General features: G+C 47.3%; 69 protein-coding genes and 1 pseudogene (1 of these 70 only partly in view). 24 read left to right on the forward strand and 46 right to left on the reverse strand.

Annotated elements, in window-relative coordinates:
* The first annotated feature begins 205 nt into the window (after positions 1–205).
* From CIK93_RS07540 to CIK93_RS07550, 3 genes are all read left to right on the forward strand, one after another.
* Positions 206–1858 carry a hypothetical protein gene (locus tag CIK93_RS07540; RefSeq protein ID WP_144007589.1) on the forward strand — a complete coding sequence of 551 codons (1653 nt, stop codon included), beginning with the start codon at positions 206–208 and terminating at the stop codon, positions 1856–1858.
* Complete coding sequence (locus tag CIK93_RS07545) at positions 1855–2868, forward strand: hypothetical protein (protein ID WP_094447045.1); 1014 nt, start codon at positions 1855–1857, stop codon at positions 2866–2868. The genes CIK93_RS07540 and CIK93_RS07545 overlap by 4 nt, the downstream gene beginning before the upstream one ends.
* A 327-nt stretch (positions 2869–3195) precedes the next feature.
* Positions 3196–3519: a Fic family protein gene (locus CIK93_RS07550; protein WP_144007590.1), complete on the forward strand. Its 324-nt coding sequence runs from the start codon at positions 3196–3198 to the stop codon at positions 3517–3519.
* Positions 3520–4344: 825 nt separating this feature from the next.
* On the opposite strand, the gene CIK93_RS07555 is transcribed toward CIK93_RS07550, so the two are convergent.
* On the reverse strand, positions 4345–4557 hold the full coding sequence (locus CIK93_RS07555) for a hypothetical protein (protein WP_007837487.1): 213 nt from the start codon (positions 4555–4557) through the stop codon (positions 4345–4347).
* Between the two features lie 65 nt (positions 4558–4622).
* On the opposite strand from CIK93_RS07555, the gene CIK93_RS07560 reads away from it, so the two are divergent.
* On the forward strand, positions 4623–5207 hold the full coding sequence (locus tag CIK93_RS07560; protein ID WP_005816332.1) for a hypothetical protein: 585 nt from the start codon (positions 4623–4625) through the stop codon (positions 5205–5207).
* A gap of 15 nt (positions 5208–5222) precedes the next feature.
* Positions 5223–5405 carry a hypothetical protein gene (locus CIK93_RS07565; protein WP_004319908.1) on the forward strand — a complete coding sequence of 61 codons (183 nt, stop codon included), beginning with the start codon at positions 5223–5225 and terminating at the stop codon, positions 5403–5405.
* A gap of 263 nt (positions 5406–5668) precedes the next feature.
* Here CIK93_RS07565 and CIK93_RS13775 read toward each other — a convergent pair whose 3' ends face one another.
* Positions 5669–5815: a hypothetical protein gene (locus tag CIK93_RS13775; protein WP_007837486.1), complete on the reverse strand. Its 147-nt coding sequence runs from the start codon at positions 5813–5815 to the stop codon at positions 5669–5671.
* A 418-nt stretch (positions 5816–6233) separates the two neighbouring features.
* Here CIK93_RS13775 and CIK93_RS07580 point away from each other — a divergent pair, with 418 nt between their 5' ends.
* A complete protein-coding gene (locus CIK93_RS07580) occupies positions 6234–6620 on the forward strand; it encodes a single-stranded DNA-binding protein (protein WP_004319910.1) in 387 nt (128 codons plus the stop codon).
* Positions 6621–6975: 355 nt separating this feature from the next.
* Here the strand turns inward: CIK93_RS07580 and CIK93_RS07585 are convergent, their stop codons facing one another.
* Entirely contained in the window at positions 6976–7290 is a 315-nt protein-coding gene (locus CIK93_RS07585; protein ID WP_224204806.1) for a hypothetical protein, read from the reverse strand.
* 882 nt (positions 7291–8172) lie between these two features.
* On the opposite strand from CIK93_RS07585, the gene CIK93_RS07590 reads away from it, so the two are divergent.
* The 6 genes from CIK93_RS07590 to CIK93_RS07615 all read left to right on the forward strand — a co-directional run bounded on the left by CIK93_RS07590 (position 8173) and on the right by CIK93_RS07615 (position 11010).
* A complete protein-coding gene (locus tag CIK93_RS07590; protein ID WP_005816324.1) occupies positions 8173–8727 on the forward strand; it encodes a hypothetical protein in 555 nt (184 codons plus the stop codon).
* A complete protein-coding gene (locus tag CIK93_RS07595; protein ID WP_007837480.1) occupies positions 8715–8966 on the forward strand; it encodes a hypothetical protein in 252 nt (83 codons plus the stop codon). The genes CIK93_RS07590 and CIK93_RS07595 overlap by 13 nt, the downstream gene beginning before the upstream one ends.
* A gap of 47 nt (positions 8967–9013) precedes the next feature.
* Positions 9014–9370 carry a helix-turn-helix domain-containing protein gene (locus CIK93_RS07600; RefSeq protein ID WP_007837478.1) on the forward strand — a complete coding sequence of 119 codons (357 nt, stop codon included), beginning with the start codon at positions 9014–9016 and terminating at the stop codon, positions 9368–9370.
* Between the two features lie 53 nt (positions 9371–9423).
* Complete coding sequence (locus tag CIK93_RS07605; protein WP_005816321.1) at positions 9424–9849, forward strand: single-stranded DNA-binding protein; 426 nt, start codon at positions 9424–9426, stop codon at positions 9847–9849.
* A gap of 119 nt (positions 9850–9968) precedes the next feature.
* Positions 9969–10724, forward strand: coding sequence for a ParA family protein (locus CIK93_RS07610; RefSeq protein WP_005816319.1), 756 nt, complete (start codon positions 9969–9971; stop codon positions 10722–10724).
* Positions 10725–10731: 7 nt separating this feature from the next.
* Positions 10732–11010 carry a plasmid partition protein ParG gene (locus CIK93_RS07615; protein ID WP_005816317.1) on the forward strand — a complete coding sequence of 93 codons (279 nt, stop codon included), beginning with the start codon at positions 10732–10734 and terminating at the stop codon, positions 11008–11010.
* Between the two features lie 306 nt (positions 11011–11316).
* Here the strand turns inward: CIK93_RS07615 and CIK93_RS07620 are convergent, their stop codons facing one another.
* Positions 11317–11568, reverse strand: a complete 252-nt coding sequence (locus tag CIK93_RS07620; RefSeq protein WP_225494525.1) for a hypothetical protein — start codon at positions 11566–11568, stop codon at positions 11317–11319.
* On the opposite strand from CIK93_RS07620, the gene CIK93_RS07625 reads away from it, so the two are divergent.
* Together CIK93_RS07625 and CIK93_RS07630 are read left to right on the forward strand one after the other, a co-directional pair.
* Positions 11562–12128 carry a hypothetical protein gene (locus tag CIK93_RS07625; protein ID WP_005816315.1) on the forward strand — a complete coding sequence of 189 codons (567 nt, stop codon included), beginning with the start codon at positions 11562–11564 and terminating at the stop codon, positions 12126–12128. The two genes, CIK93_RS07620 and CIK93_RS07625, sit on opposite strands and share 7 nt — an antisense overlap.
* A 3-nt stretch (positions 12129–12131) precedes the next feature.
* The gene (locus CIK93_RS07630; protein WP_005816313.1) at positions 12132–12623 is read left to right on the forward strand and encodes an SLOG family protein; all 492 of its coding nucleotides are present in this window, start codon (positions 12132–12134) and stop codon (positions 12621–12623) included.
* Positions 12624–12923: 300 nt separating this feature from the next.
* On the opposite strand, the gene CIK93_RS07635 is transcribed toward CIK93_RS07630, so the two are convergent.
* From CIK93_RS07635 to CIK93_RS07680, 10 genes are all read right to left on the reverse strand, one after another.
* Positions 12924–13103 (reverse strand): transcriptional regulator, encoded by a 180-nt coding sequence (locus CIK93_RS07635; RefSeq protein ID WP_005816310.1) that lies wholly within the window; start codon positions 13101–13103, stop codon positions 12924–12926.
* Between the two features lie 24 nt (positions 13104–13127).
* On the reverse strand, positions 13128–13364 hold the full coding sequence (locus tag CIK93_RS07640) for a hypothetical protein (RefSeq protein ID WP_005816304.1): 237 nt from the start codon (positions 13362–13364) through the stop codon (positions 13128–13130).
* 9 nt (positions 13365–13373) lie between these two features.
* Positions 13374–13580 carry a hypothetical protein gene (locus CIK93_RS07645; protein ID WP_005816302.1) on the reverse strand — a complete coding sequence of 69 codons (207 nt, stop codon included), beginning with the start codon at positions 13578–13580 and terminating at the stop codon, positions 13374–13376.
* Positions 13577–14014: a DUF4186 domain-containing protein gene (locus CIK93_RS07650; protein WP_005816300.1), complete on the reverse strand. Its 438-nt coding sequence runs from the start codon at positions 14012–14014 to the stop codon at positions 13577–13579. The genes CIK93_RS07645 and CIK93_RS07650 overlap by 4 nt, the downstream gene beginning before the upstream one ends.
* 183 nt (positions 14015–14197) lie before the next feature.
* Entirely contained in the window at positions 14198–14443 is a 246-nt protein-coding gene (locus CIK93_RS07655) for a hypothetical protein (protein WP_005816298.1), read from the reverse strand.
* Between the two features lie 14 nt (positions 14444–14457).
* A complete protein-coding gene (locus CIK93_RS07660; RefSeq protein WP_007837469.1) occupies positions 14458–15033 on the reverse strand; it encodes a DUF6155 family protein in 576 nt (191 codons plus the stop codon).
* 10 nt (positions 15034–15043) lie between these two features.
* Positions 15044–15343 carry a thioredoxin gene (gene trxA, locus CIK93_RS07665; RefSeq protein WP_005816294.1) on the reverse strand — a complete coding sequence of 100 codons (300 nt, stop codon included), beginning with the start codon at positions 15341–15343 and terminating at the stop codon, positions 15044–15046.
* A 194-nt stretch (positions 15344–15537) separates the two neighbouring features.
* Entirely contained in the window at positions 15538–16074 is a 537-nt protein-coding gene (locus tag CIK93_RS07670; RefSeq protein WP_005816292.1) for a hypothetical protein, read from the reverse strand.
* 3 nt (positions 16075–16077) lie between these two features.
* The gene (locus tag CIK93_RS07675; RefSeq protein ID WP_005816290.1) at positions 16078–16761 is read right to left on the reverse strand and encodes a DUF3800 domain-containing protein; all 684 of its coding nucleotides are present in this window, start codon (positions 16759–16761) and stop codon (positions 16078–16080) included.
* Between the two features lie 16 nt (positions 16762–16777).
* Positions 16778–17401, reverse strand: coding sequence for a recombinase family protein (locus CIK93_RS07680; protein WP_005816288.1), 624 nt, complete (start codon positions 17399–17401; stop codon positions 16778–16780).
* A 254-nt stretch (positions 17402–17655) separates the two neighbouring features.
* On the opposite strand from CIK93_RS07680, the gene CIK93_RS07685 reads away from it, so the two are divergent.
* The 7 genes from CIK93_RS07685 to CIK93_RS07715 all read left to right on the forward strand — a co-directional run bounded on the left by CIK93_RS07685 (position 17656) and on the right by CIK93_RS07715 (position 24300).
* Positions 17656–18768, forward strand: coding sequence for a hypothetical protein (locus tag CIK93_RS07685; RefSeq protein ID WP_005816286.1), 1113 nt, complete (start codon positions 17656–17658; stop codon positions 18766–18768).
* A gap of 24 nt (positions 18769–18792) precedes the next feature.
* Positions 18793–19239 (forward strand): hypothetical protein, encoded by a 447-nt coding sequence (locus CIK93_RS07690; RefSeq protein ID WP_004319947.1) that lies wholly within the window; start codon positions 18793–18795, stop codon positions 19237–19239.
* A gap of 78 nt (positions 19240–19317) precedes the next feature.
* Positions 19318–19731 carry a hypothetical protein gene (locus CIK93_RS07695; protein WP_005816283.1) on the forward strand — a complete coding sequence of 138 codons (414 nt, stop codon included), beginning with the start codon at positions 19318–19320 and terminating at the stop codon, positions 19729–19731.
* On the forward strand, positions 19721–20215 hold the full coding sequence (locus CIK93_RS07700) for a hypothetical protein (RefSeq protein ID WP_005816282.1): 495 nt from the start codon (positions 19721–19723) through the stop codon (positions 20213–20215). The genes CIK93_RS07695 and CIK93_RS07700 overlap by 11 nt, the downstream gene beginning before the upstream one ends.
* Positions 20216–20294: 79 nt before the next feature.
* Positions 20295–21179: a hypothetical protein gene (locus tag CIK93_RS07705; RefSeq protein ID WP_005816280.1), complete on the forward strand. Its 885-nt coding sequence runs from the start codon at positions 20295–20297 to the stop codon at positions 21177–21179.
* A gap of 208 nt (positions 21180–21387) precedes the next feature.
* Complete coding sequence (gene mobV / locus CIK93_RS07710; RefSeq protein WP_005816278.1) at positions 21388–22839, forward strand: MobV family relaxase; 1452 nt, start codon at positions 21388–21390, stop codon at positions 22837–22839.
* 54 nt (positions 22840–22893) lie between these two features.
* Positions 22894–24300 (forward strand): OmpA family protein, encoded by a 1407-nt coding sequence (locus CIK93_RS07715; RefSeq protein ID WP_005816276.1) that lies wholly within the window; start codon positions 22894–22896, stop codon positions 24298–24300.
* A 140-nt stretch (positions 24301–24440) separates the two neighbouring features.
* Here the strand turns inward: CIK93_RS07715 and CIK93_RS07720 are convergent, their stop codons facing one another.
* Positions 24441–25703 (reverse strand): ATP-binding protein, encoded by a 1263-nt coding sequence (locus CIK93_RS07720; protein WP_005816273.1) that lies wholly within the window; start codon positions 25701–25703, stop codon positions 24441–24443.
* Between the two features lie 394 nt (positions 25704–26097).
* On the opposite strand from CIK93_RS07720, the gene CIK93_RS07730 reads away from it, so the two are divergent.
* Together CIK93_RS07730 and CIK93_RS07735 are read left to right on the forward strand one after the other, a co-directional pair.
* Positions 26098–26391, forward strand: a complete 294-nt coding sequence (locus CIK93_RS07730) for a hypothetical protein (RefSeq protein WP_005816271.1) — start codon at positions 26098–26100, stop codon at positions 26389–26391.
* A 2-nt stretch (positions 26392–26393) separates the two neighbouring features.
* Complete coding sequence (locus CIK93_RS07735) at positions 26394–26759, forward strand: DUF2958 domain-containing protein (RefSeq protein WP_005816269.1); 366 nt, start codon at positions 26394–26396, stop codon at positions 26757–26759.
* A gap of 106 nt (positions 26760–26865) precedes the next feature.
* On the opposite strand, the gene CIK93_RS07740 is transcribed toward CIK93_RS07735, so the two are convergent.
* The 16 genes from CIK93_RS07740 to CIK93_RS07815 form a co-directional block, all read right to left on the reverse strand.
* The gene (locus CIK93_RS07740; protein WP_005816267.1) at positions 26866–28788 is read right to left on the reverse strand and encodes a zincin-like metallopeptidase domain-containing protein; all 1923 of its coding nucleotides are present in this window, start codon (positions 28786–28788) and stop codon (positions 26866–26868) included.
* Positions 28789–28794: 6 nt separating this feature from the next.
* Entirely contained in the window at positions 28795–29400 is a 606-nt protein-coding gene (locus tag CIK93_RS07745; RefSeq protein WP_005816265.1) for a hypothetical protein, read from the reverse strand.
* A 72-nt stretch (positions 29401–29472) separates the two neighbouring features.
* On the reverse strand, positions 29473–29655 hold the full coding sequence (locus tag CIK93_RS07750) for a hypothetical protein (RefSeq protein ID WP_005816263.1): 183 nt from the start codon (positions 29653–29655) through the stop codon (positions 29473–29475).
* On the reverse strand, positions 29652–31208 hold the full coding sequence (locus CIK93_RS07755; protein ID WP_005816260.1) for a glucosaminidase domain-containing protein: 1557 nt from the start codon (positions 31206–31208) through the stop codon (positions 29652–29654). Before CIK93_RS07755 ends, CIK93_RS07750 begins: the two co-directional genes overlap by 4 nt.
* A gap of 4 nt (positions 31209–31212) precedes the next feature.
* The gene (locus CIK93_RS07760) at positions 31213–33669 is read right to left on the reverse strand and encodes a zincin-like metallopeptidase domain-containing protein (RefSeq protein WP_005816257.1); all 2457 of its coding nucleotides are present in this window, start codon (positions 33667–33669) and stop codon (positions 31213–31215) included.
* An 82-nt stretch (positions 33670–33751) separates the two neighbouring features.
* The gene (locus CIK93_RS07765; RefSeq protein WP_005816255.1) at positions 33752–35551 is read right to left on the reverse strand and encodes a hypothetical protein; all 1800 of its coding nucleotides are present in this window, start codon (positions 35549–35551) and stop codon (positions 33752–33754) included.
* Between the two features lie 9 nt (positions 35552–35560).
* Entirely contained in the window at positions 35561–35833 is a 273-nt protein-coding gene (locus CIK93_RS07770; RefSeq protein WP_007897422.1) for a hypothetical protein, read from the reverse strand.
* Positions 35834–35865: 32 nt separating this feature from the next.
* Entirely contained in the window at positions 35866–36687 is an 822-nt protein-coding gene (locus tag CIK93_RS07775; protein WP_005816253.1) for a M23 family metallopeptidase, read from the reverse strand.
* Between the two features lie 15 nt (positions 36688–36702).
* Entirely contained in the window at positions 36703–37365 is a 663-nt protein-coding gene (locus tag CIK93_RS07780) for a hypothetical protein (protein ID WP_005816251.1), read from the reverse strand.
* Between the two features lie 93 nt (positions 37366–37458).
* Complete coding sequence (locus CIK93_RS07785) at positions 37459–38142, reverse strand: hypothetical protein (protein ID WP_005816248.1); 684 nt, start codon at positions 38140–38142, stop codon at positions 37459–37461.
* A 17-nt stretch (positions 38143–38159) separates the two neighbouring features.
* The gene (locus tag CIK93_RS07790) at positions 38160–38861 is read right to left on the reverse strand and encodes a hypothetical protein (protein ID WP_005816246.1); all 702 of its coding nucleotides are present in this window, start codon (positions 38859–38861) and stop codon (positions 38160–38162) included.
* Complete coding sequence (locus CIK93_RS07795; RefSeq protein ID WP_005816244.1) at positions 38842–39327, reverse strand: PH domain-containing protein; 486 nt, start codon at positions 39325–39327, stop codon at positions 38842–38844. The genes CIK93_RS07790 and CIK93_RS07795 overlap by 20 nt, the downstream gene beginning before the upstream one ends.
* Positions 39324–40481: a toprim domain-containing protein gene (locus CIK93_RS07800; protein WP_094399406.1), complete on the reverse strand. Its 1158-nt coding sequence runs from the start codon at positions 40479–40481 to the stop codon at positions 39324–39326. Before CIK93_RS07800 ends, CIK93_RS07795 begins: the two co-directional genes overlap by 4 nt.
* Before the next feature lie 153 nt (positions 40482–40634).
* Positions 40635–42227 carry a hypothetical protein gene (locus CIK93_RS07805; RefSeq protein ID WP_094399408.1) on the reverse strand — a complete coding sequence of 531 codons (1593 nt, stop codon included), beginning with the start codon at positions 42225–42227 and terminating at the stop codon, positions 40635–40637.
* A 23-nt stretch (positions 42228–42250) separates the two neighbouring features.
* Positions 42251–42475 carry a hypothetical protein gene (locus tag CIK93_RS07810; RefSeq protein WP_094447048.1) on the reverse strand — a complete coding sequence of 75 codons (225 nt, stop codon included), beginning with the start codon at positions 42473–42475 and terminating at the stop codon, positions 42251–42253.
* A gap of 23 nt (positions 42476–42498) precedes the next feature.
* The gene (locus tag CIK93_RS07815; RefSeq protein ID WP_094399412.1) at positions 42499–43260 is read right to left on the reverse strand and encodes a DUF4099 domain-containing protein; all 762 of its coding nucleotides are present in this window, start codon (positions 43258–43260) and stop codon (positions 42499–42501) included.
* Positions 43261–43480: 220 nt separating this feature from the next.
* Between CIK93_RS07815 and CIK93_RS07820 the strand changes: the two genes are divergently transcribed.
* Positions 43481–44146, forward strand: a complete 666-nt coding sequence (locus CIK93_RS07820) for a M23 family metallopeptidase (RefSeq protein WP_094399414.1) — start codon at positions 43481–43483, stop codon at positions 44144–44146.
* Here the strand turns inward: CIK93_RS07820 and CIK93_RS07825 are convergent.
* The 15 genes and pseudogenes from CIK93_RS07825 to CIK93_RS07895 form a co-directional block, all read right to left on the reverse strand.
* Positions 44143–45348, reverse strand: coding sequence for a WG repeat-containing protein (locus CIK93_RS07825; RefSeq protein WP_240513520.1), 1206 nt, complete (start codon positions 45346–45348; stop codon positions 44143–44145). The two genes, CIK93_RS07820 and CIK93_RS07825, sit on opposite strands and share 4 nt — an antisense overlap.
* Complete coding sequence (locus CIK93_RS07830) at positions 45345–46070, reverse strand: hypothetical protein (protein ID WP_094399416.1); 726 nt, start codon at positions 46068–46070, stop codon at positions 45345–45347. The genes CIK93_RS07825 and CIK93_RS07830 overlap by 4 nt, the downstream gene beginning before the upstream one ends.
* A gap of 39 nt (positions 46071–46109) precedes the next feature.
* Positions 46110–47282 (reverse strand): DUF4153 domain-containing protein, encoded by a 1173-nt coding sequence (locus CIK93_RS07835; protein ID WP_158215492.1) that lies wholly within the window; start codon positions 47280–47282, stop codon positions 46110–46112.
* 140 nt (positions 47283–47422) lie between these two features.
* Positions 47423–47815, reverse strand: coding sequence for a hypothetical protein (locus tag CIK93_RS07840; protein WP_141210126.1), 393 nt, complete (start codon positions 47813–47815; stop codon positions 47423–47425).
* Positions 47816–47831: 16 nt separating this feature from the next.
* Positions 47832–48305 carry a hypothetical protein gene (locus CIK93_RS07845; protein ID WP_094399422.1) on the reverse strand — a complete coding sequence of 158 codons (474 nt, stop codon included), beginning with the start codon at positions 48303–48305 and terminating at the stop codon, positions 47832–47834.
* A 101-nt stretch (positions 48306–48406) separates the two neighbouring features.
* A complete protein-coding gene (locus CIK93_RS07850; RefSeq protein ID WP_094399424.1) occupies positions 48407–49384 on the reverse strand; it encodes a 26S protease regulatory subunit in 978 nt (325 codons plus the stop codon).
* Positions 49385–49551: 167 nt separating this feature from the next.
* Positions 49552–50028 carry a hypothetical protein gene (locus CIK93_RS07855; protein ID WP_094399627.1) on the reverse strand — a complete coding sequence of 159 codons (477 nt, stop codon included), beginning with the start codon at positions 50026–50028 and terminating at the stop codon, positions 49552–49554.
* Between the two features lie 2 nt (positions 50029–50030).
* The gene (locus CIK93_RS07860) at positions 50031–50945 is read right to left on the reverse strand and encodes a hypothetical protein (protein ID WP_094447049.1); all 915 of its coding nucleotides are present in this window, start codon (positions 50943–50945) and stop codon (positions 50031–50033) included.
* Between the two features lie 11 nt (positions 50946–50956).
* Positions 50957–51505, reverse strand: coding sequence for a hypothetical protein (locus CIK93_RS07865; RefSeq protein ID WP_094399428.1), 549 nt, complete (start codon positions 51503–51505; stop codon positions 50957–50959).
* A gap of 34 nt (positions 51506–51539) precedes the next feature.
* The gene (locus tag CIK93_RS07870) at positions 51540–52169 is read right to left on the reverse strand and encodes a matrixin family metalloprotease (protein WP_158215493.1); all 630 of its coding nucleotides are present in this window, start codon (positions 52167–52169) and stop codon (positions 51540–51542) included.
* A complete protein-coding gene (locus CIK93_RS07875; RefSeq protein ID WP_094399432.1) occupies positions 52166–53302 on the reverse strand; it encodes a YqiA/YcfP family alpha/beta fold hydrolase in 1137 nt (378 codons plus the stop codon). Before CIK93_RS07875 ends, CIK93_RS07870 begins: the two co-directional genes overlap by 4 nt.
* A 57-nt stretch (positions 53303–53359) precedes the next feature.
* Positions 53360–53806: a DUF1810 domain-containing protein gene (locus CIK93_RS07880; protein WP_094399629.1), complete on the reverse strand. Its 447-nt coding sequence runs from the start codon at positions 53804–53806 to the stop codon at positions 53360–53362.
* Positions 53798–54169, reverse strand: a pseudogene (locus CIK93_RS07885) (hypothetical protein); the annotation flags it as partial. The gene CIK93_RS07880 and the pseudogene CIK93_RS07885, both read right to left, overlap by 9 nt.
* A 16-nt stretch (positions 54170–54185) precedes the next feature.
* Complete coding sequence (locus tag CIK93_RS07890; protein ID WP_170935014.1) at positions 54186–54899, reverse strand: NUDIX domain-containing protein; 714 nt, start codon at positions 54897–54899, stop codon at positions 54186–54188.
* A 144-nt stretch (positions 54900–55043) separates the two neighbouring features.
* A protein-coding gene (locus CIK93_RS07895; RefSeq protein WP_094399434.1) for a hypothetical protein crosses the window boundary here: on the reverse strand, positions 55044–55143 show its 3' end. 293 nt of this gene lie beyond the right edge of the window; only the last 100 of its 393 coding nucleotides appear in the window; its start codon lies off the right edge, out of view; it ends in the stop codon at positions 55044–55046.

The raw sequence follows: 55143 nt of genomic DNA on the forward strand, positions 1-55143 counted from the left end.
CTTACCTTGATTCATGAGTCTAAACTAACTTACAGATTGTAATTTTCTGCAAAGATAGTCATTTCTAACCCATAGAGTCATTTTTTGCTCGTATTTTGTCGCATATCAACCACTTACAACGATTGTTTATCGTTTTTAGTGGACACTAGTGATGTGTAATATAGTTGAATATGCAGTTGAAAATGCCCAGTTGACAGGCGTTAACATGAAAAATGTATTGCCTCCATACAATGAGCAAATATCCGAATTCCCGTCTAAGGAAGAGATAGATGCATATAAGATTCCTTATGATTCAGATATAAAGTATAGACATGCACAGAACGACATTCTAAATTCTGTTGTCGATGGTCTTGCTGATTTTGGAACAAAAATAGTAGATTCTAGAGTAGGAGAATTCTTTGGATGGTCTTTCAAAATGGAAGAAGAATATGTTGCCCTAAAGAAGATTACCCGAGGAAAAAAGCGTGACCTGCTAGATTGCTATGAGATTATTTCAATTAGATATAATTCAATTAAAGAAAAACAAGAGGAATACCATTTATGGAAACCAAGATGGACAGATACAGAAAAACAGATAATGGAAACCTGCTTCGGAATGTTACCTTCGTTGTCAGATCAGTTGAATAATGCTTTTGGTGAAAGAGTTGCAAATAAAATCCGAGAAGAATACATTCCGAATCATTCCAAACTTAAAACAAGTAAATATTTATATGGTATAAATCAATCTGGCGTTAGACGATGGATTGTCAAACGTGTTTTCAATCTTGGTTACAATAAAGATCTTCATGGAGAATACGATGAGTATGTAAAACGAATAGAGGGTTATGGTCGGCAAAGTTCAGATACTGGTAGAATAGAACGGATTGGTAAGAAATATGAATGGATTGCATTGTGGGAGATTTTAGGATGTATCGCAGATAACCACTGCATTGAAAATCCATGGGACACATCTGTCCCGATGAAATATGATGGCGCATGGCAAAACTATTGGAGAGATATAGACCCTGCCTGTATAACAAGACGACAGGACGAAATACAGGAATCTTCATGGCACGATTATATTACTTATCCTTATTGGAATCAGGAGGTAAACGCATGGATGGAAACAACTATTGATACAGTTGATATAAAGAATTTCTTACAGCGAGAAGATCCTGATGGTAATAAATGGCTAACATTACATGATTATAAGACAGAATATGAGCCAAAGGAAATTGGTGCTGATAGATGGGGCACGGCGAGTAGATTTTACATCATAAGTATATACTCATACATTATCAATAAAAAAGATATAAATCGTCTAGTCAAGGATGCGGAGGGTCAGAATTTCTACGACTTGAAAAGGCTTGAACCATATGACAGCAGTTTGTATCATATCACTAGAGAAAAATTCTGGTCTCGTGGAACAACTCTTGAGAAAAAGAATCATAATGAGAGTAAGGCCCCTTTGTATGGGGGGTGCAATGTAAAGGGTATAGTCCCTATAGAACCAATGAATGGTAATATTGAGGGTGATTACTCTGGAACTCGCGCTACATATTATATGCCACGCAAAAATATATTAGATATGCTTAACGCAAGTTATGCAGATGAAGATGGTTTGTTCATAAATAACAGAGGTGAAATTGTTGTATGCTGCAATCCTAATAGAACAATTCATACGCTCTTTCGGAAAGACAGACTTATGGAAGTTCTTCATTCAAAAGGATTGGATTTGGTCTGGATAGTTGTTTTGGAGAAATTCTATAATCCTCATGATGGTAGTTACAATAGTAAAATGACTATGCCAAGCGGCCTCTTTTACATGGACGAGAATGACAATATTAAAGGAACTATGACTTTACATAAACGTCAATGAAGCTAGGATTTACACCAATAGAATATGGTGATTGTATTACTGTTGAATGGATGGATAGCCATGGATGTCATCATCTTGGTATCTTGGATGGTGGTTCTGTATCTTCTTACAAGAACTACCTAAGAAAATTTCTACAATCATTATCTATCCCAATAGATTTTTGGGTTATTTCTCATGCACATCGAGATCATATCGGAGGTGTTCTGAGATACTTAGAGAATGTACATGACGGTTATCCATTACCGATGTGTAAATGTTGGATTACAAATTTTGAGCTAAAAACCACAATGGTTAATTGCTTTTCAGATGATGGTTCTAAGGCAGAAAGTGTAATTCAAGGCAACAAAGTCGCATCTTATTTGAGTCAAATTAAAAATTGCAATGTTATTAATAATTTATATACAGGAATGCAAATTCCATTTGAAGGGTTAACGATGTCTATTGTTACATCCCCTAAAGTTAATGATGAGTATGAAATAGAAAAAGATACAGTAGCAGCAACATCAAACGGTACTGATTACAATGTTGCTCTTTCAGAGTTTAATTTAACCAATTTTGAAGAAGACACGAACATAACGAATGCATCATCTCTTTCTGTGATAATTGAAAGTGAAGGAAAACGATTCTTGTGGTTATCTGACAGCATACCATCTCAATATGTCCCAGCATTAAAATATATAAAGGAACAGACTAATGACTCTCTTTCATTTGAGATAGCATCTCTAGCACACCATGGAAGTAATGGTAATACGAATATGGATTATTTAAGTATCATTAATTGCGAAAAATATTTAATAACAGCAAATGCGGAAAATATACACAATCTCCCAAATAAAGAAACTTTAAGTCGAATTATCATGAATCCAATACGTAATGTAAGCAAACATTTGGAGTTTATTTTTCCAATGGATAATTCGACATTAAGGCATTTGTTTGAGGTGGATGGTAAAAATATAGAGGAAAGACATAATTTTAGTTGTAACTATGGTTGTAGAACTTTGACGATTTAATGGATTGCCAGTTCGGTAAAAAAAGAATGCCAAGTAGCAATAGTGAGTGGCATAATCCAGATGAGATGTTGCCACCCATTATTCTATATACATATGAAAAGCTATAACTACTGTTCTGCGTCCGCTTGTGCCGATTGACAGGATAGTACTGGGCATGAGCGTAGAGCATGACGCGATGGGCGAAATGAAGAAAGTTCTCGTCTCTGTCTCGCCACGGCATATCGTTTGACGTGCCACCACCAGAACTTGGTGTCACGCAGGTTGTACCTCGTAAAGTTTTTCCTTAATTTGCTGCTCGGTGAAAACAATGAACTGAAGAATCGATATATGCTGATTGGGTATAAGGATGACGAGAACAACACCCATACAAGTACCCGTACAAGTTCAATCGACATACAACCGTCTTCTGAGAATGTAACACGTTTGGTATTGGCAATCGGTAAAGAAGAAATGAGTGTGAAGAGTATGATGGAAGCCATAGGTTTGAAGAACCGTCCGAACTTTATGGATTACTCTCTCACACCAGCAATAAGAGAAGGATTTATGTGTATGAAGTATCCTGCCAATCTTGCAACAATAAAGGCTATCGAGCGTCTTGATGATAAACATCTTTCCGCAGATTCCGCACTTTCTTTTGATTTCAAGTCCTAATTTTGGCATCTTTTTGTTTTTTATGAGTTAATATGTGACATGTAACAAATTGAAACAGCCCTCAAACGCCCATTTTCGTATCCTGTACGTCACCGACTATTAAGTACGGATTAATAGGAATAAGTAGGTTTTAGTCGGGCTTTTCCTACGTTTTTGTCGTGCTACACACATATAACAAAAAAGCCGTAAAAAAGGAATAATAAGCACATAACAAACATGAGCCTATACAATGCAAATAGCGTGTAACTCATTGAGCTACACGCTATTTGATAGTGTTTCGTTATGTCTTTACTTATGCGTCTCATTTGACCTCCTCAAATATAAAGTATATTGATAATCAGTTAGTTACTGTTATAAAGATACAAATGATATGCAAATGTAAGTATAAAACCATATAGAAAAAGTACAAATGGACATTACTTTGTATGATAACATCCTTTTCTACAGATTAAGGGTTAACACAATGTTATACTACTGATATTCAGCATATTGAAGCTGTTCTTCCTTGCATTCAACAAAGAGTGTTAAATTATATTAAATCCTACAGGGCAATTATGATTCGTGCAAAGATAATATTTTGCAGTCAAAGGAAGAAAGACTTCTTGAACCACTTCTATGGTTCTATACTTCTGTTTCTGACGTAAGCTGACCCGTACGGTTTTCGGGTTTTAGACGGACATATATACAGTTTACTTTAGGTTAGCATATATATAAGAGCTAACCAAGGTAAACTAAAGTGTTTTTGTCCTGTAGATACTGCACTTTGTGGACTCTTTTCTCCTTTGACTGCAAAAACCTCTTATAGCCTTATCTCCACCTATAACGTCACTTCACACTGCTGTACCATGCAGTCTGCCATGTACCACCCCATCGGGCTTTGATAAGAATTGTGTTGCAAAGGTACCTGTCATGGCGTTCATCCTGCAAGGTCGGTGCCTGTGGTTTGTCCGTGAAATCTCCACGCTCTGATTGTGGCAGAGGTAGTATTTGACGGCAAAACCTTGCATTGATGAGCCATAACACCTTTTGGGGCAACATAATTCTTTAATCAATCCCGATGGTAGTTGGTTCTACATAAGGGAAGAAAATAAAAATTTTATCTTATGGCTAACATTTGCGACACTCAGTACAAGGTGACAGGCTCACGCAAAGCCGTGGCAGACCTTTGGAACACACTCCAAGAGTTGGAGGTGAACAGTAATAATGTGTATCTGTATCTCTTGGCAGAACACTATGGCATTGACTACGAGAAGAAAGGCATCTCGGTGAGAGGACACATCTATTGGGCAGAGTATGAGGAGAACGTGGAAGACGATTATGCCCTCTTGTCCTTTGACACCGAAAGTGCTTGGTCTTCATGCGACTTGTTCTTTGAGGAGGTGAACAAGGCACTTGGCGATGAACTTTCAATCAGTTGGCGAGAGGTTGAGCCAGGTTGCGACATCTTCTATACGCACGATGAGAACGACTTCTTCCCCGAAGAGTGCTACGTCACTGCATACGGAGAACTCTTTGAGGATTGTGAGGGTGCTTACTCCACCTTTGGTGATGCTATCAAGTTGTGGTGTGAGAAGACTGGTGTCTCACAGGACGGAAGAAGCGAACAGAAGATGATTGACTTCATCAATGAATACGAGTATGAGGCAGAGGACACGAATTTCTGCATCAATCCAATCACATTCGGCTAACAAGGAGGAACGGATATGGCAACGATAGACATGGAGCAGTTGGACGGCGTTGTAGGGTGTTTCTGCACCTTGCTTTATCCCCGAAGAGGTCAGACAGAGGGAACGATTGTCGAGGACTTGGGTTGTGAGGTCATTGTCCAGCTCATCAACGGCAAGGAAGTGACGGAGTACAAGGATGATGTTGTCATCTGTGAATAATCAGGAGAGAGTCTGTTGGCTATGTGGCTTGCAGACTCTTTCTTCCTTTGACTGCAAAAACTCTTTTAGGACAATCCTCCAATGAGGTTATGGCTGTTGTAACTGAAATACCTTGGGAGCAAGTTGTGCGGTTTGCTCACTTGCTCCAGTCCTGTTATAGAAGCTATGCATCGACACCTAAGCGCGACACGTCGCCAAAGTCCCTTCGCCATTTTAAGCAACCCGTCACCTTGTTATAGGAATGGTCATTTCGCCTTTTGGTTTTACTCGTCTGTCTTTTGCGACTCTTCCTTGTCGGACACAGAACTTGGTCTTAGCATGATGACAGTGCTATCGCCAATCCTCTGATGTCTGTCCTCTTTTGGCTTGATGCCTCTATTGCTAAGCTGACCCTTAGGCTTGTCGTTCATCGTGCATCAGTGTTCATGCTCCTCACTCTTCTGATGATACAGCTGTAAGGTCGGATTTCCCGCTTCGTTTCTCCAGGCATACAGCCATAGCAGTGCCCCTGTCTGTTGCATACGGATTGCCTCCTTGCTTACAACCTTTGTTCCATTGTTTGGCCCCGTCTTTTTCTGAATTGAGCTATTTGAAAGCCACTTATTTTTACCATGCAAAGGTAGCGTGATGCTGCGAAGTACTTCCTCCTTCTTGTGTGGCCGCTATCGCTGTGACCAATAAAATAGTGCGTAATCTTCCTTTTTCTCCCTTACCGCCAACGACAAAAAGAGTATTGCGAACGATTTTCATGGTGCTTCCCACATGGTGCCACATCCCTGCTTTTGAATGCATGTAAAAATTAAGTTTCACTTTTAAATTCAATTCAAAATGAAAAAGATCGAGAACAACTTCACAGTTTCAGGTTTCGTAGGTAAGGATGCAGAAATCCGTCAGTTCGCAAACGCCAGCGTAGCACGCTTCTCATTGGCAGTAGGCCGTCAGGAGAAGAACGGCGAGGAAACCAACCGCGTATCGGCTTTCATGAATATGGAGGCATGGCGCAAGAACGAGCACACCGAATCATTCGACAAGCTCACCAAGGGCACGTTGCTCACCGTCGAGGGTTTCTTCAAGCCAGAGGAGTGGACAGACAAGGATGGCGTGAAGCACTCCAGAATCATCATGGTTGCAACCAAGTTCTACGAGTGTCCCGACAAGGAGGAGACTCCTGCGGAAGAGCCGGCCAAGCCAGCAACCAAGAAAGGCAAGAAATAGCCTTTCCTCTCCATAACAAGGCGACCTTCGGGTCGCTTTTGTTTTGCTCAGGGACATCAATCTGCTGTTATAGCGTGTGATAATCTTCTCTAATAACAACCATGTGCATTTATTAACCATAACGGCAACGCCGTCTTCCTTTATTCTAACCACTTCGTCCCTCACCATTTGCGAAACGTCACCAAGATGGTTGGCATACAGATATTCCCGGCTGATGGCGACAAAGTCGCTATTAGCCAAGAAAGACAGTATGCCAAGGTCTGAACGCGAGAGGACTGCCATCTATGCCACAAGATGCCGAAGCCGAGGCTTCTGATAATTGTGTCCTTTACTGGCTATCCACTCGCCTTGATATTCAGACCGTCAATCTTGCGACAGCTTCACTACCCACCCACACCTGCTTTACTATTCTTCTTCTCTTTGACTGCAAAATATTTTCTGTTATAAGCGGTGGTTTCGTCCAAGTGCGTTGTATCGCTTCGCCCCACACCTTCAGAACGGCATTACTGTACGGACACCGCACGAATCCCATGTGACAGGCAGCCAACAATGTCACTATCAGAAACTGACACTTCTGATAACTGCCTTTATTGCTGTCTGGCTGTCCCATTATCGGGCTTCGGCAATGTCCGTGTAATGCCATTCTGCCCACCCATACCACCTTTACCACTAATCAACTGTTTTACAATTTCTCTTCTGCTATACAAGAGGCAGTTCTTGTCCACTCAGGCATATTGAATGTGGCAGACATGTCTGCTACGTCCAATCTGCCTCAGTGTCCTGCGGCAAGGACAAGGCACATTTGTCATGCTGACAGGAGTGCCCGATTTGTCCGTTGCGCAACTGTCTCTTCTTGCCTGATATACGTTACTATCTACTTCTAAATTATACTGCTTTGCCCCACGCCTTTGCGAAGCGTTACATGGTCTGTCGTCATACAGACATCCTTGGCTGATGGCAACACGTTGCTATTAGCCAAAGCTGACAGTATGCCGAAGTACCGACGCGAGAGAATTGTCTGTCCGTGCTACAAGCTATCAAGGCTGAAGCTTTGATGACTTGCATCCCGGTCAGCCAACACACTCGCTTTATGTCGGTACAGCAGACCTGCAAACACTTCACTGCCCACCCTTACTGTTTCAATCTTTCTTCTTACCTCTTTATATATAACACATCATTCCTCTTGCAGCCAATATCAATAATCTTCTTCCAATCAGCGCAGTGGTAGGCATATTTCCTGCAAAGTTAGCCGCGTCTGAGACAATCGTCAAATTCTGCTTGAGGTCTTGTGACTGTGAACAATCTTCCTTTTCCTCGGAAAAGAGTATTCTTCACACATAATTTGTCTTTATGTCTTTTCTTGCGGCTTGTGGGAGCAGAAAATATCCCTCCACAGGCTGAAAGGTCTCGAAAGGAGGGAAGAGAAAGAAACGGTTAAGCGAACGCAGAGGGAATTTATTCACTATGCTGAGCGTAAGTTTCTTCAACGTAGTTAAACAAGTCCAGCGACATGGGCGACAAACTTATTTGTATCACTAAAAATAGAAAGGCAATGAAGATTATCATCCTGCATGATGCTGACGCACGCATCGAGTATCTTGACGTAGCCGACCACCTTCTCGGCTCAGACATCGAGGAGTTCCTCACCAGACAGGGCTTCTCAGTGAACAACATCACATGGCTTGTCACATCGGCAGACCATATCCCAGTGGTTTACCACAAGTATGACATCGACTGCAAGACCGGCGAGGCAACCCACACCAAACGAGAGGCAGAACTGCAAGACCTCACTATCCACGGACAACTCCAGGCATTGCAGCACCGGGAGCAGGACGAGCTGAAAGCGGCTCTTCGCAAGTACGGCACGGAGGTGGACGGAGGCTTTGAGGTGCATTTCGAGGGAGAGCAGCCCATCGTGGCAGGTTATCTCTTTGACGAGCCTCGTGACATCGTCATAGACGCAGCACGTTTGGATGCCGACGGAAACTTGTCGCTTCTTGGAGAGGACAAGGAAGTGAGGGATGGACAATACGACATAGAGCCAAGCGACATATTTGGCGGTCAGTTGGACTATGTCACGTCGAGTATAGGTGCATGGATGAAGTAGGAGCATGTATGACCCAGTGCATCGTATATGACGAGACGACCAAGGAGAGCGAGACCTTTTGCTCATTGACCGCAGCCAAGAAGTGGATGCGAGAGCGCATCAAACAGAAGCATGAGGTAAGCGGACAGAAGTACAGAGTCTATTCCGACGGAGAGTTTGTTAATTGCGGCTCTATCAGTCTCACAGGCAGCAACAAGTCTTTTGTCGCCAATACAAGGCAGACGAAGAAAGGATATTAATAACAAGGTAACGGCAAGCCTAACCAACTTGCCACACATATATTGATATGGAAAAGCAAATATTGAGTTTTAATGACTTGCCATCAGCATTGTCATTAGTAATAAACAAGCTGGAGATTTTAGAAGAAAAGTTTTCCACACTAATGACTCAAATTCAGCCCGATAAGGGATTGGAATGGCTTAGTGTTTCCGAATTGAGTGAGTATCTCCCTACCCATCCAGTTGAACACACAATCTATTGTTGGACAAGCAATAAACAAATACCATTCCATAAGAAGGGGAAACGTATCATGTTCCTCAAATCTGAAATTGATGAGTGGATGCAAGATAACAAGAGTAGGTCACGAGCAGAAATTATGAATGAAGCAATAGCTTATGTTCAATCAACAAGAAAAGTCATTTAAATAACAAGGTAACGGCAAGTCTAACCAACTTGCCACTATAACATTTTCACATTATGATTTACACTCACACTATCGGACGCATCGGAGCAAAGGATTGCCGCGTCATCACAGGTACACACGGAACATTCATGGCTGTTGACATCGCAGTGGACGACTACAGTAAGGGCAAGCAAATCACCACTTGGGTAAGGGTGAAGAGCAGCAAGGAGAACCATATCCGTTTGGCTGAATACCTCACCAAGGGTCGTATGGTGCTTGTGGAAGGCACACTGACTTCTTCCATTTGGACAGACCGCAACGGAGAGAACCACATACAGCATAGCATCATAGCTGACTCCATCGCCTTTGTCAATGCAGGGAAGAAGGATGCAACCGACACACCTGCAACAAAGGCACGCAAGGCAGCCAAGGCAGAGGGCGAGGCTCCCGTACCGCCAGCCGATGCACCGCAGGACAAGAGCGAAGACCTTCCCTTCTGAGGGTAGTATCAACTGAGAGTAGTACGTACTAATCGTAGTAAATCCGCTTTTACTATGGTTAGTATGTACTATCAGTAGTAGAATAGTAAAGTAGTATTCACTAATAGTAGTATCATGTTATGACACAGATAATTGCAGTATTAAATCACAAGGGTGGTGTAGGGAAAAGTACGACCGCAGTAAGCCTTGCGGCAGCTCTGCAACTGAGTAAGAAGAACGTCTTGGCTATTGACATGGATGGACAAGCCAACCTCACGGAAGCCTTGGGATTGTCCATCGAGGAAGAACAGACAGTCTATGGCGCAATGTGTGGACAGTACACCTTGCCGTTGGTCAAGTTGCACAACGGCATCACCGTCTCACCCTCATGCCTTGACCTGTCTGCGGCTGAGTTAGAGCTTATCAGCGAGCCGGGACGGGAGCTTATCTTGAAGGGACTTATCACCAAAGCCATCGCCAAAGAGCATTTCGACTACATCATCATCGACTGTCCACCGTCATTGGGCTTGCTGACCTTGAATGCCCTCACCGCAGCCGACTACATCATCATCCCTGTTCAAGCGCAATACCTTGCCATGAGAGGTATGGCAAAGTTGATGGACATCATCCGCATCGTTCAGGAGCGGCTCAACTCCAACCTTAAAGTGGGCGGCATCGTCATCACCCAGTTCGATCGCCGCAAGACGTTGAACCGAAGCGTGAGGGAAATCGTCAATGACAGTTTTCACGAGAAGGTTTTCAAGACCGTCATCCGTGATAATGTGGCTTTGGCAGAAGCACCCATCAACGGCAAGACTATCTTTGAGTATAATCCCAAATCCAATGGTGCCAGTGATTATATGTCTTTGGCAAAAGAAGTGTTAAACTTAAAATAGCATAGCCATGAGCAAGAGCAGTATGTTGAAAGAGGGAATGAAAGGCGGTCTCAACGGACTCCTTTCTTCCACAAAGAAGCCGAGTAAGGAGCAGATAGTCACAGAAACTACACCAGCACCACCTGTGTCTGTTTCTGAGACTACCGAAGTGCCGGTGCATTGCAATTTCCTTATCAACAAGAGCATCCACACGAGGATGAAGTACCTCGCCATCAAGAAAGGGATGTCCTTGCGTGATATTGTCAATGAGGCAATGACAGAATACCTAAAGCGGCATGACACATGAGTGCCGCGCGGTATCATCGCCGAACAGACGATGATACCGCTATCTCTTCTATAAACAGACTTTACTATCCGTAGTATGGTAGTAAAAACTATTCGACTATTATACTATTCGTAGTCGATACTACTTTTAGAAAATACTATCCAACTCATTTTTAGGGCAATAGTTTTCTCTGCTTGTAGGACTGTCTCCATGCTGATAAAAGGCAATGTCGTTCCCTATTACAAGATTTTCTCTTTTTCCCTCATATCAACTATCGTCCTTCCCCATATACAGCTTCGCCCCACGCCATCCCGCCCGTTTCCTCTTTTACATAACAGATTTCTTTTCGCCTGCCTTGCCGCTGCGGATATTGTTTTGCAAAGGTAATGCTGGCGATTGTTCAAACACCAAATCGTCCATTGCATTTGACCGAAAAATCTTCCTCTGCGTGCAGAGCGTATTTTTCGCTCCCGATTTGGCTTTTTGATCGCCATCACTCTTGGAAAGCAAAAAATATCCCTTGGGCAGGCAGGAAAAGCCTCCGAAATAAGGGAAGAAAAAACATAAGAGCAATGGCACACAAGAATGACTATCAAATCCAAAAGCAGTTAGACAAGCCTCAGACTTGGTTCTGCAAATACTATCCCGCACGCATCCGCAATGTGGGTGAGAAGGAGATTGCCGACAGACAATTAGTGTTTGACTTCAAGGACGGAAGAGCCTACGAGGAAGTGGCGCAGCGCACCGCAGAGAATATGCTGACACTCTACGGCAAGGGTTGCGTGAACATCGTCTTCGCCCCCGTTCCAGCATCCACAAGCGAGAGCAACGAACTCCGCTACAAGGCTTTCTGCCACAGGGTGTGTGAATTGACAGGAGCGGAAAACGGCTACGAGCACGTGAGGGTATGCGGAGAGCGTAAGACCATCCACGATAACCGCAAGAACGAGGATGAAGTCCGCAAGGCGAATGTCGTTGAGTTTGATGAGCCGTTCTTCGACAACAAAATGGTGTTGGTCTTTGACGATGTGATAACCAAGGGTCTCAGCTATGCCAAGTATGCCAACCAACTCGAAAGGCTCGGGGCATGTGTTATTGGCGGTATGTTCCTCGCACGCACACATTATAAAGTAAGGTAAAGTATGACAAAGTACGACAAGGCAGTGTCCGTATGCTTCAGCGGACACCGCAGCGTACCTTTCGCCAAGCGGAGGGAGTTGAAGCAATGTCTCAAATCGGAGATAGCCAAGGCGTATGCCGACGGCTACCGGTATTTCTATTGTGGCATGGCAATGGGATTTGACCTGCTGGCGGCAGAAGCCGCCCTTTCGTTGCAATGCGAGTTGAAGGACTTGCAGGTGATAGCCGTTGTGCCGTTCCGTGGTCAGTCTGACCGGTGGAGCAAGGAAGAGCAAGCCAAGTATGATGCCATCCTGCGCATCGTGGATGACGTGGTCGTATTGAGCGAGCAATACTACAATGGCTGCCTTCTGAGGCGCAACGACTATATGGTCAACCGCAGTTCACGTCTCATAGCCTACTTCGATGGCAATCCCAAGGGCGGCACGTTCTACACCGTCAGAGAAGCCAAGAGGCAGGGATTGGACATAGTGAATCTTCATAATAGTGTATAACCCATAAAACAGAAAATGCTTATGGACGATATTGTTGCAATCATCGTTTGCTACTTCGTGTTCGGAGCTTTGGGCAATGTGCTCAGAGCTTTGTTCGGCGGAGAGAGACGAAACGACTTCCGCCGTGACCGCTAAGCGTCTTTAAACCAAGATACGCTGACAGCCATACGTCTGCACCTTACCCCAAAAAGATGCAGCGGATAATTGTGTCCGTAGGCAAGGATATTCAGATTCCTCACCTTAACATTTTGATAAAAATAAAGATACTGCTGCCTATATTTCAAGACAGCAGTATAAACCTTACTCTGCAGGTGCCCATTTGCAACGCACAGGAGAGACGATTGCACCCTCTGCTTTCAGCTGCTTCATGGCTGCATCTACCTCTTTGCGGTCGAGACCGCTGAGTTCTGCGATTTTACCTGCGTTGAGAGGCTGACCAGCCTCTTTCATTGTTGCCAATACTTTTTCTTTTGCGTCCATTGTTTTGATGATTTGATGTTTTGTTTATAATCTTGTTATTAACTCTTGTATTTTGTCTTCCCTTATAATCTTCGGTTGTGCCTTACCTGCCAGAACGAGAATTTTCTTCCCGTTTCTGTAGATGTGCAGCTGTCTGCTTCGTACCACTGCTGTCAAGGTCTCATCATCCTGCATGGCTTGCCATATAGGATAATACACACCTTCTGGTTCAAACAACTTCTTCTGAAGGTGTGAGCACATGTTGGTTGTATCTATTGTCATATCGTTACGTCATATCATTAACATGATTCTGCCAGCTTCTTTTGTGAACATTTCAGGGAAACGGCAGATTGTTGCATACACCTGCTTGCTTGTCACAGGCTGACCGTCCTTTCTCAGGTGCAGCCTATGACGATTGATGGCATCGGCAATCTGGTCGGTTGTCATGCCGCCATTTCGCTTTACCATCACATATACTATGGCTTCTTCTATCTTCATCCTTTATTCATCTGTTTTTCAATCCATGCCATCAATACGGCAACAGCATATTCCTGTTCTTCCTTGGTCAGTGCCCTGCCTGCTGAGATGTGATGCCACTTGAAGAAGCATCCCCGGCAACAACAGCCAGTGGCATGTTGAGCCAGGAAAACAGGATGCCCACGCATGGGAGTCTGCTTGCCGTCGTTCGGTATGACAGCCGGAGCAAGTCTTTTTGCCACAAAGTCCTCTGCGTGTTTTCGTATCGTCGGCAATCCCTTTTCCATTACATACTCCCTGTCTTGCTTGGACAGATGGAACCGGCTGCGAAAATCAGACTTTGCCAATCTCTCAAAGAGATTCGTCAGGTCATACTCTTTCTTATCACCAGGAACGCTTTCTTGCGGCTCTTCCTCTTGGAACAACGATGGATATATGTATTTCTGTGACATCATTATCTGTTGCTTCTGATTTCTAATGTTATATCCATATATGACCGCTTGCCGTCTATATAGTCTGCATAGAGTATTTCTTCGCTTCTGCCTTTCAGAATATGGCACTTACCGCACAGCTCACAGTTGTGCAGACATCTCCATTCATTCAGAACGTAATCCAAACGTTCCTCTCGTGTAGATGATTCAATAGAGGGTGTGCTCATAATCAGTGTCTCCCACAGCGTGGTCAATCAGTGCCTGAAACTCTTCTTCCGTATAGTCTTCTTCCCAACCATACGTTACGTCCTTTATGCCCAAAGTAAACCCTAATGCCTCAGAATAGGATATGCCAATTTCAGCTGCAAGGTCTCTTGCCGCTTGAAAAATCTGCTCTTCTTTGCTTAAGGGCAGTTGTTTCGCTTTCTTATGTTTTTTCTTTGGTTTCCCCATTTGAGTATATTCGTTTAATAATCAGCGTTGATGGGCATCTTGAAATTCCTGTATTTCTTTCGGAGTTCCTCATTTTGCGCCTTCATTTCCTCATACATATCATTCAGTGCGTCAGGAAATCCCCATCCACAAGGGCTTGCCCAACGAAGGCATTGCTTGATTCGGGAATCATACTTGTCCCAAAGGTCATAAAGCACGATGTGGCGCAATGTCTTGTCGAAATTACTCTCAACAGAATCATAGAATTGCTCCCACATGTCTCCATAGTCATAAGTGAACTGACAGGCATTCTCCATATAGAACACCATCAATTCTGCGACTGAATCTTCCGAAGGCTTCAGTTTCTTGAAGTCGGACAATGCCTTGCGGCACACTGAGAAGCGTGTCTTTGGCTCTCTGTTTCTGCTCGGATAGAACTCTTCCCGTATGATGTGCTTATACTCTTCCAGCTTCTGGCCCTCATTCGGCTCTGCATAGAAGTCAAGATATTCCTTTGCCTCTTTCCGTGCAGAATAAAGTTCCAATACCATTTTTATTATTTCACTCTTGTCCATGGACATGAGGACAGACTTTAATTTAGATTTTGACATTTCTGCTCTTTTATCTTAAAAACGGGTCAATCGTTGCCAGCAACTCTGATTTCTGCATCACACCGCTCGTCCTCCACAACACTTCGCCGCGTCTGAACAGCATCAATGTGGGCACAGACTGTATGCCATACTGACTTGCAGTCACCCCATACTTGTCCACATCTACCTTGATGATGCGGATTCTGTCACCCAACACTTCCTTCACCTGCTCAAGGATGGGGTGCATCATCTTGCATGGCTGGCACCAGGTGGCGAAGAAATCGACCAAGACAAGTTGGTCACTTGATATAACGTCTTTGAATGTTTCCATTACGATTTTCTGTAAAATTATGCTATTTTCTTTCCTGTTATCTTACAATACTGCCCTGCAAATGTTAAAATCGAGAAGAATTCAATGAAAAACCTTCGTTATTTCAAAGAATATTCGTACCTTTGCAGCGCTCATCTATAGATAGAAGGAGTTTCGAGACCCGGTTGCCTTTGATGCAATTCGGGTCTTGCGTTTTATAGTGGTGTCTGCAATCTCTTTTTCATCTTCTTTTCCAAAGCCTTTAGTCCATACTCTTTGTTAAGATGGTATGCTGTCAACAGATAGAATCCGTTGCTACGTTGTTGTTCCAAGACAATAACATACTTTTCCACTTTATCATAGATGTATGTTTTCTTGACCTTACGCTTTTTGCCGTCCCTCTCTTCTATGGTAAATACATCCAGATTGTCTGGTGTCAATTCTCTCACATGGTGATTTATCCAATGAAGCCTTTGTGAACGAGCCATCTCGAATACTCGCTTTGGATAAGTCGTACCGTCTTCGTTCTCAACCATGATTTCTTCACAGGTAAGATGCTTGAACAATCTTGCCATGTCAATCTCGCCATCTGTCTTTATAGGATAGATGCGCCACCCTCTGAATGAGAATTGACAGTTATCTTCTATATCACGCTTGAATATTGCATGAAGATCATGCTCTCTTTCTCGTTCACTGAGATATGCCAGTTCCAGCAGCTCAGGGTATTTCTTGATAATATTCAAACTGCTCATTGGCTATTTCAGTGCGATAAAAAACAAATTAAACTTCTTTCTAAATTTGGGAGTTGTGGTGTTGAGACTGATATTACTGTGTTTTTTTATCTTTTCAATCAGCTTCATTTTGGCTCTCACCCTTCCTTCAACTTCTCCCTTTTCATATCTAAGGTTGTAGTTGATGGCTCCCATTAGAACATCTGCCAATTGGATGAAGACACTTTCGTGTGAACGTATAAACTGAAACCTGCCAATGGAAGAGTTGTATTCCATTATTTTTCTGAGCCTCTCCAGCTTATCGCTACTGCATGTGTCCTTGATATCCATATATATGTTATATGTATAATCCATGTCCATCTTGTGATGCAGCAATTGGTAGTACATGCGAAAGTAGAAATCATTAAACGTATAGTCTTCTCGTTTCTCGTCAATCTGACTCTTGTCAACAACCACAGCCCTAAATTCCATGTCATTCATAAAGAACCAGTCTATAAGCTCTGCATAGACTTTATACGTGGCCTCGTGGACATTTGTCCATTTCAGCTCATCACTATAGCCGTGCTTCTTCTTAATATCTTTTATGGCATCTTTTGCCATGCGGATTTGTGTGTATGCTATACTTGTACATCCCAAAAGCATGTAGGGATGACCGTCATGCACCATGTGGGTGCTTTCATCACAGTAGATGTTGAATGTCTTATTCATTGTATCTGTTTTTTGTTTATTCTTTATTCCTTTTCTTCAGCGGTCCACTATGAGGTCCACGGTTCAGCGTCACACCATGCTTGTTGAGTATGCGGAACACGGAACTTCGGCTTGTGAAGCCGCTGATGGCAAAGATGTCATCTATGCTGTGCCCCTCGTTGTACATGTTCACGATATTCTTCTCACGCTCCAGTTTCGACAGTGCCCTTTCAGACTTCTTGGGCGGCCGGATATTCTGTTGCAGATGGATGATGTGTGCCGATGCCTTGCGCAGCACGGCACACTCCTCAGAGAGTGACCCGAACATACGGATGACCTGTGAGGGCTTGGTGTCGGGGAAAAGTTCGTCAAACGTATCGATGCGGTCTTGGATGGAGATGATGCGAACCACCTTCACACGGCAGTATTCTATGAATGTAGCCAGTTCACGGGTGCCACGCAGTGCGTTACTGAACCTCGACACCACCAGCTCGTCGCCGCGCTCCAGACTCGATATGAGCTGCTTCCACATCGGGCGCAGCCTCTCGTGTTCGGACAGTTCCTCTATCACCTGAACACAGCCGTATTGCTGCATCCAAGCCTTGTCTTCTGCATACTCTTCGCCATTGGTGGCGATAAAGATGTAACCTACTTTTGCCATACTGTTGTACGCTATTAAATGAAATCAAGTGCAAAGGTACACTATTTTTCCGAGAAACAATCATACTTGAACGAAAAATCATACTTAAACACGATAATTTGCCATTTTCTTTTCACTTGATTTCATTGAAAATCATACTCGCAAGTATGATACACAAATAAGATTAAACTTACTGTCATTCTTGCAAATATATCGCTGAAACGCATTAACTTTGCACCGTCAATTTCAAAATCAGACTCAAAATAATGACAACAATGAAATATGAAACCCAACTTTTCGGAGGACAAACCAACCTCCATTGCATGAAGCAAATATTGCATAATGCAAAATCAAACTCGCATGGCTGTATCAGACTTGCCATTTGTATTGCCACTGCGTTTGCCGTAGTCATGCTGACAGCATGTTCAGACGGAAACGGCACGAAGTCGTTCCATTCGAGCGATGAAGCCATCAGAGAGTATCATGGCTTTCTGACCACTCTTCGACAGAACGGCAAGGTCTCAATTCAGACATTAGTTAAGATTGTCAACGAATGGCGCGTGTTGGACGATTCCGTGACATCGTGCATCTCACGTGACACTGTCAGGAAAGCCCACTCATACCCGTTCACGGTATATCATGAGTTGAACGACTCCATCCACATCGAGCTGTGCCGTATGGCGATGTCTAAGCAACGCACCTTTCACGACCTGCTCTATCTCAGAGAACAGACCTCTTCCCATGTTGGTGATGAGGAACTACAGCAAGCCGTGAAGGAAGCACAGCCATTCTTCGCTTCCTTGGATAGCCTGCCTATATATAATAAAGGTGGTAAACAGGCGGTACTGAAGCGTTACCTGCTGTTCCTGCAAAAATCCGCCAAGCAAGGCATTCACGGCAAGGAAGACCTGCTCGCTTTCATCAAGGAAGAGCATTTGTATTTCAAATCCTTCCTGCAATACCTGCCGGATTTTGCTGACGATGACATCGGTGACATCAGACGAAACACCGAACACTGCTGTCGGGAGATACTCCGTGCCGCCGACCGCAAGGATTTGTCCCACAAGGATGCAATGATATACCTCTCCATGCGCACCAACCACCGTCTGCTGCGCAACGCACAAGCGGCTATCGAGGATCTGAATAGTGGCAGGGTAAAGGACGAGCACACCATGCACGCCTACCTCCTGATGATGATGCAGCCGTTCATGACGATGGATGACCTTTCCGTGAGCGTGCTCTCCGACAAGGACAAGGCAGACCTCTACAAAATAGCCGATGCGCTCCCCAAGGAGATGGACGGTCTGGCCAAGAAACTGCACCTCGACAAGCAACGCCTGTCGGATATGCCCATGCTCATGATGAAGATTTATGTCACAAGATTATAAACACCCCAAACAGAGAATACGATTATGTTAGAACAGTTTTGCGATGATTTCCTTGCCGTCGTGCCTTTGCAGTTGCCAGAACTGCTGGACAAGCGCAAGATGGAGAAGCCTGTCAAGTATGACGATTACGTGCTTCTTACTTTCCAGTTGAACACCCCTTTCACGATAGAGGAGGTGATGGATATGCTCGAAGACGAGATGGAAATGATAATCCTCTATCACCACATTCCAAGCCGTCATACGGAGTTCGGACACAGCTGCTGTGCCTATTCCAACCCTTCTTTCGGACGGATGTTCAAGGTCAACGGCTCCACAGATGAGCGTGGCATGGTCAGCCAGATAAAAGTGACCATCTATGACTCGCTGGAGCACATGTCGGCAGATGTATGCCTCGACCTCAGTCTGCATTGCAAGAACGGGTTCTTCAAATACATGAAGCCCAAGGAGGAAGTCCTGCTCGACTTCATTTGAAAGTTACATTTGCCAGATGACAGTCCTGTTCTACCGCAACAACGCTCCATTCTGTTGTCCACAACAAAGGCCAAAGTCATGCCACAAGCTCCCGACCATCTGATGAAGGAAACGCTTTACATGAAGATTATCCATCTTCTCGACCGTCACCGCACATGGCTGGAGATTGAGAGCATCGCCACTGTCCGCAACCACACGATAGTCAGGAACGGCAGAATGACCGACATCCTCAGCCGTGTGCTTGTGGTCAAGGCCATCCACCATCATTTCCCCTACACGAGAGGGCAAGTGTGGCAGATAGCCGAGTACGACTTGGAACAGGCTATCAAGAGCCTTCGGACAACCGACGGAGCTTTCCGTCAGAGAATAATCAAGGGAGAACTGACACTGGAGGATGTGGAGCGTATCATATCCACTGCCACACACGGTGTCGTCCAGCCCGACCTGAGTCCACTTCCATTATTCACATGCTATACATATTATGACAAGTAAGATACTGTTTCTCATCCTGATGTCAGCGTTCTTCTTTGTGACGATGATTCTGCACAGAAGCCGCAGACAGTTTATGACACGGTTCTATCTGCGCATGACCGCGCTTGTGACAGCAAGGAAGCTCTACCGGTTGATGCTGCTCATCCTGCTGTACGTGTTCCACTTCCTCTACCTCTGTGTACACTATAACGACATAGGCGTAGTGGCTTCCACCATAGCGTTTGCCATATTCTTTGTCTTTATGGATGTGGAGAGGTGGCTACAGCGTCTGCACGAGGAGCGGACACCCTTCTGCATCGCCGCGTTGGCGGCAGTGGTGTTTGTCTTCACTCCTCATCTGTTCACGCTTGCTGTCACCATCTCCTTTGTCCTTCTGGCATCACTGTTCTATCCCTCGCGCATAGTCATATCGCTGTGGAAGAACAAGGCTGACCGCAAGATGCTCCTCGAAGACACAGAAATGCTCATCATATACTACTATTAAGTATCACCTGTATCATGCCGTTCCTTTTGTATAATGGAGCTGGCGACAAACAACAGTATTCACCAAACAGATTATTGAAATGAAGAAACAGAAACATAGAACGAGTTCCGGCAAGATGTCTGAACGGATGTCCCTGTTGGAGTTCTTGAAAGAGAGGTCCGGGATAAGGCTGTCGAAGCTCGAAGCCTACCTTGACCTTGTAGACAAGGCTTCTGTACAGTACATCCCCAAGGATCTGTGCAAGCAGGAGTTCAGCCTGTCCAACGGGCAGTTTGTAATCACCATTACCGAACTGGCAGGATGCTGGCATTGGCACCGCGCCACTGTCCGCACCTTCATCGAGCAGTTGGAGAAGATGAACCAGATTTCCGTCACCCGTCTCACGAAGAGCCAAATCATCACCATCCCGATGTTGGCTGAGACACCTGCCGTTTCTCCGATTGACGCAGCCTTGGATGTGTTCCGCCAGAAGATGTGTACCGCATTGGACGAATGGCGAAGCGGCAAGATGTCCGCATCGGCTTGCGCCTCGGAATGTGAACAACTCTACGAAGATGCAACAGAGGAAGTAGCCATTATCTTGCAGAAAGCCGACAATGGCAATTCAATTGGCAAGGTGCCATGCGGAAGAAACATTCCCGAATCTGTAGGACACGCCTTTTGTATGACTGCACTCACAGCTGTCTGCGAAGCCACCTTCCATCAGGTGCTTTCGCAGGAAACAGATAACGCCCTCGTTACCTCCCTTCTTCCCTTCTTTTACAAAGACCTGGGAGGAGACTGGCTCTCATTCATCGAGGCGGCAAAGGCAATATCAGAATTGGCATTGGATGGCAGCTCACCAGCCTTGCATCAGGAAAGCGCAGCCATCAAGTCACAGTTTCAGTCACTCTGCCGACCGTTCCTTGCCATTGTAGCCAACCAAGAGGGCTCCTGTCCATCAAAAGGCTGTATTAACCTCTAATAATCACCGTACAACGCTTCTTCTTTTCTACTGGCACAGTGTTTACACGTCTGCCATTGCTGTAAAATAATCGGGCTTGCCCGTTGGTCGGAAATGAGGGAATTTGGGTAGCCTAATACCCCTCTTGGTCTCCGACCATCGGGAGGCTGTCCTTACAAGCAGCAAGCTGGAGACAGGAGAGTTGTACACACATAAAAGGAAATAGGTTATGGCAACACCAAAACAGGTTATGGATTTCCGACCATCTAAGGGAATCACCACAGCACAGAGCAACGAGCACCAACGCCGTTGGACGGAAAAGGGTTGGGGATCCGCTGAATCAACAGGCAACTACGACCGCAGCCGTGAGCGGCTCAACTTCGAGGTTCGGGGCGGCAAGGTTTGTCCTATAGACAAGAGCCGAAGCATCCCGGAGCGCATGGCAGACATCCTGCGGAGCCGTGGAATCAAAGACCCCAACGAGGGACTGGCAGAGCCACGCTTCCGCACAGTGGTCAATTTCATCTTCGGAGGCTCACGAGAACGTATGACAGAATTGGCATTCGGTGACCAGAAGGTGAATCTCACTCACGGAGCGGACAATTCGCATCTAACCCGATGCAAGGACATTGAGGAATGGGCAAAGGATGTTTACCGCTTTGTTGCGGACAAATACGGTGAGGAGAACATCGTCGCTTTCATCTTACACTTGGACGAAACCAATCCGCACGTTCACTGCACCCTCTTGCCAATCAAGGACGGCAAGTTTGCATACAAACAGATATTCGCCGGAAAGGACAAGTACGAGTTTTCTGCCAGGATGAAAGCCCTGCACAGCGAATTTGCCGATGTCAACAAGCGTTGGGGCATGGAGCGCGGAACTTCCGTCTCAGAGACGGGAGCACGCCACCGCACCACCGAAGAATACCGCCGCCAGCTGTCAGAACAGTGCACCACCATTGAGCAGTCCGTCGCCACCCATCAGCGGACACTCGCCTCGCTCCAATCGGACATCCGTCTGGCAGAGCGGAGAGTAAAAGGACTCACCTCAATGGTCAACAACCTCTTGCAGGAGAAGGCTGAGAAGGAGGCGGCACTTGCTGAATTGCATCGGCAGATTCTTGCAGGTCACGACAATCCTGATGCTCTCCGTCAGCAAGTCCAAGAGCTGGAGCAGGAACTGTCCGCTATCCAGTCGAAACTGGACGACAAGCAGGAGAAGCTCTCAGAGGCTGACCGCAAGCTCGATGCCCTGCGTGAGGAGATGACCGCCATGAAGGAGCGCACGGAGGAGTTGCGGCAGGAGGCACACAGATATTCCGATACTATCCGACAAGGTGCGGACACCGTTCTCAGAAATGCCCTTCTCGAAAACATGGTCAGCGAGTTCTCCGAACGTGTGGCACGGCTTTCCAATGAGGGCAAGGACGTGTTTGACGGTTCCCTGCTTCAGGCCTTTGCGGAGAATGGAACGGAGGTGATGTACTGTGCCACGCTTCTATTCCTCGGCTACGTCGATGATGCCACCACCTTTGCCGAAGGTCATGGCGGTGGCGGCAGTTCGTCCGACCTCAAATGGGGACGTGACGATGACGAGGATGAACGCGCTTGGGCACGCCGTTGCATGATGAAAGCTGCACGCATGATGCGCCCCTCTTCCGGCAAAAGGAAGAAACGATAAGCGGCACTGTCACGTATCACCTGTTATAGTATTCACCAGATTAAATTGAACAACATGAGAAAAATACTTATTCTATCCCTTGGCTTCGCCCTTTCATTGGGTGCGCAAGCCAAAGACTATCACCGCACGGCGGACACCACCACCGTTGTATGCAGACTTTCGGCAGACGGTATGCTTCGTCCGCTTAAACCTTCCTACATGAAAGGGGCATTGGTAGCTTCGCCATGGACGGACAACTGGTTTGTCCAAGCGGCAGGAGGAACTACGGTCTTCCTCGGCAAACCGCTCGGATGCAACGACCTATTCGGTCGCATGAAACCGGCATTCTCCGTGTCGATCGGCAAATGGTTCACACCTTCCGTCGGCGGTCGTCTGAACTATGGCGGTATGCAGTTCAACGACTGCAACAACTCCTCGCAGGACTACCAGTACCTGCGTGCTGATTTCATGTGGAATGTCCTCGGCAACCTCTACAAGGACGATGTACACACTCTTGCCAGATGGAGTGTCATTCCATACGTGGGCGTGGGTATGCTGCACAACAAGGTGAATGCCCACAAGCCCTTTGCCATTTCCTACGGCATACAGGGGCAGTATCATCTCTCCCCACGCATTGCTGTTACGGCAGAGATAGGCAACATGACCACCATGCAGGATTTTGACGGCTATGGCAAGGCACACCGCCTTGGCGACCATCTGCTGTCCGCATCCCTCGGCCTCTCTGTCCGCATCGGCAAGACTGGCTGGAAGCGAGTGATAGACGCTCGCCCGTACATCGCACAGAACGAATGGCTTTCGGCATACGCCTCATCCCTTTCTGACAGCAACAGCCGCTATCACGCCCAGCACGATCGAGATTGTCAGACTCTGGAGCAGCTGCGCAAGATTCTTGCCATCGAGGGACTTCTGGACAAGTACGGCCACCTCTTTTCTGACGATGCCGCTTCTTCCGTCACAAATGGCTATCCTCGAAACGACTACAGCGGTCTCAACTCGCTGCGTGCAAGAATGAGAGACAAGTATGGTAATGGTCAAAAGACAAAGGTCATGGAGTCCGCCTCTTGTACAGAAGAATATGGCAATGCTGAAGGTGAGCCGGAAGACGATTACCTATCGCTCATCCACTCAGGAAAGGCTTGCATAGGTGCGCCCATCTATTTCTTCTTTGAACTTGGCACTGACAGGTTGCTCAACAGGTCACAGCTCGTCAATCTCGACGAAGTAGCACGCATCGCCAAGAAATATGGCTTGAAAGTTAAGGTCATCGGCGCTGCCGACAGTGCCACAGGCAGTGAAGCCATCAATGATAACCTCAGCCGTTCCCGTGCCAGATTCATTGCAGAGGAACTGATGAAACGTGGTATGGAAAATGGCACCATCTCTCAGATTTTCGATGGCGGCATTGACGATTACTCGCCCAATGAGGCGAACCGCCATACCAGAATCCTGCTGTATCTATAGCCAGACATACAGCTCCGAACAAGAGCACTAAAACTTTTTTTTCATTGATAAATTTTAGAAAGGGAGGGCTTGTCCGTGATGGATAGGCCCTCCCTTAATCATATATGTATTAACGCATATTCTATGCGCATATCTTTTTTTTATCCGTGTTTCTCAGTACTTGACCAGTCAAGCAGGAAGTCATATATACTCATTATCTGTATGCCGTTTTCGTCGCTCCACTGCTTGGTATGTTCTCCCACGATCAGCAGTTTGCGGAAAGAGTCATCTACAAGACGCAACGACCGTTTCTCCTGTTCCATCTTTTCTGCATCGGGCATACGCCACGCCGACTGGATGTAGATCCGCTCGCTCCCTTTGTTGCAGACAAAATCCACTTCCAATGTCACCCTCTGCTGCTTTCCTTCCGTATTCCTCACTCGATGATAGACGTTACCCACATCCACGAGCCATCCTCGCATACGCATCTCATTGTAGATGACGTTCTCCATGATATGTGTCGGCTCGCTCTGACGGAACGACAGAATAGCATTCCTCAGACCTACGTCCTGATAATAATACTTGGACAACGAACCTATGTATTTCCGTCCTTTGATGTCGAACCTTTCGGATTTTTCGATAAGGAAAGCATCCTGCATATATTCCAGATAAGCCGACACTGTCTTGTCGGTTATGCTCTGCACATTGCTTACGGACTTGAACGTATTGGCTATATTCAGTGCATTGACAGGTGCTCCTATACTGGATGCTACGGTCTTCGACAATTCTTCAAATTCAGGTCTCAGTTCTATGTTGTTCCGCTCGTAGATGTCACGTAGATATACCGTGCGATAAAGGCGACGCAGGAAATCAGCCTTCTTCTCATCCCCAACCTGTGTAAGTAGTTGCGGCAAACCTCCGTACAGTCTGTATTCAGCCCAACCGTCTTCTTTCGAACCATCATACACCGTCATGAACTCCTTGAAGGATAGTGGCCACACATGTATCTCGTCACCTCTGCCTCGGAATTCCGTCACCAGGTCAGAGGACAGGAAACGCGAGTTGGAGCCTGTGACATACACATCCGCCCCTTCGGTAACTGACAAGGAAGAGAGCACCTCTACAAAGTCTTCCACCTCCTGCACCTCGTCGATGATGATATAATAAGTCTCATAGTCAATCATCATCTTTTCCACCCAGTCCAACAGGTAGTCCGGGTTCTTGAACTCTCTGTTCTTCCTACTCTCCATGTCGATGACGAGAATATGGTCTTCTCTCACGCCCTCATCCAATAGATGCTGATGAAAGAGTTTCTTCAGAAGGAACGACTTGCCTGAACGTCGCAATCCTGTGATTATCTTTATGAGCCCGTTGTTCTTTGAACGGCTCAACTGTTCTATGTATCTATATCTGTTTACTATCATATTTTACGAAAAACTGTCACTTGTGACACTTTTTCGGAGGCAAAGTTATATATTTTATCCTAAATCAAAGAAAGAAATAAAGAAAAATGCACTAAAAATCAATGATTTTCCTGTTTTGTAGTGTCTATTCCACTTGCCGATGCCCATTTTTCTTTGCAAAGTTACTGCCCGGGCGAATGGTCAAGTACCGCCATGCTAACAGGCAGAGGACTGAACGACAGCTTTCCGCAAATCAAAGATTTGGGTATTTCATTAACTCCTCCGTCTGTTTTCTTGCCTTATCGCCCTCATTCCGCAGTCTTTTGATGCACGAAAAATCAGTTCCCGACAAGAGGAGCCGAAAGGCTTCAAAAGGAGGGAAGAAAAACAAGTTGAACAAATAATTTCTTTGCGTATGGAATTACACAGATTATCAGAAAACGAGCAGGCATTTGTCGAGTGCTTCTCACGGTTCGTAAACGGTCAGATGGGGTCAGCCGCCAAGGTAGGCAATGCCCTTGCAGATGACCATCGCTATCTTATCAACGAAAAGGGCAAGGTGGTGTTTGCCTTCTTGGAACGCCTTGCCAACGACTATCAAAAAGGTCGTTATGACCAGCGTGACGAGTGGGTGTGCCGATTGGCAGCAGAGGCCATCGAACACCTTGTAGAGAACAGAATGTATTACAGAACACTTAACAACGATTGACTATGGCAAGCAGATTGATTACACCCGTATTGGAGGAGATACTGAAATCCTATCCTCTGTATTCACAGGACGGCAAAGGCAAGGATGCCGTTTGTGTGGCAATATTCTTCATCGGACACGTCCGTTGGTTCGTACTTGAAGGACAGCCGGAAGGTAACGACACCACGTTGTTCACCATCGTATGCGGTCTGCATGAAACGGAGTATGGCTATACCTCCGTCAATGAAATGGAGAGCGTAAAGGTGGATGGCTCCAAATATGGAGTGGACGAGATATTTCAAGTGGAGCAGTTGGACGGCTTCAAGCCGGTGAAACTGAAGAGCATTCCAGACGAGGATTTACAAGCATTCCTTCATAATATGGAATGACCCCAAATTAAATCAGCCGCAGGGACATTACTCCTTGCGGCTGACTATTGTTAGTACCTACTATGAGTAGTAAAGCCTACGATTAGTATATACTACGATACTACTCTCATCTTCGGAAAGCGGACTTGGCAACGTGCTCCTCTTGTACCTCTTCCTTCTGGTACTCCTCCATGTCAAGCAGTTGCTCATACGCAGAGCTGATGTTTGCGTCCATAGAATGGTTGTGGCTGAAAGGGAAGGTATGCTTCACAGAGAGTCCTGCATTGGTCACAGTCCCCACATCCAGGCTATCCTTATCCTTGTTATATTGCAGGTTCAGCAAACCACCATTCGGCATTTGGAATATCGGCATTTTTCGCTGCGCCAATTCCGAAAACTCTTCGGCGGTCATCTCCCTCGCCACAGCCTTCACGTCCTCACTGGCACGTCCTATGCCATAGCGAGTGATATGGTCACGCACTTCTTGCTCCGTATGCTTCAGGAACACCTCATACGTACCGCCGACACTCCCGTTATAGACCACTGCAAAGTCCTTGTCCTCTATTAGCAGGTCATCGCCTCTGTTCTGGCACGGCTTCCTGTAGGTCTGCTCCTCGTCCATGCCGTTCCCGTCATAGTATTCCTTGGCAAGCGTCAGCAGTCCTTGATAGTCACCTTTCTCCTTTAGCTTATCCAGTTCCGATGTGTCATCCGTTGATTGGAGATAGGCGATGGAGGCATAATAGACGTTTTCTTTCGATTGTGAAGGCTCTGTCAGGCTTTTGTACTGGGCAAAAGCCTCCTGATAATTGGTGTCAAGGTCTTTGCCGTGGTCGTAAGGAACAGAGAGTTTCACTTCCAGACCGTTACTCGTCGGCACAGCAATCTTTACAGAGTCCTCCTTCTCATGATGCTGGATATATACAGCAGAACCATTATATGCCAAGACTGCATGGTCGCCGTCATCTATGGATAGATAACTTTTCCCTTGCCCGTTTTCCTGCTCAGCCTTTTTCTCCTGGTCTATCTCCATAGCAATCTTGTCGATATGCTGCGTGAGCATTGAGGTAGCTTTTTTCACATCGAGTAGCGTGGTCTTGATGAACTGCGGCGACTCCTTCAGCGAATCCAGCCAAGACTTCAAATAGGCAGCCGAATCTCCTTTCAGATGCTTTGTCATGCCATACCGCTGAGCGGTCAGCGCAGCCGTCAGTTCTGCCACCAGTTCCTCGCGTGCATACTCTGCCGAGCCGAAGGTAGCGGGCTTGATGCGGTCTAACTGTCCCTCCGCACCCGTGGAGTGTCCCATCTCGTGGAAAAGGTTCGAGTAGAAAGACTCCCCATCCTTGAACTGCCTTTTCTCAGGCATCACAATCTCATTCTTGCTGATGGAGAAATAGGCGGAATCACCGAACATCGGTTTGATGGGACATATCCAACGGTTGTCCGCTATCATCCTATCCACGGGTTCAAAGGCAAACTGCTCGTCCTTCTCTACCTTGGGCATCGAGTATTCCTGTTCCAGTTTCTCCCAAAACTCTGGTCTGACCTCCTTCAGGTTGGTCTGCGCCACATTGAAGACATGGTAAGTCTGAAGCTTTGGATATACATTGTACTTTTCGCGCTCTTCCTGAGAGAGCAGTTTGTAGTCCTCCCACTTGATGTGTTCCTTTGTTTCCTTATTGACCACCGTAAACGTGGTGAGCATCACGGGGAAAGAATGCTCACCTTTCAGTACTGACACACGGGGCTTCTGTTCCTCGTCTTTCTTGCCAGTTTTGTTAAACTGCTGTATGCGGTCGAAGGTACAGAAGCGAGGAATCTTGTAACCCTCCTTCTCGCAATGCAGGAGCAACATCATAGCGTTCATGCCATTATATTCTCGTCCGTTCAGGTTTTTCGGCCATTGCAACGCACCTTCAGTAAACCAGGGCTTTTTCCATCCGTCTTTGCCCGACAGCGACTGAATACGCTCAATCATCATATCGGCAAACAGGTCGAGTGCCTTGTCTTCGGCACTCGGACCTTCCTTAGCATAAGGCTTTCCCATAGTCAATTAACCATTATAGGGCTGCGGAACATATTCGCTCATTTCAGACACTCGGCAGGAGAAGTCCAGTTTGTCATTGAAGACACTGACAGACAATGCCCCTTTGATGTTCGCTTTCACGCCTGGTTGCAGCCATGCCTCGCATTTGCCATCGAATAGGAAGAAACTTACCCAGATGTATTCAAATCCGTCCTGTACTTTCTCTGCGCTGAAAGCGGAGAACTGGCAGTACGGCACACCATTCTTGTCCGTCTTGTCCTCAATGCTCTTGCCCACCTTGCCGCGGAACTCCATCACGCCCTTGATGCAGTCCTCTGCCTCGTCAGGCTGGTGGCTGATGCTGCTTGCCGACAGGTTGAAATAAAGGACATCGCCCCATTTTCTTGGTACCAATACACCGGCTACCTCAATGCGTTCGCCGATGTTGCAGCTGCCCACCTCCGTCAGTGTCCCATCTTTGATGACCGACACCTCGATGGTCTTGTTAATCCCGCTCTTCGCTGGAATGACTACGTTCATGGCAAAGCTCACGAATGCCTTGCCCTCCTTGTTCGTGCGGCAGGTCGCAGCCTTGCTGACCGTTCCGCACACTGTTACATTACATTTGATCATTGCTCGATACTATTTGAATTATACATATCCATCGTCCAAGTGAAATGTCTTAGCAATGACAATAATCTCTTTTCAATCATCATATACTAGCGCACGTATCAGTTCATAGACTATCCACGCTGCTATGATAAGTTGGAAGCCGAGATAGATGATGGCCACGGTCTGACCGAAAAGCCATTGGGTAAGCATGAAGTGTCCTGCCACAGCTACCATACCCACCAGCAATGTACACAGATGACTTGCTATCCTTTTCATTTCCTTTGCAGATTTTGTTGTTGACTCTCAGCCTCCATCCCTTGCTCGAAGTTCTGCGAAGCCTGCTGTGTCGCCACGATGCCTGTCACCATTCCCGCAATCTTCGTCCGTTTGCTTTCTTCCGACAGATTGGCATTGCCCAAAATGAGCGACAGGCGGTTCATCTCCGAGGAGGTCAGTTCACGGTCAATCTTCACCGTACCGCTCTCTGCATGAAGCACAGTCTTGCCGTTCTCACCCACAGTAATGGTGCATTGCCTCATGCCTGGAACAAGCGAGGTCAAATCTACGAGCCGGTTGGCTGCCATGGCAGAGATAAGTCCTTTTTGTCGTTCCTCATCATTGCTGTCAATCTGCGCTGCCAACATCATCAGCGACATGAAGGTGGTCATCGCCATGTCGAGTATAGGGTCATTCGTTCCCGAAATGCCCACGCCGCTGTCCTCCGAGGAAAGGATTTTCTTCATCCAGTCCTCCGACGAAACCTTCTGCTCCTGTGGCGCATTGCTCTTGTATTTTGCCAACAGGTCATTGCCGTTATGCAGGGCCTGTAGCTTGATGTTGCCTTTCTGTCCGATTTCTGCCAGATAAGCGGCTGGATCCATATCCCTTTTTGAGCCGTCAGCCGATACACTCTTCACTCCGAAATGCAGATGCTCGCCAGTGGTTCTGGTGCCGGTATTTCCCGACACCCCCAACTTCTGACTGGCATTAACCACGTCACCTACCTTTACTGCTATGTCAGACAGATGCAGGTAGGAGCATTGCACCTTGCTGCCATCCTCACGGCTGTATTCCACGGTGACGGATTTCCCTCCTGCCGTGTTCGCATTATGGTTCACCGCCACCACCTTGCCGCCGTTCTCCGTGGCCAACACCGCCTCATGGTTCGTCTTGATGTCAATGCCCTTGTGCATCTGCTGCTTGGTGGCATCCATCGGATCCTGGCGATTGCCGAAAGGCGAGGTGATGAAGAGAAACTCCTCTCGCTCCACAGGAAAGGAATACCCGGCAGACTGCGGTACATGGGCAGCAGGCATTTCTCTACGAGGATTATTCTCCACCCCGAACGACCGACCTTCTGCCCGCATCTCAGCCATCACCTCACTGTCATACTTGTCCAGTCCGTTGGCTTCAATGATGCGCTGCAGACTTGCAGCATAACCGCCGCCCGTGGCATAGCCGGCACGCTCAATGCCCTTCGTCCATCCCTTGTAGTCGTCAGGCGACAGCGTGAAGCACTGCGCATAACGCTTGTTCTGCTTCAGGAACTGCGAGTGATGCTCATAACTGTCACCCACGCTTTTGTACTTACAGAATTTCTCGTTGGGCCTATCATCCGTATAGACTCCATACTCTCCGCCATTCTTCAACCACGATGCCGTAGCCTTGATGCCAAAGTGGTTGTTGCATTCGCGCGACAGTTGGCTCTGTCCGTTGCTGCTCTCCAGTATGGCTTGCGCCAAGATGACGGAGGCAGGAATCCCATACATCCGCATCTGTTCTTTGGCTTCCTCCGCATATTGTGCGGCATACGCTGCGTTCTTTCCCATAAGCCTATCTCCTTAGACTGGTGTGTTGTTCTGTTTCTTGACTTTCCTGTGCCATCTGCTTTCCTGTCTCTTTTCCAGGTGACACCATCTCCGTAATTCCACGCTTCGATGATGTTGTCTGCTTCGGCATTTCCAACTGGTCACAGATGGCCACCCGTTCACCAGCACGAATGAGCTTCGGCAGATAGGTGTCGAGGGCATGATATGGGAATCCTGCCATTGCCAACGGCTTGCCTTCATCATCCTTGCGCCCATTGCTCTTTGTCAGCGTAATACCCAATATTTTGGATGCCTTCACCGCATCATCCTTGTAGGTCTCATAGAAGTCACCGCAGCGAAACAAAAGAATGGCATCAGGATGCTTCTTCTTCAAGTCAAGATATTGTTGGACAAGGGGAGAGACAGCAGCCTTGACAGCCTTTTCATCCTTCTTTTCTTCTTTCTTTTCCTCTTGTTTCTTCTCTTCCCTTTGTTCAGAGCTTTTATCTTCCTTAAGTACCACTTCCTTCTGTTCATCATGCTTATCGACAATTGCCGTCTCCGCTTGCTTCACCTCCGTCGCTTCTTCCTGCTTCTCTTGTGTACTTTGCTCGACATTGTTGTCTTTCTGCAATACATCAGCAAACAGCGAGGCGGCAAGGTTCTGCTTGTAGGAATCCCTGTCAGGAGCCACCCACAATCGTTGCCATTGTGACGGACTGACACTTCTCGGCTGCAACTTCTTGCCGTCAATAGTGGCTGCACACAGGCATTCGCCCGATTTGGCACGGAATACTGCCACACGCTGGATGCGGTTCAAATCAACCTCCTGCTCATTACCTCCGAAGATGTCCACCTTCAGGTCGGGTTTCGCCTCTGCCATAGCATAATACTTCTGTGCCAGTTCCTCACGCACACGCTCGATGTTGTCCATCGACTGCTTCAAGGTGGTGAAGAAATGATTGAGGTCTCCTTTGTCGGGATAGACGGCAAAGCCCTCCTTACCTTCGGGCTTGATGTACAATGCCCACCGCTCCTTGTCATCCTTTACCAACTGCACATTGTCGAAACCGATGTCACGGCTGTGGGTTACGGCCTCAGAAGCATCCAACGAGGATAGGTCTTCGATAGACCAGTTGCGCAGTCTTGATACCGTGATTTTCTTGTCGGCGAAATAACTGTCGTCGGGACGGAAGCCCAAGGCTCCGTCGGGATTGTAGAAACGCACGTTGTCATAACCCTCTTTCTGCAAGGCATTGGTGAAGCGTTGCTTGTTCATGCCCTTGATCTCGTTGTTCACCTCCAACGATGCACCCTGTGGCAGCACCACATCGGCGGTCTTGCTGGCATCATCACGCACGATGACCACAGTACGCTGCTCCTCGTTGGGATGCTGCTTGATTTCGTCTGCTACGAAGTAGTGGTTGGGCAACTGCACCTGTATCTGCGCCGTCTCTCGCTGATGCTGGTCGGTGGCATACTCCACCTTTTCACCCAGTTCGGCTTTCTTCAACACCTTCAGCGCACCGTTCACCTCACTCTCGATGGCATCAATCAGACAAGGGTCTTCCTTCAGTTCCCTCGTCCAATAGTCCACCATGCTAAGGCTGTCCTTTGACAGACGGGCAGGCAGTCCCAGTTCGAGCATCTTCACGCCCGAAGCTATCTCAGTGATGAGTCGTTCCTTCTTCACGGCATCCTCCGACGGGGCTTTGCCGTTCTTCATGACCATGCCCTCACGTGCCAACCGCTGCTGATGACCGGTGGCAGACACCAACTGACGCATCATCTCCTGTACATAGTCATTGTAGTGCTCGAAGTCACGCTGCCGTGGCAGGTAGATGACATCCTTCTCGGTGTCGTAGTGCGCCACACCCGTGCCGTCCTGACGTACATTCACGAGGTTGTCCTTCATCTTCTGAAGGAATCCGTTGACGCACCCATGCAGCTGCTTGTCCTCCTTGTCGCCATAACCTCTATCCTCCACCGTGCCATCCTTCTTCAATGCCGTAGTGTAGGCTGTTTCGTTAGCCATAGGCAGTAGCGTCTGGTCGATATTGAACAGCACACGGATCTCACGGTTTTTCACTCCCTTGTACTGCTGTTTGTCCTGTTCCGACAGTTCTGCGTATGCCTCCTTGGTGATGACATCGTCGGGATTGTTGCGGTTGACGTACTTATTCCAATTGTAATACAGGAACGGCACACCTTTCTCATGCTCCCTCACGCTCTCACCCCGTGCCTTCGCTTCGGAGAACTGCGTAAACAGATTGCTCTTGCAACCCTTGGCATCGGAGTCAAGGGCAAGGACAAGGGCATTGAACGGACTGACCGAAAAGCCCTTGGGATAGAGCTTCGGATAGAGTTTGCCGCTTGCATTCAACCAATGTCCCTTGGCATCCACCGCACTCGTCAGTGCCTCAGTGAGCAGCGACACCTGCTTCTCCGCCGTCCGCTTCTCAAATTCTGATTTCTCTTTCATGCTTTTATCTTTTTGTTTATCTCAATCACATTCTATAATTGGCTTACCAAGCCACCGTTCCCGACAATTTTGTTGTCGGGCTTCACTGTATTCCCCTCGGTCGCACCACGCTCTCCCGTGCCTGCTCTTCGTACTGCATTGCTGCCATCTGTCGCATCTGGTCGTTCTTGGCAAGTATGGCGTTAGCCAATGTATTCAGCGGCAATGCCCCCGACTGATGCGCCCCAATCACACTGTCAGGCAGTTGAATGGTACAAGGCACATGGTCAATGTTGGCAACGAGACACCGCCCTTGCAGCATCGGGTTGCTGATACGAGGATTGAGTGGTTCATCAGGATATTGGCGGTACTGAATGCGAGATGCAGCAGGACTAACTGTAGGTGCAATGCCTTCCTGCTGTTTCCTGCCCAGCACCTCATGTCCCGCTTTGTTGAGCAGATTGGCACCTCCCATACCCATCAACAGCATCTTCAGTATAGGATTCTTCACGAACATTCCAGCCACGATAGAGGCCAAAGGAAGGAGGCTATTGTCCATATTCAGCGATTTTGTCTTGCCAGTGAACAGTCCCACCAGTACATCGGGCAGCATCGCCAACACATAACCAAGGTTCTTGCCGATGTCTGAAAAGCCGTTCAGTCCAAAACTCTGCAACAGCCCGTCCCATCCATTTTCGTTTGTTTGTAAGGCTGTTTCCTCCTGCTGGACTACAGATGGTGTTGCCTCTTCAGTCGATGAATCAGGAGTTTCTTTCGGTTCTGCCTTCTTCTCCTTCTCAGCCTCTGCATCCAGTCTCGCCTTAACCTCCAGATACTCGTCTTCCTGTCCAGGCGCAACTATCAAGGGCACATCCTTGTACTTGCCTGTACGTTTGGTTGCTTCGTTTCTCTGAGGGTCAAGGAACGTACCTTTGTTCCAAGGAAAAGAGGTCTGCTCGGTTTGTTTCGTCCAATCCATAAAAGTGATATTGCTCGTGGGAATCTTGTTCTTGAAATGGCTGTTGGTAGCCTTGATATAGCTGTTCTCGTGGTTCTTGATGACTTTTGCCTGTTTGCGGAATGAGGCGAAGACGTTGGTGCCCGTACCGAAAACTCCCTTGCTGATACACTCCTCGACACAGACCTCTTGGCTGCTACCTTTCTTGCTTAGGTGCTCCATGCCGACATTCATCACCATATCGATACCGACAAACTTGGCGAAGGTTGCCCATGAGCCAATCCCTCCCATGGCCACGACATCGGCACCCGCTCCGGCTGCCCATCCCGCTGCCTTCTCTGTTCGAGAGGGCTTATAGGCTGCCTCTCCTTTGGCTTCTATCTCTGCGGCAAGGGGTGACTTGTTCAGTTCGTAGGGCAGACCGAACAGACTGCTTTGTGCCGCCTTGCGGATGATATAGTCGGCAGAAGATGTTGGCATACGGTCTTTCACCATTTTTTCTATCATCAGCTGCTCCATGCGGTGATCGATATAGGCGTATGCCAAATCACAACCGAGTTGTTTAGAGAGTGCATCGTACCGCTCTCGTCCTATCTCCGTCACCACCGCCTTGCGCCATTCCTCAGCCATCACGGCAAGGTCACGCTGCATATCCTTGTTGCCGACAATAGCCTCCTTGCACATCGCCAGATAGTCTTCGGTGGTCTTGCTGTTCCACTTGCCTGTAATCTTCAGCGTGGCGTATGGGTCATCACCAGGCATATTGGCAGTGGCCAATGAGCGTAGGATGCCAGCCGTACTGTTGGAGTAGGCTCGCATCTCGTCTGCCTGTCTGTTGGACAAGTCCCGTTGCACCCTGCCCATCACGGGGGCAAGGTGACACCCGAAGTAGTCGCCCATCAGACGCTCTATCTCTGCGAATCGCTGACTGTTCTTAACTGCCATATACCTTGTTTATATATTATACTGCTGTAATATCTGTTCCTTTGTCTGCTCGATGGCATTGTGATATATCTCCATCTGCTTAGGATAGTGTTCCTCCAACCATGCGTCCTTGTCCACTTGGCAGTGGATGAACTGCACGGCCATACGTTCCTCAATCTCCACGGAGGGTTCCCCCTCTTCCTTACCATTGAACCATGCCTTTGTCCACCATCTCACGCCAGCCCGGTCGGGATAGACGCTCACTATCCTCGGAATGTCGAAGCTCTGGATATCCACGTCCAAGTCGGCAAGAGGGTCGATGATGCCGTCATGCGTCAGGGCTTGCTCTTGGAGTTTTTTTTTAACACCTCGTCCATCGTGGAGAGATATACCTGATGTCGCATGGCAAGATAGTTGAGAAAGTCGGCAATGAGCAGGTTCTGCACCTTAGTCGCCAAAGGCATACAGCGGTTGCCGATGCCCAAGGGATTAGCCATGCTCGGCATGGTCTCGTAGAAATAATGCTTGCTCGCTCCCAACGAGAAGATGTTTCTCAACGACTGCTCCGTATGTTCGGGCAGAGAGTATGCTCCTTGTTGAAGGTCCTCGAAGTAGGAGGGAAGGAAGCGGAGCATCAATGCCTCTATCTCCTGACGGTCGGTGTCGTAGGGTGAAGGGATGTTCATGTCCAGTTCATTGATGCCCATTTGGGAATTGTGCTCCAATGCCTTGATATTGCCGTAGAGCATGGTGAGGAACTCCAACGGATTGATTTCCTCTCCGTCAAACCTCACCTCCATGTGCAGCAGGTCGCCACTGATGGCGATGGTCTGACCGGCCTTGACGCTTTGGGAGAAGTTGGCGAAGACATTGGAGAGATGCCTGTAAGTCACTTCGTATTTGCCGTAGCGGATGGTCTGGTAGATGCCATGCTCCGCGTCCGACCCAATGGCAGAGACGGTTCCCGTTGCCACCGCCGACAGCAGGTAATGGTTCACTGAGAAGTCTATGCCGTGATGGAAGAATGTTTCTCCCGTCACGGGATTTTTCTGCTCTCCGTAACCCAAGGACATCTGCACGTCCTGCTTTATAGGCTCCTCAAACGGCATACAGTAGCCGCTCGATGAGCGCAGTATCATTTCTTCTGTATATCTCATATCACTGTATATTGGTTATCGTTTCATCCCTCTGCTTTGGGTCTCTGCTTCTTTCATGTTCTGCCCATGTGAAGACGTACCGCCTCTGTTAGGCAGAGTTTGCGCCACCTTAGAATTGTTCCCGATGATCATCGCTCCAAGCAGGGCACCCGCAATCTTGCTCATCCAACCAAAGCGTCCGAATACCATGAAGGCGGCAGCCACCAGTCCGACGATGCTCATACCCGACACGTTGCCCTTGCCGATATTGCCAAAGAGATTGCCTATCATGTCGCATCCTACGCCTCCGAACATATTCCTAAAGAAATCACTGATGCCGCTGAACTGGGTGTCCATCTTTCCGGCTACAGTGTTCACCGCATCAACGGCTTCACCAGCCTTGCCCGTCAGACGTTGCACATCGTTGGCGGTTTGTGCCACCGCTTCCGTGGCATTCTCGCCGATGACAGCATCACCTACGATGCGTGCCACGCTCTTGTCTGTGGTCAGCTTCTCCCATGTCACATAGCCTGCGGCACTACCCACTGCGGCCGTCTGCATAGCCTTGCCGGCTCCCATAAGGGTGCGTTGCGGGTGGAGTGCCGCACTGCCTAAGGTCTTTCCAGTTACTCCGATGACATGGCCAGTACCTCGTGCCGCCTTGCCACCATATTTCAATAATGAACTCCAAAATCCCATATCTTATCGTTTTTTAATCACGGTTTGACTTCGTCTTCTTCTGTCACGACTCGGCATAGCTCGAACAAGTTCGGCTCTGCTCTCGCTGCTCCATCAGTTTACGTTCTTGCCCACCTGCTTCCACCGCCTCTTGGCAGCCGCTGCTATCTCGGCTTTGTTCGCTTTGGTGGGTCTTGCCCCTTCGTCTATCTCCATCCAAACATCGCCCATGGTGGTGTATTTCACCGCCCTCGTCAGTCGCTTCAACTGCTTGTTCATCTTCTTCAGTTTGGGTCGGATGCCGAAGACTATCTCCACACGCTCCTTCTCGGTCATCTTGTTGCCCGACAGGCATACCGTGCGTATGTCATTAACTATCTCGATGCTGTTCATAATCAGCTCGCGGTATATCTTGTTGCGCTTGGCTGACAGGGCTACGGCAAGTCCGTTGGCAGGATGGGCATCCAACTGCGCCACCAATCCACCCATATTGTCCACCAACTGACCTATCTCGTGATAGAAACCATATATCTGTGCGGCATAGCTGACGATGGAACGGAAGGAGTCCAGATAGTTGTTGAACTCCCGCTGCAGGTCGGTAGTGGCTTCCACTTCCTCCTTGGTCCAGATATGGCCGGTGGATTGTAGCAGCATCACTTTCTCCTGATTCTTCAGTTCTTTCTCCGCCTTGTTGGTGTACATCAGAATCATCCCCGCAAGAGTCGGGTCGTTCTGCGCCCGCACTCCTGCAAAAGATGATATAAACATAAAAATGGCAATTGATATGAAATACTTCATGACTGATTCCTTTATCGTTAATCACTGATGGTCATACGTCCTGCTCTGCGCCATCTGCTAAGGGCTTGGGTGGCTATCTCTCCATTGCTTCGGTCTATCATCCCTGCCGTCACGCCGTTCCACACATCGGTCATGGTGTAATATCGTATAGACAGATAAAGACGATGCAGCTTCTTGCTGAAGGCACTCAGCTTGTCGTTCAGTGCCCACAGCGTCTTGCTCCTTTCCGCACCAGTCAGCATGTTCTCTTTGCCTCCTTTGGCGACTGCATCTTTCAGCAGTGTGAAGACGGACACCAATTCCGTGGCGGTCTCCATATACAGGTTGTTCATCGAGAGGGTGGCAACGATGCCTTGCGGATTATTGTTGATGGCCTTGCGCATCTTACACAAGGTGATGAATATCTTCACTCCATCGTCGTACAGATAGGTACAGGCTTTGAGGGAAGAGGCATAACCACTGGCGGTTTTCAGATAACTGTTGTACTTCTTCTCCCATTCGTGTATCTTGGTGAACTCTGCGGCGATGGTATTCTGCAACAGGGCAGTCTTGGTCTGACCTTTGATTTCCTTCTCTATCTCACCGTTGATGGCTTCGTTGCCCTCTGCTAATGCCATCCATTCCAAAGGGTTGGCAGTCACAATCTGTGCATGGGCTGACGGCACGCTCAGTACCAATGCCACGACAATGAACCAAATCTTATCTATTCGTAATCTCATATACGCCCTTTCTTCGTTTGTTCGTTTCTACTCTTGTTCGTATCACACTCACCACGTCATAGCTGTTGCTGATGCCGGTCATTTCCAGTTTCGGTGTCGTTCTATCCATCGACAACACGGTCACGCTTTTCAGTCCGCATAACTGTTGTATCAATGTCTGATGCTCGGCAAAGTCCACCACTCGGTACAACTCCATGTAGTTCACGCTCCGCTGAAACACTCCGTGCTCACAGATGAGTTGCTCGCTCCCGATATGGTAGCGGATACTCCTCAGATAGATGAATCGGTAGAGTAAACAGAGGGAGAACAGGAGGCTGAAGACAAGCAACAGGGTACTATATGCACAACCGGGCAATCCTCCGATTAGGAGCATTGCCACGCACAACAGCAACAGAGGCAGTTCGTTGATGAAAAACTGTCCGATGCTGGGGCACAAGGTGATGATGCTATTATCTTCTTGTCTCATACGCTTCTATGATATGTGTTCTTTTCTTCTTTTTCCCTTTGTTTCTCTGCCTTGCCGGCTGCGATAAACTCGGCATAGTCGAAGGTATCTGGTTCGCCCTTGGCAATCAGTTCTGCTGATTTCTTGTTGAGCAGCGCATCGTTCCAGTCCTTGTAGCAACCCAATGGATGATAGGCTTGCACATGCTCGTGACGGAAGCCCATCTCTGCTGCCACCTTCCTGAAGTTTGCAACAAACTGCCGCCCTGCATCGTCCTTGTCAAAACCCAAATAGTGCCGTGCGTTGGGAGTAACGGACAGAAGTCCTCGCATCTGTCCCTCGGTGGGTGTGCCGCCCGTAGATACATACACCATCTTTACAGGATTTATCTGATACTCTGCCATGGCATCGTAGGCACTCTCAAACCATACAATTTCGCTTGCTTTATCCAACGGCTCGCCCGTGAGGTTGGCAATCCACAGTCCTTCACTGCTGTTGCTTCCTTCTGCCTTGCCCTTGTAACCGCCGCTACCGTCCATCTTCGGTCGTCCTCGTTCCTCAAAGCCCACGGTCTTGTCGGGCTCTTGGGGCAGGACAAGCGGAAAAGCAAGATTGGCAAAGGTGAACCCATCCGTACGATGCTTGGTTGCCAAACAGAAATGCCGATGGAAGGCGTACTGAGTATAGAGGTCGATGCCACGATACTTGAAATAGGGATAATACTTCTTCTGCGTCTCCCTGTCTTGTGGATTGAACTTATGGAAGTCGTAATCATTCAGGTTGAATGGTTTGATGTTCTTCTTGGGCTCAGCAATCTTTGATGGTCTGTCCTCAATGGGTTGGTTGAGCAGTCGGTTACAGACGAGGTTGACAAGTCGGTCTGGTGACATACCTGCCTTGTTCTCAGAAAACATTTCGGGGTGCTCTTTGATGAACGAAATAACGTTATACACCTTCTGCTGCGGCGGTTGGAAGCAGCACTTTCCGTTCTGCGTGACAATGAACTTATCACCACGCACCCGTCTGCCTTCACTGTCAGTACGCACATATGAAGGATAACGCAAGCCATCCCTCTTATTCAGATGATACCCTGCGTCCACCAGCACTTCCTGTATGCTCAACCTATCCAGAAAGTCATCGTATGTCAACTCGTTCGTTTTCCCTTTTTCCGCCATATTATCTTCCTGTTTTGTTGTCCTTCATTGTCAATGTTGTCGTAGAAAGATCCACCGTTGGCTTCGCCTTCCTACGTCACGACTCGGCAGAATCCAAGCGAGCTGGCTTCTGCTCTCGCTGCTCCGTCGGTTCCCGAAAGTTTTGCTTTCGGGCTAATATCCTCGTCTAATCTCCGTGGCAACATGATTGGCTTCTGCCTCAAAGTATCTTGCAGCAATCTCCTGTGGCGAATCCACACCAGGCTTGAAGTAAGGACGTGGACCGCTATGATGCTCCGCATAAAGCTCCGGGGCAGGATGGTGATGATGGTTCATGTCATGCGCCACCTCAGCTGTAACGACTGCTCCTGCCGTCAATGCCGCCAGTATCTTCGTACCCAGTCCGGTATTGGCTTCGGGACGTGTCTTCATATCCACCTCATTGAACACCTTCGAGAATAGTTTCATGCGATGGTAGTCATCCACCGCCAAGAACTTGTCATAGTCCTTCTGCTTGATTTCATGCGTGATGGCTTCACCGTTGATGATGGCGGTCATGCGATACTTGTCTTCGCCTTTCTTATCTCCCTCTGTTGGAGGAACTTTCTCCACCGCGATGTCGCCGATTTCTACTTCACGCCCGTGCGCTCCCTCACGATACCAGCCTTTGTTCTCATTAAGCAAGGCAAGGTCTTCACCTCTCACCATGGCATCGCCTTGCAATACGTCCCGTCTGACAGTTTCTTCCTCTTCCAATGGAAGCAGCCGTTCCTCGTCTTGTTGTTGTCGCTGCAGTAAGTCTTGCTCCACTTCAGGATGCAGATGCAGGTCGATGCGCTCCTTGCTATTCAGTGTGTCCATCAGGATTCTGTCGGCAAAGTCGTCCTTGATGATGCCATTCAGCAGCTCCAAGCGTTGAACCACTGGTACTTCCTTGATGGAGTTGGAGGTAAGTTTCTTCAGTTCCTCTTCCGTCAGGTCATACACCATGTCGGCGTTTACACTGTTCGATTGGATGGTCAGCGTCTTCGCATTCTCATTAATGATGATGCCATGCGAAGTTAAGCATTCCTGCCACTTCTCATTGGTAAAATAGACAGGCGAGGTTATCAATTCCTTATATGGCTTGGCTGGTTCCGTGCTTCTCGGACGGCTGATCGAGGGTGTGATTACAGCCTCTAAATCCTTCAGCACATCCTGTTGCTGTGGGCTATAACTCTGTTGCTGCCCCTTATAGTAGAACCCGTAACCGCCGCTCTGTAACTCGCCCGGCTTCATCCTGCCGTCCCAACGTTCAGGAACAATCGGTGCTTCAGGAAAGAAAAGTCGTCCTCCAACTCTGCGAAGATGAAATCCTTCCTGACTGCGTGGTGTCCAACCTAAGAAGGGTGGTGGCATTCCGATGCGCCCCATCCGTCCATACTCGCCGATACCAACACGATAGCCGTGCAGCCCCATAGCCACACGTCCGTTGGCATTACGTGCATGGACGAAGTTCTTGGGCATATAGAAGTCGTTGCCCACAATACTCGTGAAGGTATTGTAGGCTAACTTGTTGGCATGATTCGTACCCCAGTCGGTCAGAGCCAACATCTGCTTCTCGGTGATGTTATAGGTGAGCAGCGGACTGTCGTGACCTTGCACCACAAGCTGATAGCCGCTGCCATTGCTCACCACATGTGCCTGCATACCATTGCGCATGAGCAGGTCACGCATCTCTGGTTGCAGGTCCATCTGTTGGGGATTCGTATTCTTTCTTATCGCCATACTTATTCTTCACTCTTCATTTATCAAACTTCTCCGTTCTCTATCGCCTTTTCCAGTTCCTCATCCTTGTGATGTACAAACTGCTCCGCACTCTCTTCACAAATGCAGAGTCCGTTCTTCAGACAATAGCTTTCGTATTCTTCCTGCCATTCAGCAGAATGATGGTTGACATACTCCAACCAACCGTACTCGCCGCTTTGCATCTTCTCTACGAGCACATCCTCTGGATAATATTTGTTTGCTGCCATATACTTATTATATTATGTGTAGATTATTTGTGCATGGAAAAAGAGGCGCGGTTGCGTTCTCCATTCTTCTTCTGTTCATTCCATAATTCTTCTGTATATTCCTCTTCAGGCACATAGTCAAGATTTCCGTCATTGTCCATGACCCAACAGCCGTAACACCCAAAGGTGTACTTGTCCCACTCTCGCTTGGTGTTCTCCTTCCACTTCTGACTGTCGCCTTGATTAATCCTTATTCCGGTCTTGTCGTTCAGGTCAATACCCACCGTCACCTGTTCATCCTCCATGATGAGCGTGAGCGGCTCACCCTTCTGCATAACTGTCAGTTCTGCCGAACTCAGGTTCAGCTCATCCTTCAGCACTTCCAAGTTGCGCCCGATGACAGGCGTAGGCACGGACATCACCTGATTGGTCTCCGTGTCAATCTGCACAAAAGCCTTGCTGCTTCTGCCTTCCGCATCCTTCACGTCGGCAAGGATAGCCTTTCCAGCCTGCAAGTCCTCCTGCTGTTCCTGAGTAAAAGCCTCCAACGGTGACTTCTCCAACTGCGGATAGAACACCACATCCACCTTGCCGTCCTCCATACGGACTAACGCAAATCGGGTGCGGCTCTTCAACGTCTCGCCCTCATCATTAGTCACCTGAATGGGCAGCAACGGCGAACGTCGTCCCTGACCAATATCTTCCAATGCCCACAAGGGCAGGTCTTCAATCTTTTCCTGTGTGAGACCAAAACGAGCCAGTGTCTGATAAGGCACCTCGCTCTCTTCAAATCGTACTTGCTTCATACTTTATCTTTGAATTTAAAATTAAACTCATGCAAAGTTATATACCTATTCAGAGACAAGCAGAATTACATAAGATAATGCGTGCTATTTTTGACGATTATTATTATTTGAGTTTGATTTCTGCTCAAAAATCAAACTCGATTGCTATATTATGTTACAATCTTCTTGTCTTCCCTTTGTTCATTATGCCAGTCCAATAATTGCTTGTTAACTTTGCACCATGAAACGATTTCTACTCATCACAATAGCAGCAATATTCTGTTCATCAGCGACAGTATTCGCCCAGTTCAACACCGTCACGCAGACCAACGCACACCGCAAGGCTATGCCAAAAACGACGCAGTCCACAACACCCGAGCAACAGCCCCCGTGCTCGACGCATCAGCGGAGAGACTCTCTTACCTTTACCCAAATACAAACCCAAACGGAGCAGACCGACCGCCTCCTGGCACTTGTCAGTCCACTCCGTCACATATCTGTCACCAGCCCTTTCGGCTATCGCAGAGACCCATTCATTAAAAGAAAAACCACACACAACGGACTTGATTTGAAGGCAAACTACGAACCTGCATACGCCATGATGCACGGCGAAGTCATCAAGGTAGGCAAGGACAAACGTTCAGGCCTCTATGTCACCCTCCGTCACGGCGACTTCACCGTCAGCTATTGCCACCTCTCTCAGGCCCTCGTTACCCAAGGCTCCCATGTCCGTCCCGGCACCATCATCGCCCTGACAGGAAACAGTGGACGTAGCACTGGCCCACATCTTCATTTGACACTAAAAAAGGATGGCAAAAACATCAATCCTGCCATCCTGCTTAATCTCATTAAGCAAACATCTATGAGCAATATGTTTGCCGAGAACACTGCCAATCCTGAAACCTAATCAATCCTTTGACCTTTACCATTCAGTATCACACCATCTTCGCCATTGTCCTTACAAAGGTATATGTCATAACCTATTGCCTGGATGCTACAGTATGAAGGAGGTGTGATGACCTTGCCGTCTGCGCTCATCAGTCCATACCATCCGCTCTCTGCCTCATAGCGTCGGCATCTTGCCATCTTTTCAACCGGCAACGGCTCTATGTTCTCCGTCTCACTGGTGAGTGTGCCTTCCTCATTGTAATTCTTAGAGGTGGAGTAGCGTAACTCATCAGATTCGTAGGTCATATAACTTACGTCATTGATATAGAAGTCATTTATTATCTTACCGCTATGGTCATAACGTTGAATGATGTGGTTGCTGAGAGTAACACTGATATATTCGCTGCTTACCCAAATTTGACCTTTCGTGAACGGAATGACCGTATTCAGCGTGCTGTCCAATACGCTCTTGCCTTCTCCGTTATCAATAATCCAGAAGCTTTTGGAAGATTCGATGGAGAAATAATCAGGCTTCAACACCCACTTGCCCTGCTTGTCCAGCAGTCCGAAACGGTCACGGCGTTCATTGTGTACAATACAGCGGTTGTTGTGGAACACATAACCCTCTGCTCCCGGTATATAAGGAATCTGTGGGTCTATCACCACCTTACCCGATGCATCAATAAACTTGATCCACCCTCCGTCATCCACCGAAGCCAGTCCGTCGGAAAATATCCAGGCATGATCGTACTTCGGCTCAATGACAGATTTGCCGGTGAACATATTGAAATATCCGCGCTTCTTGCCGTCACTATAGCAAATAAGTGAGTCCATGCCCAGTGGCTTTGCTATCCACCTGATTCCCGTAATGGTCTTCTTGCCGTCAGCAGTCTTCAGGAAACCGTCTTCATCGTAGTAGGTGTAATAGGTGACATTGCGGGAGATGTACTGCGTGTCGTAATACGAGTCATCAAAATGCTTGTTTACCTCCAACCGATAGCATGCAGTACGACAGAAATCCCAACCTGCGGCTATGGCAAGCAACAGCATCAGAAAGGCAAAACAGCTACCTACCGTGCGACGGAGAATCTTGCCATACTTGGAGTCATCCCTCATGCCCAATATTACCGTAAACCAGTTGGCGATGCCGGCAAGGAGAGCGGTTAACCCATGCCAGAACAGGACGAAAGCTCTTTTCATTGATGTTATCTTTGTTCTCATTTTCCTTCCTCCTCATCAAAAGCTTCGTCTGCCATACTGGTATATAGATTGTGCCGCTCCTCTGCCGACATGGGTGCAGCGCATCCGTCAGCCTCCTGCATCTTCATGCACGAGAGACGTGAGTAGAAATTCATGCGCGTACTGGTGTCCTTGTCCATCGAGGCACGTGTGCCCTCGTGGCTATAGGCAAAGTTGCGTGAGTTGCGTATGGAGAGGTTCATCGCCACCTCCACGGAATCCTGGTTTGCACCCATATAGGTGAATGTCCATCCCTCACCACGCAGACGCTCCACAAGTTCCTTGATGGTCTTGCCGTTGTACTCGTGCGAGGCATTCTCCATGCCGTCGGTGATGATGGTCACAACCACCACGCTGTCCTCAATCTCCTTGACATGCTTGCGCATAGCGGTGAGCGTAATGCCCATGGCATCATACAACGGTGTGGTGCAGCAGGGCTGGAAATCCTCCATCTTCAGCGGATGGGCATCCGCCACAGGCGTTTTGTCAAACACGTGCTTCGTCTCACAGCTACAGAATGTGACCAATGTCACAAAATGGTCTTGTGTCTCTTCAAACTTCTCCTGAGCCTTCTTGATACCTGCCAAGGTCTCGTTGAAACCTTCCACGGCAGCCTGACGAATACATTCCATCGAACCGCTACGGTCGAGGATAATCACATTGAAGACTTTAGTCTTTGTGATATTCATTTCTTTCTGTTCCATAATTATTATTGAATTGGTTTTGATTCGTTCTTTTGTTTGTTACTCACTTCTGTATTCTTCGATGTCTTTGAACTCATTGACTGCGGCAGAGCCATATTCTTGTACGAGATAGTCATACTTGTCTACCGGAATTCCTCTGCTAAATATGTTTTTCTTATGATTCAGAAACGCTCTGATGTCTGTCTTCAACTGCCAAAGCACATAGTTTGAACAGCTGAGTGGAGTCGCAGTGAATATGAAGTATGTTACGATGAATGAGATTGGAATCCAACGCAGGTTGTTACCTTTACGCACTATAAGGTAAATACACACCGCATAAGACCATAGGTTAAGGAGCACGATATAGCAACGTTGAATCGTTACTCCATAGTCAATGATTCGTCGCCCGATGGCTATCGTAATCAACAGCTGCAAAGGCAGAAGCAACAACGGAATATGCGAATGAATGCTTTTCCATGTCTTGCCAGTCTCATTGACCTTTGTATTGGCAACAATGATATAGCATAGTAATCCAAATCCCGTAAGAGTACAGCATATCAGCGAGATATATCCACGAGGCAGCTCGAAGGAGAATAGGATAATCAGCATATAAAGATACATTACGAGAATCGCATAGGCGAATAATCCTAACAGACACTTGTGATAGTCCTGAAATTCAGATACTTTTTCTTTGATTGATGTAAGCTTCTTGCCTGTAGGTTCCCGACGCAGGAAATCAAACATGCAGAACACGAAGGGAAGTATAAGTCCAATAACCTTTAATAGGAGAGTTGGGCATTTTAAATCTGTCATAAGACTGAGCGGTACGTACAACAGACAGAATGCTATCACCAAACACATAGACACTCCTGCAGCACTACATACAGCTATAAGGAGATCAAGGAACAACTTCTTGGTATTGTTCCACAGAATCTGGTCTTTGCATTTGCCTATCACAGGAAACAGGGCTACGGAGGCTATTGAGGTCAGTACCAGAGCATACGGGGTTGATACATGGAGAATGTGAATACTGTCCTGCCAGTATATATACGCCCACTCTGATACGAGAAATACCTGCGTTGCTATATTCCACATCTTTGCTTTCCGTTTATCCTCAACTATAGAGGCAAGTTTCGTCATGCCTGTTGAAGCAAACATTGCAGATGCAAGGAACACCATGGTAATCTCGAACGTAGATATTGAGATGTTCCAGTGGTATTCGGTTTTCAGCATACTGGCAAACCAGCACAAAGCGAACAGCAATACATATACCACGGAAAGAGGGAAACGCTTGCATGGTTTTGCAAGGATCAAGACCTTCCAAAACTTTGTAGATGAGAATATTCGTGTCATAATTTCATATCTGATAAGATTTACATTAATTCAGCTTTTGCCTTGTAATATGTAGAACGCACCATGCCGAGGATGCCCAGTACATGCTCCACGTTGCTCTTCAGGCTCTCCATGTCGGTATAGAAGAACTCGCAGCTGGCTGACACGCTTTTCAATGTCTGGTCAATATACACCTTGGCAAGCTTTACTTCACGACTCACCTTGTTGCAGACAGCCAGTGTGAGGGTTTCCTCTCCTTCGTTCACTTCGGAGAACTGGGGCAGAATAGCCGAAATATACTGCTCTTCCTCCTGACCCGTCAAAAAGAAGATGCTTTTCATCTGGAAGCGGACGCAAATGTCACCGTCATCATCCACATGAGGCTTGTAACCGAGGCCCTCGATAGCCTCTAATATCATTTCTTTCTTTGTCATAGTCTTTCCCTCCTGTTTATTCGATATCTTCATCATCTGCAATTTCCTCTGTAACAATCTCCTCAGCACTTTCAATAGTGTCATCAGCGGAGGAATCGTTTGCCATCGTTTCCTCAATCTCTGCCATCGCCTTGCGAGCAAAGACAAGTCCTGCCTCCAAGTGAAGTATCATGCGTGAGATTACCGTCATCAGGTCTTCCTCGCCAAACAGTTCACGCTCATAGAACAACCAGACGCTGTTCCCAAGCATATAGGTCTTGACATACTTCAACGTGGAGTTGATCTTCTCCAACAAGGCGCAAATCTGCAACATCCTGTCTTCCTCCACCTCAATAATGCCAGGAAGTGCAATGTTGAGAAACTCTTCATCGTTCTCATTGTACATGTACAGCAGGTTCAATCCCTCGTAGTTGAAACAGTAACCCATGTCTTCCTCTTCTTCTAACTTGAAACCCAAGTCTCTGAATGTTTCCAAAATCTTCTCTTTCATAAATTCTCAATTTATAGACTGTAGGCTTCGCCTCGGCATAAAGCAAGCTTTCTGCTCTCGGCTTGCACTACAGTTCATATCTTTCTTATTTTGATTATTATTCATCTAAAACCTATAGTGGCGTGGCGACAGCCCTCATCCTTTGGAGAGAACTCACTCCTCACTCGCTCGTATTCCCGCAGGTCTCTGCCACTGACAGAAGGACGCTTCTTGGAAATGACTTCTTCGAGCAGAGTCTGGCTGATAAGCTGGTACTCGTCTGTGCAGCCCTTGATAGTGGCATTGAACATCTTTCTTGCCGCCGACCTCACTATGTAACTGATGTCGCTGCAGTTATAGCCCTCTGTCAGCTCTGCCAGTCGGTTGATGTCAATCCCCCCATCCGAGGGAAGTTTAGAGAGTGCCAACGAGAACAGACTCTTGCGGGCTTCCTTGTCGGGCATGTCTATATATACCATCTCGTCGATACGTCCTGTCCGTAGCACAGCCTTGTCGATGCGTTCGGGATGGTTGGTGGCAGCAAGGACATAGACACCACGTTCGGAGGCATTGTTAAGCATACAGAGAAACTCGTTGACCTCACTGTCATAGTGTTGGTTTGCCTCGTCCCCGGAACGTTTCGGCACCATGGCATCAAACTCATCGAAGAACAGCAGTGTGGGAGCTTTTTTCTCTGCGTCTTTGAATACTTCGCCTATCTTCTGCTGTGTTCCGTGTACCCAAGTACAGGCGAGGTCGTCAGGCACGATCTTCATGAAGTTGATGCCTATCTCCTCGGCCATCTTCTCGGCGAAGAACGTCTTGCCGCAACCAGCAGGACCATAAAAGAGCATGGAGGGTGGCTTGATGCCATACACCTCGGCGCACTTGCGGTTCTTCAGAACGTTGATGAAACCTTCTGTCACGAACTCCTTCAGCTCATTCATGCCCGCAATGTCTCCAAACCCATGCCCTTTGACTTTCTTCTCTGCCACAGGCTTGTGCTCAGCCTCTTTTGCGGGGGCTGTCTTCTGTTCTGTTACCGGCTGTCCTCCGCATATGCGGCGTAACCAGTCTTTCTCGGCTTCTGATGTCTGCATTTTTCAATCCTCCACTGTTTTGTTTTACTTCTATGATAAGAGAGTGGCATTTGTAACCATTGTCTATCATCTAACACTACTTTCTACCGAAAAAAATATCCCTTTGGTCTATTGTGCCTGTTTGCCACATTAGCCAAAGGGATATTATCATTGCATTCATGCAATCTTCAATCTTCAGGCTTTGGTGGCTGTAGTTTCCACTGCTCTACCAATCGTTTACAACCTTTTTCAATGTGTTTAGCCACACGACGATATACAGCTGCAGTCTGATAATGAGGGTCTTCCACATTACCATCTTCATCCAATGCCATCTTATTGAACAGAACTATTCGGTTCCAATGGCTATAGTCCAATACTCGTGTTATGGCATCATGGTGACGCTCGTCAAACACAATGATTGCATCAGCAGTCATTAGTTTTTCACGTGTCATAACCGTGGTAGTACCGCATAAATCATAGCCCAATTCCTTCGCCACATCCACCATCGCAGCATCACGAGGATTCTCGCCCCAGTCCAATGTGCCCAATGAAAATACTTCGATGCCATTCATTCCGGCATCTGCCAAGAGTTTCTTCGTCACACTTTCTGCGAATGGTGACCTACAGGCATTGCCTGTACATACAAAGCAAATCTTATAGTTCATGTTCATTCGAAATTACGGTTTACATCAAACAAATGCTTTTTACGTCTGAGAAACTCTGCCTCATAGTCAGCTGGCAGCCCCAGCATGGCAAGCTCGTTGGGAGTGATAGCCTTGATAATGCTGTTGAGCCTTGCGGCAATGTCATTGCAGCGGAACTCCTTTTTCTCCACATAGCGATGCCCTCTCATCTCCGGCACCTCTTCGAACGGCACGGAAGGGTGCATCACATAGTAAAGTGCGATTGCAATGTCTGTGCGGTGTCTGCCCATGGCACAGGCAATATAGAAGCTACCCTTGTCCATCAGTTCGAACAGCAGCGGAAGTGAGCTGATAATCTGGTGAACGTCCGTATTCCTGCTGTCGATGGGCAGACTGTGGTATTCAAGTCCTGCATCTGCTACATTGCGGTCGTAGCGATCGGTGTGGTCTGCTGTGCGGAGGTCGATGATGACCTTTACACCGGCATCACGCACCTTTGCCAACAGCCAGTTGCTGCCACGTCCCGACATTGTTCTGCCTCTCACTCCTTTGTCATACACAGGGGCAAGGTCAACAATAGGGTACCGCTTCAATGCCTCATACAAAGCATTGGGCTTATTGACCAATGAAAGTTTGTTCACATCATATTGGTTCTCTTGGACAACCTTGTTTTGGGCATTCTTTCCCACATGCCATCCATCGCACCATGCGCACTTATAGACAGAGAAATGTACACCATGCTTTTCGCTCATTGCCTTGGCTGCCTTCATTGCAACAGCTTTCGTGGGGTAAGACATCTTAGGCTTACCGCTTCCGCGTGCTATATGGCTGTATCTGCTAAAAATGCCGAAGGCGTTGTGCGTCACGAAGATGTTTCTCCAAGCACCTTTGCGAGTCAACTGGTCATATATGGATAAAAACAGATTCTTGATCCTCATCTCATTAATCCTCATATATAGTAAAAATTCTTGTAATTGAATGTGGTCAAGGGTGAGTGGACATCATCCATTGCCAACATCCGTTTAGGTATCTCGCTCAGGGGGATTCTTTCATCAAGTAATGTCCTCAGCCTACGGGCCAATTTCACATTCTCACGGTCAAGTTCCTCCTGTGTTGTCTCTACCTGACATAATAGAGCCTCACTTAGTTCAGAAACTATCATCCCCGAAAACAAACCATGCAAGCCTTCTGCACGGGCAAACTGGTCGGCATTGCACCATACAGCTACTATGTTGCATCCATGCCTCCGAAGATGATATGCGTGGGGATGCCCCACAATTATCTTATCAAATCCCTCCTTGCTGTCATCTTTGCGGAAAAATAGACCTTTGTCTGAGCCATGTCCCAGAAACATGATACGCTCCTGCGTAGAGACATAATGCAACAGATGCCCCATCTCTTTTGTTGAACGGCAGTCGGCAACCACTTGTGCTTCCAGCCCGTCATATAGGGATGAAAGCATCGCCGTGGTTTTGTCTTTTGGATGTATCACTAACATGTTTTTTTACTTATTATTTCTCCTGTAAAAGCCATTATAGCTTCCAGTGCTTGGATTCCATATATTTCTTACATTTGTCGCAGAATACGTTTGTTTTGCGGAAAGGATTACCACCTTTGGCATTCTGCATCATACATTTTATATCAGGACAATGCCGCAAGCCTTGGGCATGACCTAATTCGTGGAGCATTACGCTAAACAACTGCCCGTTGCCATGAGGACGATAGGACGAGAATACCGCCACACCTGTCCCTATACCGCTGGCAAGTCCCATAATTCCACTATGGGCACGACCTCTGAAATTATCAAGTCCGATATCCGCCTGCGTAAGTCCAACGACAATAGTTGAATCAGACTTATAATGACATAGCACCTTGTTCAGTACATCAGCCCTATATCGTTTGTGGTCATTCCTTTCAGTAGTAAGGGCAGAGTCGGGCAAGTGGATATTACCGACCATCCTGCATTTGGGATAATGAACTCTTAGAGAATCCATCATGGCACGCTGTAAATTTTCATTGACTGCGCCCAACGTATATACACAGACAACAGGCACAGCAGATTTCTGTTCTGTTGTCGTAGATACAGGGGTGCTCTTCTTGCAGCTTCCCATTAGCAGGAATAGCGCGCACAGCAATATAGATTCAAATATTCTGTTGTTCATTTTGCGACACATCTATAAATAAGCGGTACAAGAACGTCTTCTATTACCCTGTCATCCATACGGTGCTCGCCACTGAAATGGATTACTTGATTATAGTATTGCAGGAACAAAGATTCTCCATTCACCTGCTGGTCGTTGTCGGCAAACATTCCCCATACCCGCTTGCGGTCGGCCTCGGTAATCCCATCAAACTGATGCTTTTCCATCTCCGCATGGTGGCAGATGATTTCTGAAGTAATCTCGAAATGGGCGGTGCCATCCTTTCTCGGCTTGAAGTATTCATGTGTGCCAACCGTGAGCATCTTGCTCTTCTTCGACATCTCGAAAGCGGGATTCACACAGATTCGGTTATAGCCACGCATCTGCTGCGCATACATGCCTCCCATGCTGGTGCCGACAACAACATCTGGCACTTCGTTCATACACAGTCCTCGCAAGAAGGGCAGAGCCTCTACAGGGTCAACGGGTATGTCAGGAGCAACGACATCAAAGTCTGGCAACAACTCTCGTAGAGTCTTTACCGTTCCGCTTGCCGCTGATGAGCCGAAGCCATGAAGATACATGAGTTTCTTCCTTCGGATAGACTTCTCCTCCAGTTCCTTTGTCTTATCCCGAAGATCATAACTATCGCGCAAATCCATCAGGATGCCGCAGAACTCTGAAGGCGTGAGTATTGTCTTGTATGAACTCGGCTCACCGCTTGTGTGAACGAGTGTGATTCCACGAGTCTGCATCAGTGCGGCACGGAATCGTTCGCTCTGTTCAAACATTGCTTGATAGGCTCGGCGAATGAGTTTCTGATACTCTTCACTTTGGCGGTCTATTGCCTGCCCCTTCCACCATACGATCTGGTCAGTCTGCCAAGAAGTGACGCTCATCTTCCGAGCATTGCCGCCCCTCATGCTGCATATTTGCCGCTGCTTGTCAAGTTCCTTCCTCTTCAGAGATTGCAGGAAGCCCTCCATACTGCCGCATACCATTCCGTCAAGACGGAAACCGTTACTGCACAAATTGCTGAGCACATTGGAGGGGTACAAACCATTAGAACGTATATCCAGCGTGTTTGTCTCTGGATTATACATATCCTTCAGTTCGTGCCCATTCCGTGTGGTTGCCATATAATTATCTTCCATTTTTCAGCCAATTTACTTCTTTATGTAATATGAGAGTAGGTAGTAACCTTACATCTGTCACATATAGTCCAATGTCTTCTTATCTGATGAGCCGCCATAAAATGCATCCAACACTTCTTGGAATATGTCATCTGGTGAGACAGCATCGAAGAGTGTCATACAGGAGCGAACCTTTACAGCATCTATATCGCCAAGAATATCTACCGCCGACACTCCACGGTGTTGTAGCAGTGCCATGGTAATCTCCCTCAGCCTTGTGCCCAGTATGGGATGTTCATAGTAAGCCTTCGCCTCGTCGTACCCGCTGATGCCGTAATACTTGGCATTAGCGCTATGCCCCAATACAGCCAACTGCGGAAAGATGAACCATATCCAGTGAGTACGTTTGCGTCCGTCTGTAATTTCCCGCAGAGCATTCTCGTAGTTGTATTTATGCGCAGTCAAAAATCGTTCAAGATAGTAATTACGTTTGCCCTCTGGTGAAATATTTTCCACAAACTCCATCGGAAGGATGATATTTTCCACATCAATGGAATCTGCAAAGAGTGGAGCAATCTCCTCATCGCGAAATCCTGCTATACCGCAACCTATCCGCGTAACCAGAAACATGCGTTCTGGGTGCTCCTTGGCAAAACGGATGAATGCATCTACGTAGGGTTTGATGGTATCAACACCACCTTGCATGGTAGGTATGGCGTATGTCTGACCATGAAGACCAACACCTTCGCCCCATACGACACCAAACCGTTCGTAAGCAAACCGTGCAGCTCCGCCTCCATGTGCGCCTGCCAGATTGCTGCCAAACACAAATATTTCATTCTCTTTCAATTCCGAAATCCTATCGGAGGTGTATGCTCTGTTGTACATAAATTCCTATTATAATTTAAAACTCCAATCTAAATCCCTTCTGCTTCAGCTCCTCATATTTCGCCCTGTTGAAGCGGAAGAGAAAGGCTTCTTTCTTCTGCGACGGATTTACAGTTTCGTCCGTCTGTTCCAGCATTTCCAGCCGCTTCATCTTGTTGTAGAAGTTACGGCGGTCGAATCGCACGTCCAGTATGGCCTCGTAAAGGTTCTGCAATTCCTTGATGGTAAACTCTTCGGGTAACAGTTCAAAGCCAATTGGTTCAAAGTGTATCTGCTGACGCAATGCCTGTTCAGCTTTTCGGAGTATCTGGTCGTGGTCGAAAGCCAACTTCGGAACTTCGTCCAAAGCAAACCATCGTGCATCAGCAGCATCATCGCCACCCTTCACTTCCTGCATCCTCACCAAAGCATAGTAGGCAATGGTGATTACACGCTCACGAGGGTCACGCAGTGGAGCAGTGAAGGTATGGAACTGACGGATGTATGCACCCTCCAATCCTGTCTCTTCCTGCAATTCACGCAACGCACCCTCCTCGGCACTCTCGTCCATCTTCATAAATCCACCGGGGAAGGCCCATCGCCCCTTGTAAGGTTCGACGCCTCGCTGCACTAAAAGGACCTTCAACTTTGTACGGTCAAATCCGAAGATGACACAGTCGGTCGTTACACTCGGATGAGGGTACTTATAGCAGTATTTCAACTCTTCGTCTGTCTTGTTTATCTTATCCATATACCTATTGCGTTAAATTTACGCCACAAAGGTAATGTGTTTATTTTGAACAACAAAACGTTTTGCGTAAAATTTACACAGAACAGACATTTTTCTATCGAAACTACCACTATTCACTGTTTTTTCATCATCTTTTCCCTTATTTCACATGCCAATATCGATTATTGCATCCGCATTTTCTTGCGACGGATCATAGTTATCCCATTCCTCATCGGTCATCAAATCTATTTCGCTTGGGATGTTT

This window comes from Prevotella sp. P3-92, assembly GCF_002251205.1.
Taxonomy (GTDB): Bacteria; Bacteroidota; Bacteroidia; order Bacteroidales; family Bacteroidaceae; genus Prevotella.

Coding starts and splice junctions, on each gene's coding strand:
- CIK93_RS07540 (WP_144007589.1), top strand. CDS start 206: ATGAAAAATGTATTGCCTCCATACAATGAGCAAATATCCGAATTCCCG.
- CIK93_RS07545 (WP_094447045.1), top strand. CDS start 1,855: ATGAAGCTAGGATTTACACCAATAGAATATGGTGATTGTATTACTGTT.
- CIK93_RS07550 (WP_144007590.1), top strand. CDS start 3,196: ATGCTGATTGGGTATAAGGATGACGAGAACAACACCCATACAAGTACC.
- CIK93_RS07555 (WP_007837487.1), bottom strand. CDS start 4,557: ATGTTGCCCCAAAAGGTGTTATGGCTCATCAATGCAAGGTTTTGCCGT.
- CIK93_RS07560 (WP_005816332.1), top strand. CDS start 4,623: ATGGCTAACATTTGCGACACTCAGTACAAGGTGACAGGCTCACGCAAA.
- CIK93_RS07565 (WP_004319908.1), top strand. CDS start 5,223: ATGGCAACGATAGACATGGAGCAGTTGGACGGCGTTGTAGGGTGTTTC.
- CIK93_RS13775 (WP_007837486.1), bottom strand. CDS start 5,815: ATGAACGACAAGCCTAAGGGTCAGCTTAGCAATAGAGGCATCAAGCCA.
- CIK93_RS07580 (WP_004319910.1), top strand. CDS start 6,234: ATGAAAAAGATCGAGAACAACTTCACAGTTTCAGGTTTCGTAGGTAAG.
- CIK93_RS07590 (WP_005816324.1), top strand. CDS start 8,173: ATGAAGATTATCATCCTGCATGATGCTGACGCACGCATCGAGTATCTT.
- CIK93_RS07595 (WP_007837480.1), top strand. CDS start 8,715: ATGGATGAAGTAGGAGCATGTATGACCCAGTGCATCGTATATGACGAG.
- CIK93_RS07600 (WP_007837478.1), top strand. CDS start 9,014: ATGGAAAAGCAAATATTGAGTTTTAATGACTTGCCATCAGCATTGTCA.
- CIK93_RS07605 (WP_005816321.1), top strand. CDS start 9,424: ATGATTTACACTCACACTATCGGACGCATCGGAGCAAAGGATTGCCGC.
- CIK93_RS07610 (WP_005816319.1), top strand. CDS start 9,969: ATGACACAGATAATTGCAGTATTAAATCACAAGGGTGGTGTAGGGAAA.
- CIK93_RS07615 (WP_005816317.1), top strand. CDS start 10,732: ATGAGCAAGAGCAGTATGTTGAAAGAGGGAATGAAAGGCGGTCTCAAC.
- CIK93_RS07625 (WP_005816315.1), top strand. CDS start 11,562: ATGGCACACAAGAATGACTATCAAATCCAAAAGCAGTTAGACAAGCCT.
- CIK93_RS07630 (WP_005816313.1), top strand. CDS start 12,132: ATGACAAAGTACGACAAGGCAGTGTCCGTATGCTTCAGCGGACACCGC.
- CIK93_RS07635 (WP_005816310.1), bottom strand. CDS start 13,103: ATGGACGCAAAAGAAAAAGTATTGGCAACAATGAAAGAGGCTGGTCAG.
- CIK93_RS07640 (WP_005816304.1), bottom strand. CDS start 13,364: ATGACAATAGATACAACCAACATGTGCTCACACCTTCAGAAGAAGTTG.
- CIK93_RS07645 (WP_005816302.1), bottom strand. CDS start 13,580: ATGAAGATAGAAGAAGCCATAGTATATGTGATGGTAAAGCGAAATGGC.
- CIK93_RS07650 (WP_005816300.1), bottom strand. CDS start 14,014: ATGATGTCACAGAAATACATATATCCATCGTTGTTCCAAGAGGAAGAG.
- CIK93_RS07655 (WP_005816298.1), bottom strand. CDS start 14,443: ATGGGGAAACCAAAGAAAAAACATAAGAAAGCGAAACAACTGCCCTTA.
- CIK93_RS07660 (WP_007837469.1), bottom strand. CDS start 15,033: ATGTCAAAATCTAAATTAAAGTCTGTCCTCATGTCCATGGACAAGAGT.
- trxA (WP_005816294.1), bottom strand. CDS start 15,343: ATGGAAACATTCAAAGACGTTATATCAAGTGACCAACTTGTCTTGGTC.
- CIK93_RS07670 (WP_005816292.1), bottom strand. CDS start 16,074: ATGAGCAGTTTGAATATTATCAAGAAATACCCTGAGCTGCTGGAACTG.
- CIK93_RS07675 (WP_005816290.1), bottom strand. CDS start 16,761: ATGAATAAGACATTCAACATCTACTGTGATGAAAGCACCCACATGGTG.
- CIK93_RS07680 (WP_005816288.1), bottom strand. CDS start 17,401: ATGGCAAAAGTAGGTTACATCTTTATCGCCACCAATGGCGAAGAGTAT.
- CIK93_RS07685 (WP_005816286.1), top strand. CDS start 17,656: ATGAAATATGAAACCCAACTTTTCGGAGGACAAACCAACCTCCATTGC.
- CIK93_RS07690 (WP_004319947.1), top strand. CDS start 18,793: ATGTTAGAACAGTTTTGCGATGATTTCCTTGCCGTCGTGCCTTTGCAG.
- CIK93_RS07695 (WP_005816283.1), top strand. CDS start 19,318: ATGCCACAAGCTCCCGACCATCTGATGAAGGAAACGCTTTACATGAAG.
- CIK93_RS07700 (WP_005816282.1), top strand. CDS start 19,721: ATGACAAGTAAGATACTGTTTCTCATCCTGATGTCAGCGTTCTTCTTT.
- CIK93_RS07705 (WP_005816280.1), top strand. CDS start 20,295: ATGAAGAAACAGAAACATAGAACGAGTTCCGGCAAGATGTCTGAACGG.
- mobV (WP_005816278.1), top strand. CDS start 21,388: ATGGCAACACCAAAACAGGTTATGGATTTCCGACCATCTAAGGGAATC.
- CIK93_RS07715 (WP_005816276.1), top strand. CDS start 22,894: ATGAGAAAAATACTTATTCTATCCCTTGGCTTCGCCCTTTCATTGGGT.
- CIK93_RS07720 (WP_005816273.1), bottom strand. CDS start 25,703: ATGATAGTAAACAGATATAGATACATAGAACAGTTGAGCCGTTCAAAG.
- CIK93_RS07730 (WP_005816271.1), top strand. CDS start 26,098: ATGGAATTACACAGATTATCAGAAAACGAGCAGGCATTTGTCGAGTGC.
- CIK93_RS07735 (WP_005816269.1), top strand. CDS start 26,394: ATGGCAAGCAGATTGATTACACCCGTATTGGAGGAGATACTGAAATCC.
- CIK93_RS07740 (WP_005816267.1), bottom strand. CDS start 28,788: ATGGGAAAGCCTTATGCTAAGGAAGGTCCGAGTGCCGAAGACAAGGCA.
- CIK93_RS07745 (WP_005816265.1), bottom strand. CDS start 29,400: ATGATCAAATGTAATGTAACAGTGTGCGGAACGGTCAGCAAGGCTGCG.
- CIK93_RS07750 (WP_005816263.1), bottom strand. CDS start 29,655: ATGAAAAGGATAGCAAGTCATCTGTGTACATTGCTGGTGGGTATGGTA.
- CIK93_RS07755 (WP_005816260.1), bottom strand. CDS start 31,208: ATGGGAAAGAACGCAGCGTATGCCGCACAATATGCGGAGGAAGCCAAA.
- CIK93_RS07760 (WP_005816257.1), bottom strand. CDS start 33,669: ATGAAAGAGAAATCAGAATTTGAGAAGCGGACGGCGGAGAAGCAGGTG.
- CIK93_RS07765 (WP_005816255.1), bottom strand. CDS start 35,551: ATGGCAGTTAAGAACAGTCAGCGATTCGCAGAGATAGAGCGTCTGATG.
- CIK93_RS07775 (WP_005816253.1), bottom strand. CDS start 36,687: ATGAGATATACAGAAGAAATGATACTGCGCTCATCGAGCGGCTACTGT.
- CIK93_RS07780 (WP_005816251.1), bottom strand. CDS start 37,365: ATGGGATTTTGGAGTTCATTATTGAAATATGGTGGCAAGGCGGCACGA.
- CIK93_RS07785 (WP_005816248.1), bottom strand. CDS start 38,142: ATGAAGTATTTCATATCAATTGCCATTTTTATGTTTATATCATCTTTT.
- CIK93_RS07790 (WP_005816246.1), bottom strand. CDS start 38,861: ATGAGATTACGAATAGATAAGATTTGGTTCATTGTCGTGGCATTGGTA.
- CIK93_RS07795 (WP_005816244.1), bottom strand. CDS start 39,327: ATGAGACAAGAAGATAATAGCATCATCACCTTGTGCCCCAGCATCGGA.
- CIK93_RS07800 (WP_094399406.1), bottom strand. CDS start 40,481: ATGGCGGAAAAAGGGAAAACGAACGAGTTGACATACGATGACTTTCTG.
- CIK93_RS07805 (WP_094399408.1), bottom strand. CDS start 42,227: ATGGCGATAAGAAAGAATACGAATCCCCAACAGATGGACCTGCAACCA.
- CIK93_RS07810 (WP_094447048.1), bottom strand. CDS start 42,475: ATGGCAGCAAACAAATATTATCCAGAGGATGTGCTCGTAGAGAAGATG.
- CIK93_RS07815 (WP_094399412.1), bottom strand. CDS start 43,260: ATGAAGCAAGTACGATTTGAAGAGAGCGAGGTGCCTTATCAGACACTG.
- CIK93_RS07820 (WP_094399414.1), top strand. CDS start 43,481: ATGAAACGATTTCTACTCATCACAATAGCAGCAATATTCTGTTCATCA.
- CIK93_RS07825 (WP_240513520.1), bottom strand. CDS start 45,348: ATGAGAACAAAGATAACATCAATGAAAAGAGCTTTCGTCCTGTTCTGG.
- CIK93_RS07830 (WP_094399416.1), bottom strand. CDS start 46,070: ATGGAACAGAAAGAAATGAATATCACAAAGACTAAAGTCTTCAATGTG.
- CIK93_RS07835 (WP_158215492.1), bottom strand. CDS start 47,282: ATGCTGAAAACCGAATACCACTGGAACATCTCAATATCTACGTTCGAG.
- CIK93_RS07840 (WP_141210126.1), bottom strand. CDS start 47,815: ATGACAAAGAAAGAAATGATATTAGAGGCTATCGAGGGCCTCGGTTAC.
- CIK93_RS07845 (WP_094399422.1), bottom strand. CDS start 48,305: ATGAAAGAGAAGATTTTGGAAACATTCAGAGACTTGGGTTTCAAGTTA.
- CIK93_RS07850 (WP_094399424.1), bottom strand. CDS start 49,384: ATGCAGACATCAGAAGCCGAGAAAGACTGGTTACGCCGCATATGCGGA.
- CIK93_RS07855 (WP_094399627.1), bottom strand. CDS start 50,028: ATGAACTATAAGATTTGCTTTGTATGTACAGGCAATGCCTGTAGGTCA.
- CIK93_RS07860 (WP_094447049.1), bottom strand. CDS start 50,945: ATGAGGATCAAGAATCTGTTTTTATCCATATATGACCAGTTGACTCGC.
- CIK93_RS07865 (WP_094399428.1), bottom strand. CDS start 51,505: ATGTTAGTGATACATCCAAAAGACAAAACCACGGCGATGCTTTCATCC.
- CIK93_RS07870 (WP_158215493.1), bottom strand. CDS start 52,169: ATGAACAACAGAATATTTGAATCTATATTGCTGTGCGCGCTATTCCTG.
- CIK93_RS07875 (WP_094399432.1), bottom strand. CDS start 53,302: ATGGAAGATAATTATATGGCAACCACACGGAATGGGCACGAACTGAAG.
- CIK93_RS07880 (WP_094399629.1), bottom strand. CDS start 53,806: ATGGAGTTTGTGGAAAATATTTCACCAGAGGGCAAACGTAATTACTAT.
- CIK93_RS07890 (WP_170935014.1), bottom strand. CDS start 54,899: ATGGATAAGATAAACAAGACAGACGAAGAGTTGAAATACTGCTATAAG.